The following is a 57,473-nucleotide window of genomic DNA, read 5'->3' as shown; positions in this document are numbered from 1 at the left end:
CACGTCGGCGAGAAAGCGCTTATAGCGGGTAATCAGTCGGGCGGACTTTAACGGCGGTGAAAACAGCATAGCGCTCCAGAGTCAGGTCAGCGGCCAGCTCGCCAGCGCCTGATAGCGCGTGCGGCCCCGCGCGTAGTGCGAGGAAAACAACGAGAAATGGTCGACGCGAAAGCGCCAGTGAAAGTCGCGCGGCGGCAGCGCGACGCGCGACGCGGCGTCGCGCAGCAGCGTGACGTGGGGATGAAACGGCTGTGCGCTCTGGGCGCAGCCGTGGCGCGCCGCCTGGGCGCGCAGCAGATCGGCGAGCTGCAGCAGGCCGCGCGGCGGCCGCCAGCAGCCGATCCACACCACGCCTGGACGCGGCCAGTGGCCGGCGTCGTCGAGATCGATATCGAAGGCGGGCTGCTGAATGCGCGCCGCAAGCTGTTGCAGCTTCTGCGCGGTCTCGCTTTTCACCTCGCCGAGAAAGGCGAGCGTCAGGTGCAGATTGGCCGCGACGATGGGGCGGCCGGCGTCGTCGGCGAAGCTATCGGCGCGCCAGCGCACCAGCTGTTGCTGCAGCGCGTCAGGCAGCCCGATGCCAAAAAACAGGCGTTGCGTCTCCATGGCGGTCTCCGGCAATCCTCGCGGATGAGTGCTACAATGCGCGCCATCTTAACACAGGCTGAACGGGAGTTTGCCGTGAGTGATTTACCGGTCAGCGCCGTGCTGCCCGACCTGCTTCAGGCGCTCGACGCCGCGCCGCAAATTCTGCTGGCGGCCCCGACCGGCGCGGGCAAATCGACCTGGCTGCCGCTGCAGCTGCTGCGGCAGGCGAAGCTGCCGGGCCGCATTATTATGCTGGAGCCGCGTCGGCTGGCGGCGCGCAACGTGGCGCAGCGCCTGGCGGAGCAGCTCGGCGAGCAGCCCGGCGCCACCGTCGGCTTCCGCATGCGCGGCGAAAACTGCGTCGGGCCGTCCACCCGGCTGGAGGTGGTGACGGAAGGCATCCTGACGCGCATGCTGCAGCGCGATCCCGAGCTGAGCGGCGTGTCGCTGGTGATCCTCGACGAATTCCACGAGCGCAGCCTGCAGGCGGATCTGGCGCTGGCGTTGCTGCTCGATGTGCAGCAAGGGCTGCGGGACGATCTGAAAATCCTGCTGATGTCGGCGACGCTCGACAACGCGCGCCTCTCGGCGCTGCTGCCCGACGCGCCGCTGATCGTCTCCGAAGGACGCAGCTATCCCGTGACGCGCCGCTTCGCCTCGCTCAGCGCCACGCTGCGCTTTGAAGAGGCGGTGGCGCGCGAAACGGCGCAGCTGCTGCGCGAAGAGAGCGGCTCGCTGCTGCTGTTTCTGCCCGGCGTGGCGGAGATTGAGCGGGTGAAGCGCGAGCTGGAGTCGCGCGTGGCGGACGACGTCGATTTGACGCCGCTCTATGGCGCGCTGCCGCTGGCGGCGCAGCGCCGCGCTATCCTGCCCGCGCCGCCGGGCCGCCGCAAAGTGGTGCTCGCTACCAATATCGCCGAAACCAGCCTGACCATCGAAGGCATCCGCCTGGTGGTGGACAGCGCGCTGGAGCGTGCCGCGCAGTTCGACGCGCGCAGCGGCGTCACGCGGCTGCTGACCCAGCGCGTCAGCCAGGCGTCGATGACGCAGCGCGCCGGTCGCGCCGGGCGTCTGATGCCCGGCATTTGCCTGCATCTGATCCCCGAAGAGCAGGCGTCGCGCGCCGCCGCGCAGAGCGAGGCGGAAATCATGCACAGCGATCTCGCCGCGCTGTGGATCGAACTGCTGCAGTGGGGCTGCCAGCAGCCGGATCAGCTGACCTGGCTCGATGCGCCGCCGGAAAAACACCTGCGCGCGGCATGCGAGCTGCTTACCCGGCTTGGCGCGCTGGACGAAAGCGGCAAGCTGAGCGCGACGGGACGCCGCATGGCGCAGCTCGGCGGCGATCCGCGCCTCAGCGCCGTGCTCTGCGCCGCAGGACAGGAGGCCGATGCGGTCGCCAGCGCCGCGCTGCTGGTGGCGATTCTGGAGGATCCGCCGCGCAGCGGCTCGCCCGATCTGCGTGACGCGCTGCATCGCCCGCAGCCGCAGTGGCAGCGGCGCGCCAGGCAGTGGCAGACGCGGCTCGGCGTCAGCGGCGGCCGCGTCGATGAAGATCGCTTTCCTGCGCTGCTGGCGGCGGGCTTCGGCGACCGACTGGCGCGCCGCCGCGACAATGGCGGCCGCTACCAGCTCGCCAACGGCCTGGGCGCGATGCTCGATACGCAAGAGGGGCTGAACCGCTACGAATGGCTGATCGCGCCCGCCTTGCTGCAGGGTAGCGCCACGCCGGATGCGCGTATGCTGCTGGCGCTGCCGATCGATATCGACGCGCTGCGTCAGGCGCGGCCGGAGCTGGTAGAGGTGCGCGCCGAAGTCGAGTGGGACGAAGAGAAGGGCACGCTGCGCGCGCTGCGCCGCGAGCAGATCGGCGCGCTGGTGCTGAAGGCGCAGCCGATGGCGCGCCCGGAACCTGAGGCGCTGCACGCCGCCATATTGCGCTGGGTGGCGCAAAAAGGCCTGGGCGTGCTGGGCTGGAGCGAGGCGGCGCAGCAGCTGCGCGTGCGGCTGCAGTGCGCCGCGCAGTGGCTGCCTGAAGAGAAATGGCCCGCCGTGGACGACGAGTCGCTGCTGGCGACGCTTGACCGCTGGCTGCTGCCGGAGATGGGCGCGGTGCGCGATCTGAAATCGCTGCAGGCGGTCAACCTTGTCAGCGCGCTATTACATTTGCTCACATGGTCGCAACGCCAGCGGCTGGATAGTGCGCTGCCAACTCATTACACTGTGCCGACCGGCAGCCGGCTGCCCATTCGCTACCATGCCGATAAGCCGCCCGCGCTGGCGGTGCGCATTCAGGAGATGTTCGGCGAGGCGAGCAATCCCGCCGTAGCGGAAGGGCGCGTGCCGCTGGTGCTGGAGCTGCTGTCGCCCGCGCAGCGGCCGTTGCAGATTACCCGCGACCTGGCCGCCTTCTGGCGCGGCGCATATCCGGAGGTGCAGAAAGAGATGAAAGGGCGCTATCCCCGCCATCCCTGGCCCGACGATCCGGCCAGCGCGCTGCCCACAAAGCGCACCAAAAAATATTCCCCGCAAGGTTGAGCCGGCTGGATCGATTTCAGAGGGTTCCGCCATGCGGAAAAGGTAAAAGCCGCTAGAGTATCGGCGCAGCCAACGTAATGCCTGGAGAATGAAACCAATGTCTGGGAACGATCGCGAACCCATTGGGCGCAAAGGAAAACAACCCAAGCCGCCGCGTAACGCTACGCGCCGGGGTCGCCGCAGGGATGAAGACGATTTTGAAAATGATGATTTTGCCGATGAAGTTGAGGAGAAAGCGCCTGTGCCGCGTAAAAGTAAAGGAAAGCGTCCGCCGCGCGGGAAGCGCCGCTGGTTAGGCTGGTTGATCAAGCTGTTCCTCGTGTTTGTGGTGATTATGGCCGCCTGGGGCGTCTACCTCGACTCGGAGATCCGCGCCCGCATCGACGGCAAAGTGTGGCAGCTGCCCGCGACCGTCTACGGCCGCATGGTCAGCCTGGAACCGGGTATGGCCTACAACAAGAAAGAGATGATCGCGCTGCTGGAAGGCACGCAGTATCGCGAGGTGTCGCGCATCACGCGTCCCGGCGAGTTCTCGGTTAAAGGCAACACTATCGATCTGCTGCGCCGCCCGTTCGACTTCCCGGACAGCAAAGAGGGCCAGGTGCACGCGCAGATGGTGTTCGACGGCGATGAGCTGGGCGAGATTAAAAACCTCGACTCCGGCCGCGACTTCGGCTTCTTCCGTCTCGATCCGCGCCTGATCACCATGCTGCAGTCGCCGAACGGCGAGCAGCGCCTGTTCGTGCCGCGCGCCGGCTTCCCGGATCTGCTGGTCGATACGCTGATCGCGACCGAAGACCGTCATTTCTACGAGCATGACGGCATCAGCCCTTATTCGATCGGCCGCGCCTTCCTCGCCAATATCACGGCCGGGAAAGCGGTGCAGGGCGGCAGTACCCTGACGCAGCAGCTGGTGAAAAACCTGTTTCTGACCAACGAGCGTTCACTGTGGCGTAAAGCGCGCGAAGCCTATATGGCGGTGATTATGGACGCGCGCTATAGCAAGGATCGCATTCTGGAGCTCTACCTGAACGAGGTCTATCTCGGCCAGGCGGGCAACGACCAGATCCGCGGTTTTCCGCTGGCGAGCCTCTACTACTTCGGCCGTCCGGTCGACGAGCTGAGCCTCGATCAGCAGGCGATGCTGGTGGGCATGGTGAAAGGCGCCTCGCTCTATAACCCGTGGCGCAATCCGAAGCTGGCGCTGGAGCGACGCAATCTGGTGCTGCGCCTGCTGCAGCAGCAGAAGGTGATCGACCAGGAGCTCTACGACATGCTCTCGGCGCGCCCGCTCGGCGTACAGCCGAAAGGCGGCGTCATCACGCCGCAGCCCGCCTTTATGCAGATGGTGCGTAACGAGCTGCAGGCGAAGCTGGGCGACAAGGTAAAAGATCTCTCCGGCGTGAAGATCTTCACCACGCTCGATCCGGTCTCGCAGGACGCGGCGGAAAAAGCGGTGCTCGACGGCATCCCGGCGCTGAAAAAACAGCGCGGCCTGAAAGATCTGGAAACCGCGATGGTGGTGGTCGACCGCTTCAGCGGCGAAGTGCGCGCCATGGTCGGCGGCGCCGATCCGCAGTTCGCCGGCTATAACCGTGCGCTGCAGGCGCGTCGCTCTATCGGCTCGCTGGCGAAACCGGCGACCTATCTGACCGCGCTCAGCCAGCCGAACACCTATCGTCTCAACAGCTGGATCGCTGATGAACCGATCGCGCTGAAGCAGCCGAACGGCACCGTCTGGAAACCGATGAACGACGATCGTCGCTTCAGCGGCAAGGTGATGCTGGTGGACGCGCTGACCAACTCCATGAACGTGCCGACGGTCAACCTCGGCATGACGCTGGGGCTGGACGCGGTAGTGGATACCTGGACCAAACTGGGCGTGCCGAAAGATCAGCTCAACCCGGTGCCGTCGATGCTGCTCGGCGCGCTTAACCTGACGCCGATCGAAGTGGCGCAGGCGTTCCAGTCGATCGCCAGCGGCGGCAACCGCGCGCCGCTCTCGGCGGTACGCTCGGTGATCGCGGAAGACGGCACCGTGCTCTATCAGAGCTTCCCGCAGGCGCAGCGCGTCGAGCCGGCGCAGGCCGCCTATCTGACGCTCTACACCATGCAGCAGGTTGCGGATCACGGTACGGCGCGCGCGCTGGGCGCGCGTTATCCGAAGGCGCATCTGGCGGGCAAAACCGGCACCACCAACGACCTGATCGACAGCTGGTTCGCCGGGGTCGACGGCAAAGAGGTCGCCATTACCTGGGTGGGCCGCGACAATAACCAGCCGAGCAAACTGTACGGTGCCAGCGGCGCGATGCAGATCTACCGCCGCTACCTGGACACCCAGGCGCCGATGCCGCTGGTGCTGACGCCGCCGGAAGATGTCTCAATGATGAACGTCGATTCCGCAGGCAATTTCGTCTGCGGCAACGGCAGCAGCACCTGGCGCTCGCTGCCGGTATGGTCGCTCGATCCCGACGCGCTCTGCCAGCAGCAGCAGCAGCTGTTCCAGCAGCAACAGCAGCAGTTGCAGGAGCAGCAGAACCAGCAGCAAAATCAGCAGCAGATGCAGCAGCAGCCGGAGAAGAAAGAAGGCGATGGCGTCGCGGGCTGGATCAAAGATATGTTCGGCGGCAACTAAATCGTCGATTAAAAAGGGCGCTACGGCGCCCTTTTTTTGTGCCCGATCAATACTGCGCGAATGGCCGCCAGACGGCGCTGCGCGCGGGATTATCCCTTGCAGAAAGCAAAGCGTTTCGCCTAGAATCCATTCGGCATAATAATCATTCTCGTTTCCATTCGCCTGCCCACTACTTTATTCAAGAGACACTACTATGAATGCGCGAACGACTTTTCCTTGTTATCTGCGCGGCGTTTTTTTCCGCCGCCCGCTGGCTTTGAGCATTGCCGTGATTTTGGGTTCAGCAAGCGCCTCCGCGCTGGCTGAGGAGACGCTGGTGGTCTCGGCGGACGCCGCCTCCGGTGCGGCGCAGGAGAGCGCATGGGGCCCGGCGCCGACCATCGCCGCCAAACAGAGCGCCACCGGCACCAAAACCGACACCCCGATCGAGAAAAACCCGCAGTCGGTTTCGGTGGTCACGCGCGAAGAGATGGAAAAGCGGCAGATAACCACGGTAAAAGAGGCATTCAACTACACGCCGGGCGTACTGACCGGCAACCGCGGCAGCTCGCAGGTGATCGACGCGCTGTCGATTCGCGGCTTCAGCGAGACCAACACCAACCAGTATCTTGACGGCCTGAAGCTGCAGGGCGACAACTATTCCGAGTTCGCCATCGATCCTTACTTCCTTGAGCGCGCCGAGCTACTGCGCGGCCCGGTTTCGGTGCTTTACGGCAAGAGCAATCCCGGCGGCGTGGTGGCGCTGGTGAGCAAGCGCCCGACCCAGGAAACCCTGCGCGAAGTGCAGTTTCAGATGGGCAGCGACAATCTCTTCTCGACCGGATTCGATTTTGGCGGCGCGCTGGATGACGACGGCGTCTACAGCTACCGTCTGACCGGCCTCGCGCGCAGCGCCGATGCGCAGCAGGAGAGTAACAAAGAGAAGCGCTATACCATCGCGCCCGCGTTTAGCTGGCGCCCGGACGCCAATACCCGTTTCGACCTGCTGACCTATTTCCAGAACGAGCCGGAGACCGGCTACTACGGCTGGCTGCCGCGTCAGGGCACGGTGGTGCCGATTACGCGCGCGGACGGCAGCGAGTACAAACTGCCGACCAATTTCGACGAAGGCGAGCAGAGCAACAAAATTTCGCGCAACACCAAAATGGTGGGCTACAACGCCGAGCACAGCTTCAACGACACCTGGACGGTGCGCCAGAACCTGCGCTACGCCGATCTGCGCACCGACTATCGCAGCATTTACGGCAACGGCTTCGACGCCGCCACGCAGTCGATTACGCGTGGTTCCGCCGTATCGCAGGAGAAGCTGAATCAGTTCGCCGTCGATACCCAGGCGCAGGCGAAATTCGCCACCGGCGCGCTGGATCATACCCTGCTGCTGGGCGTGGATTATCAGCGCACGCGCAACGATATTGACGCCGCCTTCGGCAGCGCCGCGCCTCTGAACGCGATTAGCCCGCAGTATGGCAACGACGCCAACGTCGGAACGCCTTTCCCTTATCAGTACCTCAACCGGCAGGAACAAACCGGCCTTTACGCACAGGATCAGATGGAATGGGATCGCTGGGTGCTGACACTGGGCGGACGTTATGACTATGCGATGACCTCTGCGCTGAACCGTAACGGCGATACGGAAGTGAAAAACCACGATCAGGCATTTACCTGGCGCGGCGGCCTGAACTACGTATTCGATAACGGGATCGCGCCTTACTTCAGCTACAGCGAATCCTTTATCCCGACCACGGGCACCACGTTAAGCGGAGAGCCTTTCGATCCGTCGCGCGCGAAACAGTATGAGGCGGGCGTGAAGTATGTGCCGAAGGATCGCCCGATTACGTTAACCGCCGCGCTCTATCAGCTGACCAAGACCAAAAACCTGACGGCAGATCCGATAAATCCGTCATTCAGCGTGCAGGGCGGCGAAATCCGTTCGCGCGGCGTTGAGCTGGAAGCCAAAGCGGCGGTCAACGCCAATATCGACCTGACGGCCGCCTACACCTACACCGACGCGGAATATACCCACGACACGCTGCTGAAAGGGCGTACGCCGGTAGAGGTGCCTAAGCATATGGCGTCGCTCTGGGCGGACTACACCTTCCATGAGACCGCGCTCTCCGGCGTCACCGTCGGCGCAGGCGTGCGTTACGTCGGCGAAAGCAAAGGGCTTTACAGCACCGGCACGCAAAACAATCAGAACTTCGACGTCGCCGGATACACCACGGTGGATGCGATGCTGAAATATGACCTTGGCCGCTTCGGTCTGCCGGGCTCATCAGTGGGCGTCAACGTGAAAAACCTGTTCGACCGCGACTATGTCGCCAGCTGTTATCGCGACTACGCCTGCTACTGGGGCGCAGAGCGTCAAATCGTCGGCACCGCCACTTTCCGTTTCTGATGCAACCGGGCGCCACGGCGCCCGTTTAACCTGGGATGATCATGCAGCCTCCGCACGACGCAGCCACTTTTACGCTGGATAATGTCAGCTTTCACGTGCCCGGCCGCACGCTGCTGCATCCGCTCTCGCTCACCTTTCCGCCGGGCAAAGTGACCGCGCTTATCGGCCATAACGGCTCCGGCAAATCCACCTTGCTTAAAATGCTGGGACGGCACCAGCGCCCCAGCGAGGGGCGCGTGCTGCTTAACGCGACGCCGGTCGAGGCGTGGAACGGCAAAGCCTTCGCGCGCGAAGTCGCCTATCTGTCGCAGCAGCTGCCCGCCGCCGAAGGCATGACGGTGCGCGAGCTGGTGGCGATAGGCCGCTATCCGTGGCACGGCGCGCTGGGCCGCTTCAGCCACGAGGATCGCGTTCGGGTCGAAGAGGCGATTGCGCAGGTCGGGCTGAAGCCGCTGGCCGCGCGCCTGGTGGACAGCCTCTCCGGCGGCGAGCGTCAGCGCGCCTGGCTGGCGATGCTGGTGGCGCAAAACAGCCGCTGCCTGCTGCTGGACGAACCGACCTCGGCGCTGGATATCGCGCATCAGGTTGAGGTGCTGGCGCTGATCCAGCGGCTCAGCCGCGAGCGCGGCCTGACGGTGATCGCCGTGCTGCACGATATCAATATGGCGGCGCGCTACTGCGACCATCTGGTGGCGCTGCGCAATGGCAAGATGATTGCCGAAGGCGCGCCGGACATCATTATGCAGGCCGAGGTGCTGGGCGCGATTTACGGCATTCCTATGGGCATCCTGCCGCATCCGCAGGGCGGCGCGCCGGTCAGCTTTGTCTACTGAGGGCCTGAGCATGGAGATCTCTCGTCGTCGCCTGCTGGCGGCGCTGGCGCTGACGCCGTGGCTAAGCGCGCTGCCGCTGCGGGCCGCCCTGCCTGAGCAGCAGCGTATTATCGCGCTGGAATGGCTGCCGACCGAACTGCTGCTGGCGCTCGGCGTCGCGCCGCTGGCGGTCGCCGATACGCGCAACTACAACATCTGGGTCGGCGAGCCGCCGCTGCCGCCGCAGACCGTGGACGTCGGGCTGCGCACCGAACCCAATCTGGAGCTGATGACCCAGCTGCACCCTTCGCTGATCCTCTGCTCGAACGGCTACGGCCCGCCGCCGGAAAAACTCAAGCGCATTGCGCCGATCATGGGCTTCGACCTCAACCGCGGCGACGGCAAACCGCTCTCCGCGGCGCGCGATTCGCTGCGCGCGCTGGCGACGCGTATCGGCCGCGAAGCCGAAGCAGAGGCGCATCTGCAGCTGCTGGATCGTGAACTGGCCGCCGCGCGCCAGCGTCTGGCACCCTATGCCGCGCGTCCGGTGCTGCTGATGTCGCTGATGGACAGCCGGCATGCGCTGGCGTTCGGCAAAAACAGCCTGTTTCTGGAGGTGATGGAGCAGCTGGGGCTGACCAACGCGTGGCAGGGCGAAACCAACTTCTGGGGCAGCGCGGTGATTGGCATCGAGCGGCTGGCGCATCTGCGCGACGTCGAGGCGATCTGCTTCGATCACGCTAACGACGCCGATATGGCGCAGCTCAGCCGCAGCCCGCTGTGGCAGGCGCTGCCGTTTGTTCGTGCCGGACGCTTTCAGCGGGTTCCGGCGGTGTGGTACTACGGCGCGACCCTGTCGGCGCTGCACTTTGTTCGCGTGCTGGAACGCGCGCTGGAGACGCGCTGATGCGCCATCGTTATTTCCCCGCCGCGCTGCTGAGCCTGCTCTTCCTGCTGGCTCTGCTGCTGAGCGTTATAAACCTGCGCGCGGCGCTGCCGTCGGCGCAGTGGGCGCAGGCGCTGCTGTCGCCAGATCTCAACAACATCGATCAGATGCTGTTTCACTACAGCCTGCTGCCGCGGCTCGGGCTGGCGCTGCTGGTCGGTGCCGGACTCGGGCTGGCGGGCCTGCTGTTCCAGCAGGCGCTGCGCAATCCGCTGGCGGAGCCGACCACGCTGGGCGTCTCTTCCGGCGCACAGCTCGGCATTACCGTCGCCACGCTGTGGCAGCTGCCGGGCGGCGCGGCCACGACGCAGCTGGCGGCGTTGATCGGCGCGCTGGCGGTTGGGGCCGTGGTGTTTGGCGTCGCCTGGGGCAAACGGCTGTCGCCGGTCACGCTGATCCTCTCGGGGCTGGTGCTGAGCCTCTACAGCGGGGCGGTGAATCAGATTTTCGCCATTTTCAATCACGATCAGCTGCAGACAATGTTTCTGTGGAGCACCGGCACGCTCAACCAGATGGGCTGGGAAAACGTCAGCCTGCTGTGGCCGCGTCTGCTGCTCGCCTTCGCGCTGGCGCTGGCGCTGCTGCGTCCGCTCACGCTGATGGGGCTGGATGACGGCGTGGCGAAAAATCTCGGCCTGGCACTGGCGCTGGCGCGCGTCGGCACGCTGGCGCTGGCGATCCTGCTCAGCGCGCAGCTGGTGAGCGTGGCGGGCATTATCGGTTTTATCGGCCTGTTCGCGCCGCTACTGGCGAAGCTGCTGGGCGCACGTCGGCTGCTGAGCCGCATGCTGCTGGCGCCGCTGATCGGCGCGCTGCTGCTGTGGCTGGCGGATGCCTGCGTGCTGTGGCTCACTGCCCACTGGCGTGAAGTCTCTACCGGCACCCTGACCGCGCTGACGGGCGTACCGCTGCTGCTCTGGCTGCTGCCGCGCCTGCGCACCGGCTCGGCGCCGCCCCCGCTCGATATGGGCGATAAGGTACCAGCGGAACGGCATGCGGTGCGGCGCTGGTCGCTGGTCGGTCTGGCGCTGCTCGGGTTACTGGCGTGGATCGCGCTCGCCTTCGGCCGCGACGCGCACGGCTGGGTATGGTCAGGCGGCGAACTGTTCCATCAGCTGCTGCCGTGGCGCGCCCCGCGTCTGCTGGCGGCGCTGGCGGTGGGGCTAATGCTCGGCGTCGCGGGTTGTTTGATTCAGCGTCTGACCGGCAATCCGATGGCCAGCCCGGAAGTGCTGGGCATCAGCTCCGGCGCGGCGTTCGGCGTGGTGGTAATGCTGTTTTTCGTACCGGGCGACGCGCTGGCGTTTCTGCTGCCGGCGGGCGCGCTGGGCGCGGCGGGAACGCTGATGATTATTATGCTGGTGGCGAGCCGCGGCGGCTTTTCGCCGGAGCGTATGCTGCTGGCGGGCATGGCGCTGAACAGCGCGTTCGTCACGCTGCTGATGCTGCTGCTGGCGAGCGGCGATCCGCGTATGGGCGGCTTGCTGAGCTGGATTTCCGGGTCCACCTACAATATCAGCGCAAAGGCGGCGATGCAGAGCGCGATACTGGCGCTGGTTTTGACCGCGCTGGCGCCGCTCGCCAGCCGCTGGCTGACGCTGCTGCCGCTGGGCTCCGCTACGGCGCGCTCGGCGGGCATGGCGCTCAACGCCTCGCGTCTGGCGCTGATGCTGCTGGCGGCCGCGCTGACCGCCGCGGCGACGCTGACCATTGGGCCGTTGAGTTTTGTCGGTTTGATGGCGCCGCATATCGCGCGCATGCTCGGCTTCCGCCGCGCGCTGCCGCAGATGGCGATGGCGGGTCTGTTCGGCGCAGGGCTGATGCTGCTGGCCGACTGGTGCGGACGCATGCTGGCGTTTCCGGATCAGCTGCCGGCGGGACTGATGGCGACCTTTATCGGCGCGCCTTACTTTATCTGGCTATTGAGACGCTCGCGGTAAAAGGCTTTTCTGCAGACGGCTAACTGTGTTAAAGCGCGGTGGGTATGGGCCGAAGAGCAAAGCGTCCCGCGCCAGGGACAAAAATGCCCGGAGCATTTTTGAACAACGCAGCGCGTTGGCCCGGCAACGGGCGCACCTCAGGGATGAGGTGCGTATACGTGCGGGCCGAGCGAGCATGGATGCAATGGACTTTGCGATCGGGCCATGCCTACCGCGCCAGCACTTTCCTGCAAGCAAAAAAAAGACCGGCCTCTGCCGGTCTTTTAACGTCTCGTTTTTTACAGCTTTGCAAAACAGCGACGCGCGGCGTCGACGGTGCGGTCAATGTCCTCGGCGCTGTGCGCCAGCGACATAAAGCCCGCTTCGAAGGCGGAAGGCGCAAGGTAAACGCCTTCTTCCAGCATCAGGTGGAAGAAGTGCTTAAAGCGCTCAACGTCGCACTTCGTCACGTCGGCGTAGCAGGTCACGCTGTCGGCGTCGGTGAAGAAAATGCCGAACATGCCGCCGACGTGATTCACCACCAGCGGGATATTTTCCGCCTCCGCCGCCGCCAGCAGACCCTGCGCCAGCTGCGTGGTGCGCTCCGTCAGCGTCTTATGCGTGCCCGGCTGGGCGATCTGCGTCAGGCAGGCGTAACCGGCCGCCATTGCAATCGGGTTGCCGGAAAGGGTGCCCGCCTGATAAACCGGCCCGGTCGGCGCCAGCGCGTCCATCACTTCGCGGCGTCCACCGAAGGCGCCCACCGGCATGCCGCCGCCGATAATCTTGCCGAGGCAGGTGAGATCCGGCCGCACGTTGTAATGTGCCTGCGCGCCGCCCAGCGCCACGCGGAAGCCGGTCATCACTTCGTCGATAATCAGCAGCGCGCCGAATTCGTCGCACAGCGCGCGCAGGCCTGGCAGGAAGTCCGGCTGCGGCGGAATACAGTTCATATTGCCCGCCACCGGCTCGACGATAATACAGGCGATCTCTTCCGGATACTGCTCGAACGCGGCGCGCACCGAGTCGAGATCGTTATAGGTGCAGGTCAGGGTGTGGCGGGCGAAATCGGCTGGCACGCCGGGAGAGTTCGGCTGGCCCAGCGTCAGCGCGCCGGAACCTGCTTTCACCAGCAGGCAGTCGGCATGACCGTGATAGCAGCCTTCGAATTTCACGATCTTGTCGCGGCCGGTAAAGCCGCGCGCCAGGCGAATAGCGCTCATGGTCGCTTCGGTGCCGGAGTTCACCATGCGCACCATATCCATGCTCGGCACCAGCTCGCACACCAGCTGCGCCATCTTTACTTCCATCTCGGTGGGCGCGCCGAAGCTCAGGCCGCGCGTGGCGGCTTCGATCACCGCGTTGCGAATCTCAACGTTGTTGTGGCCCAGCACCATCGGTCCCCAGGAACCGACATAATCGATATAGGCTTTACCGTCGGCGTCATATAGCCAGGCGCCGTCGGCGCGCTCGATGAACAGCGGCGTGCCGCCTACGCCGTTAAACGCGCGCACCGGCGAGTTAACGCCGCCGGGGATCAGGCGTTGCGCTTCGGCAAACAGGTTTTCGGACTTACTCATTTATTCGGCTCCAGCGGTTCATAAAAAAATCTCGCGCCATTCTACGGGAAGATTACGGCAGGACGAAAGGCCGGAAAGGGCGCGCTATACTTACCTTAGCTGAAGGCCGGCGGCACAGAGTGCGAAGGGCAAAACTTGATTGCGCTATCGCGCTGGCGGATAATACGCCAATTGAGGTCGTTTTATGGCCTGGACCTTTACCGGAGTATAAGATGAGTGATGATGTTGCAGCACTGCCGTTACAGTTTACCGATGCGGCGGCCAGCAAGGTAAAGAACCTGATTGCCGACGAAGAGAACCCCGATCTGAAACTGCGCGTCTATATTACCGGCGGCGGTTGCAGCGGCTTTCAGTATGGCTTCACCTTTGACGACAAAATGAACGACGGCGACATGACCATTGAGAAACAGGGCGTGGCGCTGGTAGTGGATCCGATGAGCCTGCAATACCTGGTCGGCGGCTCGGTTGACTACACTGAGGGTCTGGAAGGATCGCGTTTTATCGTTACTAACCCGAACGCCAAAACCACCTGCGGCTGCGGCTCCTCTTTCAGTATCTGATGCAAAAAGGCCGTCTTGCGACGGCCTTTTTCTTACCATTCCACGGTTATCAGCTTCGCCGTTTCCTTACGCATACTATCCTTCTTTAGCTCGCTTTCCGTGACGCGCGGCTGCGCGTTGATGCGGCGACCGCAATCGATCTGCGGCATTGCCCGTTGCGGCTGGCTGTTAACTTCACAGCGCGAATAGATAATCAGCTGAACGCCTATCGTTCCCGTGGTCGACGCCGTCGCAAAGGGCGCGACGAGTGCGAGCGCGAAGGCCAGCAGCAAGGCTCTGGTCATGTTTGATTCCTGGTGTGCAAAATGCGCGGTGCGCATAAAAGGACGCTGAGCTTACGTGGCGTCGGCGTCTCGTTTATTGATTAACGGCAAAATTAGCGGGATCTTTAATCGCTTTCTGCTGATTTATTGTTCCGGGTGCAGGGCGGCGCAGAGCTGTTTTGCCGCCAGCAGCATACGCGGGCCGGGACGGCTGATCCAGTCATCCTCGATGGCGATGACCGGCACGGCGAGCTGAGGCTGCCAGAAGCGCGCCACGCTCTGCGCCTGCGCGGCGTCGCCGGCCACCACGATCGCCTGCGGATGACGCATCAGGACCTGCTCGCGGCTGACCTGCGGCCAGCTGACGCGGCTGTCGGCGAAAATATTCTTTCCGGCGCACAGCGTGATGATGTCGTTTTGCAGGGTATCGCGCGCGGCGGTAAACAAGGGTTGCTGACCGAACTGCAGAAAAAGCGGCACGGCGGGCAGGGCGGCGTAGCGCGCGCGCAGGGACTTTTCCTGCTGCTTCAGCTGTTGCGCGGTCTCCAGCGCCTGCTGCGGATGCGGGCTCCAGCGCTGCAGCGACGCGACGGCGTCCGCCATCTCGTCCAGCGAGCCGGGATCGAGCCACTCGATCTTAACGCCGAGCCGCTGCAGCTGATCGATCTGGCGCTGCGGATTGCCGCCGCGCCAGGCGAGCACCACATCCGGCTTCAGCGCCAGAATGCGCTCGACCTTAACGCCTTGCCAGTTGGCGACCTGCTCCAGCGCTTTCGCGGCGGGCGGATAGTCGGACCAGGCGCTGACCGCGACCGGCTTTATGCCGGCGGCGAACGCCATTTCGGTGAGATGGGGGGCGAGCGAGATAACGCGCGGAGCGGCGGCGAACAGGCTGCCGCAAAACAGCAGCAGCCCGATCGGCCAGAGCGATTTAGCCACGCGCCAGGCGCGCCAGCAGCTTCTCCACCATCAGCGACGACTGCTGCGCCGCGACGCTGAGAAACTCTTCAAAGCTCAGATGCGACGCTTTGTCGGCCACGTCGGAAATGGCGCGCACCACCACGAAAGGTACCTTGAACTGGTGGCAGACATGACCGATAGCGGTGGCTTCCATCTCCACGGCGATCGCCTGCGGGAAGGTGGCGCGAATGCGCGCCAGCGGTTCGGCGCCGTTGATAAAGGCATCGCCGCTCACCACCAGGCCGCGCACCGCGTTCAGGTTCAGCTCGCTGATGCAGGCTTCCGCGGCGGCAATCAGCTGCGCATCGGCGGTAAAGGCCGCCGGACAGCCCGCCATCTGGCCTGGCTCGTAGCCGAAGGCGGTAACGTCGGCGTCGTGATAGCGCACTTCGTCCGAGACCACGATATCGCCGACCGAGAGCGTCGGCGCCAGACCGCCGGCCGAGCCGGTGTTGATCACCAGGTCCGGCTTGCACAATTCAAGCAGCAGGGTAGTACCCAGCGCCGCCGAGGTTTTACCGATACCCGATTTCAGCAAAGCGACCTCAACGCCGTTCAGCGTGCCGGTGTAAATTTCGCAGCCGGCCAGCGTCAGGGTCTGGCGGTTCTCGATTTTCTCACGCAGCAGGGTCACTTCCTGCTCCATCGCGCCAATAATGCCTGCTTTCATAAAAGAGTCTCGCTAATGTGGTGGAAGTGGTCGTAAAAAGTGAGGCATAGTCTAGCATGGCTGGCAGGGGATTGATTCACGAAGGTATAAGGGGAAACGATGGCGACGGTTAATTTCAGGAAGAAGATCAGTTTTACTCGCCCTTATAACACGCGCAAAGAGCCGGAAGGGGAATACTATATTACCCGCCACTTTGAGAGCGATCGCGGCCGTATTATCAACTCGGCGGCGATCCGCCGGCTGCAGCAAAAAACCCAGGTTTTTCCGCTGGAGCGCAACGCCGCAGTACGCTCACGCCTCACCCATTCGCTGGAAGTACAGCAGACGGGACGCTATATCGCCAAAGAGATCCTGCAAACTCTGAAAAATCAGGGCGGTCTGGCGCAGTACGGGCTGGATGAGATGGAAGGCGCGTTCGAAAGTCTGGTAGAGATGGCCTGCCTGCTGCACGATGTCGGCAATCCGCCGTTCGGCCATTTCGGCGAGGCGGCCATTAACGACTGGTTTGAAGAGCACCTTCCGCTGGAGCTGGTGGACCCGCTGGTGGCCGGCGTCGAAGGCGAGCAGCAGCGCGCCGATTTCAGTCAGCTCAACGCCATGATCCGCCAGGATCTGTGCCACTTCGAAGGCAACGCGCAGGCGATCCGCATGGTGCATACCCTTCTACAGCTGAATCTCAGCTATTCGCAGGTCGCCTGCATCCTGAAATATACCGCGCCCGCCTGGTGGCAGGGCGAGAAGCCCGAGCAGTTCAGCGCGCTAATGAAAAAGCCGGGCTTTTACCTCTCCGAACGCGACTATATCGCCGATCTGCGCGCAGCGACCCATATGGACGAGCATCATCGTTTTCCGCTGACCTATATTATGGAAGCGGCGGATGATATCTCTTACTGCATCGCCGATCTGGATGACGCCGTCGAAAAAGATATATTTAACATTGATGCGCTTTATGACTATTTATGTAAGAACTGGGGGCCGATTAAAAATAATGACGCCTTCAGTCGAACGGTCGGCGATGCCTGGCGCGAAGCCTGTAACAAAAAGCGTCGCAGCCGAAGCGATCAGTTCTTTATGTCATTGCGCGTTAACGTACAGAACGTCCTGGTCAGCCATGCGGTAAAGCGTTTCGTCGATAATCTGCCCGCTATTTTCAACGGCGATTTTAATCATGCGCTATTAGAGGATGACGGCGAAGAGGGCAGGTTATTGCAGATGTTTAAAACGGTGGCGCGGCGCCACGTATTTAACCATGCCGAAGTTGAACAGCTGGAATTACAAGGTTATCGTGTCATTAAGGGATTGTTAGAAATATATCAACCTTTAATGACGCTAACCTACGAAGCCTTTACTACGCTGATTAACGAGGACTTTCTGCGACAGCACCCGATTGAGACGCGCCTGTTTCATAAACTTTCCGGAAAGCATCGTAAAGCCTATCAGCAAAAAATGCGCACGCTGGTAGTCGAGCATAAATATCAGCGACTGCTATGGGAAAGATATTATCGCTTTCGTCTGATTCAGGATTATATTAGCGGTATGACCGATCTTTATGCTTGGGATGAGTATCGCCGACTGATGGCGGTAGAATAACTGGACTTTTGTAAAGAGCGTGCATAAATTTTTACCTTTGCCGCAAACTTTTGCTGGAACTTCGCGTTAAAAGATTAATCTCATAACTGACCACAGCAAGGGTCTGGCGTTTATTACTGGATGAGACTAATACGAATGAAAAAAAACACCCTAACGTTGAGCGCGCTGGCGCTCAGTCTTGGCCTGGCGTTAAGCCCTGCCGCCGTTTTCGCCGCTGAATCGGCTTCTTCTACCAGTCAGCAGCTGCCGAGCCTGGCGCCGATGCTGGAAAAAGTGATGCCGTCAGTGGTCAGCATCAGCGTTGAAGGCAGCACCACGGTAAAAACGCCGCGCCTGCCGCCGCAGTTTCAGCAGTTCTTTGGCGATAATTCGCCTTTCTGCCAGGAGGGCTCGCCTTTCCAGAGCTCGCCGATGTGTCAGGGCGGCGCGGGCGGCGCTGGCCCCAACACCCAACAGGAAAAATTCCGCGCGCTTGGCTCCGGCGTCGTGATCAACGCCGAAAAAGGCTATGTGGTGACCAACAACCACGTTGTCGACAACGCCACCAAAATTCAGGTGCAGCTCAGCGATGGCCGCCGCTATGACGGTAAAGTCATTGGCAAAGATCCGCGTTCCGATATTGCGCTGGTGCAGCTGATCGACGCGAAAAACCTGACGGCGATTAAAATCGCTGACTCCGACAACCTGCGTGTCGGCGACTACACCGTCGCCATCGGCAACCCGTACGGCCTGGGCGAAACCGTCACTTCAGGCATCGTTTCGGCGCTGGGACGCAGCGGGCTTAACGTCGAAAACTATGAAAACTTTATTCAGACCGATGCGGCGATTAACCGCGGCAACTCCGGCGGCGCGCTGGTGAATCTTAACGGCGAGCTGATCGGCATTAACACCGCGATCCTCGCGCCGGACGGCGGCAATATCGGCATCGGCTTCGCTATCCCGAGTAATATGGTGAAAAACCTCACCGGACAGATGGTGGAGTTCGGTCAGGTGAAACGCGGCGAGCTGGGTATTCTGGGTGCTGAGCTGAACTCCGAGCTGGCGAAAGCGATGAAGGTCGACGCGCAGCGCGGCGCCTTCGTCAGCCAGGTGCTGCCGAACTCCGCCGCGGCGAAAGCGGGCGTGAAGGCGGGCGACGTGGTGGTGTCGATGAACGGCAAGCCGCTGAGCAGTTTTGCCGCCCTGCGCGCCGAAGTCGGTTCGCTGCCGATCGGCACCAAACTGCAGCTTGGCCTGCTGCGCGACGGCAAACCGGTGAGCGTAACCGTCGAGCTGCAGCAGAGCACGCAGGATAAGGTGCAGTCTGCCACCATCTACACCGGTATCGAGGGCGCTGATCTGAGCAACGACAGCGGCAGCGATAAAGGGGTGCGCGTGGATAACGTGAAGCCCAACAGCGCCGCAGCGCGTATCGGCCTGAAAAAAGGCGACATCATCCTTGGCGTCAACCAGCAGCGCGTCGCCAACCTGGGTGAACTACGTAAAATCCTCGACACCAAGCCGTCGGTGCTGGCGCTTAACGTTAAGCGCGGCGACAGCAGCATCTATCTGCTGATGCAGTAACGTTATTTATCTCCTCAGGCGGACTTCGGTCCGCCTTTTTTATGGGCGCGGTTCAGAGTGTGACCGGAGCCGCAAAACCTGTAAATCCCCGTCTGGCTCTGTGCATTTGCACAATGCCTGCTCTCGCCGCCATGCGTATGCTGTAGCATTCACTCTCTGTCAGGATTTACAGATGGCAACCTATCATCTCGATGCGCGCCTTGCGCAGGATATCGTGGCGCGCACCATGAAGATTATTGACAGCAATGTCAACGTGATGGATGCGCGCGGCCGCATCATTGGCAGCGGCGATCGCGAGCGTATTGGCGAATTGCACGAAGGCGCGCTGCTGGTGCTCTCCCAGGGACGCGTGGTGGACATCGACGAGGCGGTGGCGAAACATCTGCACGGCGTGCGGCCAGGCATCAATCTGCCGCTGCGCATCGACGGCGAAATCGTCGGCGTCATCGGCCTGACCGGCGATCCGGTCGCGCTGCGCCACTACGGCGAGCTGGTTTGCATGACGGCGGAGATGATGCTGGAGCAGACCCGACTGCTGCATATGCTGGCGCAGGACAGCCGTCTGCGCGAGGAGCTGGTGCTGAACCTTATCCGCAGCGAAAGCGTGACGCCGCAGCTGACCGAGTGGGCGCAGCGTCTCGGCATCGATCTCAATCAGCCGCGCGTGGTGGCGGTGGTGGAGGTCGACAGCGGACAGCTCGGCGTCGACAGCGCGATGTCGGAGCTTCAGCAGCTACAAACGCTGCTGACTACCCCGGAGCGCGATAACCTGATCGCCATCGTTTCCCTGACGGAGATGGTGGTGCTGAAGCCGGCGCTGAATGCGCACGGGCGCTACGATCAGGACGATCATCGCAAGCGCGTCGAACAGCTGCTGCAGCGTATGAAAGAGAGCGGCCAGGTGCGGATGCGCATCGCGCTCGGCAACTATTTTACCGGGCCGGGCAGCATTGCGCGCTCGTATCGCACCGCGCGCACCACCATGATGGTCGGCAAGCAGCGTATGCCGGAGCTGCGCAGCTATTTCTATCAGGATTTAGTCTTGCCGGTGCTGCTCGACAGCCTGCGCGGCGGCTGGCAGGCGAACGAACTGGCGCGTCCGCTGGCGCGGCTGAAAAGCATGGATAATAACGGTCTGCTGCGGCGCACCCTGGTGGCCTGGTTTACCCATAACGTGCAGCCCAGCGCTACGGCACGCGCGCTTTTTATTCACCGCAACACGCTGGAGTATCGGCTGAACCGCATTTCCGAGCTGACCGGACTGAACCTCAGTCAGTTTGACGATCGTCTGCTGCTCTATGTGGCGTTGCAGCTGGACGAGCAGAGCTGAGACGATAAAAAAAAGGCCAGCGTTGGCTAGCCTTCTGTCGACTGGTCTGAGCGCTGGCGCCTTCTGTAGCAAGGCAACAGCCGACGCATTACCGGTTATTGCGCGTCAGCTTGTCCAGATCGCCTTCAATCTCGGCAATTTTGTTGGTCACCACGCTCTCCAGATGACGCAGATCCGCCAGGATCTTACGCTTCAGATCCACTTCCACCTGATCGCGCTGGCAGATCTGATCCAGTTCGTCGATCACATAGCGCAGGTTCGGGCTGATCTCCTGAACCTCTTTGTAGCCCTGATTGATATTGTCTGCGACCACGGTTTTGCGCTGGCGCGGATATTTAAACTTCACGCTCTTGGCGAAGAACTCGCCTTTGTCTTTACGAAAGTAAATTTTAAGGATGTCGTTGTTGGCTTCCTGACGCAGGCTGTAGCGATCGATATCGTCCGGGTTATTAATGCCTAAGCTTTTAAGGTTGTCATACATAGCGATTTTTCCACCAAAAAGAGAGAAGCGCGCATCTGTGTTCATGGCACAAAAATAACTGTAGACAAAAAACGGATTGAACACTGCGCGACGGGAGATAACTGGCGCGGATTATGACCTGGGTAAAAAGTAAACGCACCTGTTAATTCGCCGCGCGAATCAGGTAGTAAGAGGGAGAAGTGTAAAGAAAAAATGACGGGCCGCAGGGGCCCGTCGCAGAAGCTTAGTCGATAGTGCGCAGCAGTTCGTTGATACCCACTTTGCCGCGCGTTTTCGCGTCGACTTTCTTCACGATGACCGCGCAGTAGAGGCTGTAGCTGCCATCTTTAGAGGGCAGGTTGCCGGAAACCACCACGGAACCTGCGGGTACGCGGCCGTAGTGCACTTCGCCGGTTTCGCGATCGTAGATTTTGGTGCTCTGGCCGATGTAAACGCCCATCGAAATCACGGCGCCTTCTTCCACGATCACCCCTTCGACAATCTCGGAGCGCGCGCCGATAAAGCAGTTATCTTCGATGATGGTCGGGTTCGCCTGCAGCGGCTCCAGCACGCCGCCAATGCCGACGCCGCCGGAAAGGTGGACGTTTTTGCCAATCTGCGCGCAGGAGCCTACGGTCGCCCAGGTATCAACCATGCTGCCTTCGTCGACGTAAGCGCCGATATTGACGTAGGACGGCATCAGCACGGTATTGCGCGCGATATAGGCGCCCTGGCGAACCGCCGCCGGCGGCACGACGCGAAAGCCCGCGGCTTTAAAGCGCGCGTCGTCCCAGCCGGCGAACTTCATCGGCACCTTGTCATAAAAGCGGGTTTCTGCGCCTTCCATCACCTGGTTTTCGTTAATGCGGAACGACAGCAGCACTGCCATCTTCAGCCACTGATGCGTTACCCACTGACCGTCGATCTTTTCTGCTACGCGCAGCGCGCCGCTGTCCAGCTGAGCGATCACCTGGTTGATAGCTTCACGGGTCACCGGATCGACGCTCGTCGGAGTAATCTCGGCGCGACGCTCGAAGGCCGTTTCAATAACGCTCTGTAACTGTTGCATAATTTTTTCCTGATCTGTCTGGTGCATGCCGGACCACGTCCCGGCACAAAGAGTAAATAAGTAAATCGATTGCGGTCACACTTTATCGTTTGGATTAAGGGCTTCTGTCAACCGTTGTCGCAACGCTTTGCGCATTTCCGCGTCAAGCGCGCGCCGCTCGCTGTTGGCCAGAATAAACAAATCCTCGACGCGCTCGCCGATAGTACTGATGCGCGCCCCGTGCAGCGAGACGCCCATATCGGCGAAGACTTCGCCCACGCGCGCCAGCAGGCCGGGCTGATCGAGCGCCACCAGCTCCAGATAGCTGCGGCGATCGGTGTGGGTCGGCAAAAAGTTGACTTCGGTATCGACGCTGAAGTGGCGCAGCTTCGCCGACGCACGGCGCGTGCGCGGTGGATTCCAGCTGGTCTGGGCGATCGCCTGCTCCAGTGCCTGGCGGATCATCAGGTGGCGATCGGGCGCCAGCGGACTGCCGTCCGGCTCCAGCACGATAAAGGTATCCATCGCCATGCCGTCGCGGCTGGTGAAAATCTGCGCGTCGTGCACGCTGAGATTGCGACGGTCCAGCTCGCCCGCCACGGTCGCGAAGAGATAAGGGCGGTCGGGACTCCAGATAAAAATCTCGGTGCCGCCGCGCGTCGCCTGCGGGCTGACCAGCACCAGCGGCTGGCGCAAATCGTGCTCCATCAGATGACGCGCATGCCACGCGAGCTGGTTTGGCGTGTGGCGCAGGAAATAGTCGGCGCGGCAGCGGTTCCAGATATTGTGCAGCCGCTCTTCGTCGATATTGTCCATGCGTAGCAGCGCCAGCGCCTGCAGCCGGTGATGACGCACGCGCTCGCGCAGATCCGGGCTGTTCTCCATGCCGCGCCGCAGCTGCTTCTCGGTGGCGAAGAAGAGCTCGCGCAACAGACTCTGCTTCCAGCTGTTCCACAACGTTTCGTTGGTGGCGCAGATATCGGCCACGGTCAGGCAGACCAGATAGCGTAGCCGATTCTCGTTCTGCATCACCTCGGCAAACTGCTGAATCACGGTGGGATCCTGAATATCGCGGCGCTGCGCCGTCACCGACATCAGCAGATGATGGCGCACCAGCCAGGCGACCAGCTGCGTCTCGCGCGAGTTGAGGCCGTGCAGCTCGGCGAACTCCAGTGCGTCCTGCGCGCCGAGAATCGAGTGATCGCCGTTGCGGCCTTTGGCGATGTCGTGCAGCAGCGCCGCCATCAGCAGCAGTTCCTGCTGCGGCAGACGCGGCCAGAGCTCCACGCAGAGCGGATGCATCGGGCGCGTTGTCTCGCTGGCGAAGCTCTCCAGCTTTTGCAGCACGCGGATGGTGTGCTCATCGACGGTGTAGGCGTGGAACAGGTCGAACTGCATCTGTCCGACGATATGTCCCCACAGCGGCGTGTAGGCCCAGAGCACGCTATGGCGGTGCATCGGCAGCAGCGCGCGCTTGACCGCGCCCGGATGGCGCAGAATCGCCATAAAGAGCTGACGCGCTTCCGGGATCTGACACAGCGGCTGTTTGAGATGACGACGCGCGTAGCGCAGCTGGCGCAGCGTGGTGGAGTAGATGCCGCGAATGTTTTCGTTGCGCACCATCACGTAGAACATGCGCAGGATCGCCTGCGGTTCGCGCTCGAACAGCGTTTCGTCACGCAGGTCGATCAGGTTGCCGCGCAGCTGAAAGGTGTCGTCCAGCGGACGCGGCTTTTCGGTGGTGGAGAGCGCCAGGATCGCTTCGTCGAACAGCTGCAGCAGCATCTGGTTTAGCTCGCCGATGCGGCGCGTGACGCGGAAGAAATCCTTCATCATGCGTTCTACCGGCTCGTTGCCTTCGCCCTGGTAGTTAAGGCGCTGCGCGACGTTGAGCTGACGGTCGAACAGCAGCCGGTTGTCGTAGCGCGTCAGCGTCAGATGCAGCGCGAAGCGGATGCGCCAGAGAAATGCCTGACATTCGTTGAGCTCGTTGCGTTCCGCTTCGGTGAGGAAGCCGAACCCCACCATTTCATCCAGCGTGGTGGCGCCGAAGTGGCGGCGCGCCACCCACTGCAGCGTATGGATATCGCGCAGGCCGCCTGGGCTGCTTTTGATATCGGGCTCAAGGTTATAGCTGGTGCCGTGATAGCGCTGATGGCGCGCCTGCTGCTCTTCGATCTTGGCGGCGTAAAAGGTCGCCGACGGCCAGAAGCCTTCGCTGAAGATATTCTTTTGCATCTCCAGAAACAGGGCGACGTCGCCGGTCAGCATGCGCGACTCGATAAGGTTGGTGGCGACGGTCAGGTCGGCTAATCCTTCCAGCAGACACTCCTCCAGCGTGCGCACGCTGTGGCCTACCTCCAGTTTGAGATCCCACAGCAGCGTCAGCAGTTCGCTGGTTTGCTGCGCGCTCGCGTCGTCGAGCGGATCGCGGCTGAGGATCAGAATGTCGACGTCGGAAAGGGGATGCAGCTCGCCGCGGCCGTAGCCGCCGACCGCCACCAGCGCGATAGCGGGCAGGGCGTCAAAGCCGTAAAAGCGCCACAGGCGGCGCAGCAGACGGTCAATAAACAGGGTGCGCGCGTCAATCAGCGTTTCTGCCGATTCGCCGGCGTCGAACGCCGTGGAGAGAAAGGCGTTAAAGGTTTCCAGCTTCTGCTTCAGGGCGTCGCGGGTCAGCGCCGCGTCATCCCAGTGCGCCGGGGAGTCTTGCAGGCCGTCAATGACCTCATCCGTCAGGATAGCGCTCATACCGCTTCTCTCTTCTTGAGCCATAAAAAAACCGGCGCAGGGCCGGCTTTTTATCAGTGGGGACGATTACCCTTCGTTGACCAGCACCGCGTCGATGGTGTCGTCGCTACGCAGGGTCAGGATTTCGCAGCCGTTATCGGTCACCACAATAGTATGCTCGTACTGCGCGGACAAGCTGCGATCTTTGGTTTTTACCGTCCAGCCGTCTTTCATGGTGCGGATGCGGTAATCGCCGGCGTTGACCATCGGCTCGACGGTAAAGGTCATGCCCGCCTGCAGCACCACGCCGCCGTCGTCTGCATCGTAGTGCAGCACCTGCGGCTCTTCGTGGAAGCCTTTGCCGATACCGTGGCCGCAGTACTCGCGCACCACAGAGAAATCGTGCGATTCAACATATTTCTGAATGGCGCGGCCCAGCTCGCGCAGACGAATGCCCGGCTTCACCAGGCGCAGCGCCAGGTAGAGGCTCTCCTGGGTGATATGGCACAGACGCTCGCCCTGGATGGTCGGCTTGCCGACGATAAACATCTTCGAGGTGTCGCCGTGGTATTCGTCTTTAATCACGGTCACGTCGATGTTGATGATGTCGCCATCTTTCAGCAGGCGATCGTCGCTGGGAATGCCGTGACACACCACTTCGTTGACCGAGATGCAGACCGATTTCGGAAAGCCGTGATAGCCGAGGCAGGCGGAGATGGCGTGCTGCTCGTTGGTGATGTAATCGTGGCAGATGCGGTCGAGTTCGCCGGTAGAGACGCCGGGTTTGACGTGCGGGGCGATCATCTCCAGCACCTCGGCGGCCAGTCGGCCGGCGACGCGCATTTTTTCGATTTCTTCAGGGGTTTTAATTGAAATTGCCATTAAATTAATCCGCAGTTGCCGAAAATTTCAGCAATAATGAACGATGTGCTGTCATGTTAGCAGCCGAAAACCAGGCCGCCAAACAGTTCGCGTCGCGCGGCCGCGCGCTGAACAAATTCTGGCTTCAGCAGCGTGGTTGTGGTATAAAGCGCGCCGACGATTCTCTGTCAGGCCGTTATGGTCGACGAGAAACGCGAAAAACTCACTTTGTGTACTAAAACACACATGTATCGACACATACGCCGGGGTGCTTCGAAAGAGGTCGGTCGTATGGGATACATGGAGGCCCAACCCCAAACTTAATCTAGAGGTAATCATGGCAACTGTTTCCATGCGCGACATGCTCAAGGCTGGTGTTCACTTCGGTCACCAGACCCGTTACTGGAACCCGAAAATGAAGCCGTTCATCTTCGGTGCGCGTAACAAAGTTCACATCATCAACCTTGAGCAGACTGTACCGATGTTCAACAACGCTCTGGCTGAGCTGAACAAAATCTCTGCCCGTAAAGGCAAGATCCTGTTCGTCGGTACCAAGCGCGCTGCCAGCGAAGCGATTAAAGAGTCTGCACTGAGCTGCGACCAGTTCTTTGTAAACCACCGCTGGCTGGGTGGTATGCTGACCAACTGGAAAACCGTTCGTCAGTCTATCAAACGTCTGAAAGATCTTGAGACTCAGTCTCAGGACGGCACCTTCGACAAACTGACCAAGAAAGAAGCGCTGATGCGCGGTCGCGAACTGGCCAAGCTGGAAAACAGCCTGGGCGGTATCAAAGACATGGGCGGTCTGCCGGACGCGCTGTTCGTTATCGACGCCGATCACGAGCACATCGCGATCAAAGAAGCGAACAACTTGGGTATCCCGGTATTCGCGATCGTTGATACCAACTCTGATCCAGACGGCGTTGACTTCGTTATCCCGGGTAACGACGATGCGATCCGTGCTGTTAGCCTGTACCTGACTGCCGTTGCCACTACCGTGCGCGAAGGCCGTTCACAGGACCTGGCTGAGCAGGCTGAAGAAGCGTCTTTAGAAAACGCTTAATAAGGTTCGCTCTGACAAAGAGCCCTTAGACATCAGATGTAATCTGTTAAGGGGCCAGTCTTGGCCCCTTTATTTTATCTCCGTCTGTCACGCCTCCTTATCAGGCGGGCGGGACAGAGTAAATTTTCCGCAACAGGTGCCTTAGTGCGCAAGCACGGGGGTACGAACCGAGGATTCTGGAATGGCTGAAATTACCGCTGCACTGGTAAAAGAACTGCGCGAGCGTACTGGCGCGGGCATGATGGACTGCAAAAAAGCGCTGACCGAAGCGAATGGCGACATCGAGCTGGCGATTGAGAACATGCGTAAGTCCGGCGCGATCAAAGCGGCGAAAAAAGCAGGCAACGTGGCTGCTGACGGCGTGATCAAAACCAAAATCGACGGCAACTACGGCGTGATCCTGGAAGTTAACTGCCAGACTGACTTCGTTGCGAAAGACGCTGGTTTCCAGGCCTTCGCTGACAAAGTGCTGGACGCGGCGACCGCAGAACGCATCACCGACGTTGAAGCGCTGAAAGCGAAATTCGAAGAAGAGCGCGTTGCGCTGGTAGCGAAAATCGGCGAAAACATCAACATCCGTCGTATCGCAGTGCTGGAAGGCGAGCAGCTGGGTTCATACCTGCACGGCGCGCGTATCGGCGTACTGATCTCCGCGAAAGGCGCTGACGAAGAGCTGATCAAGCAGATCGCTATGCACGTTGCAGCCAGCAAGCCGGAATTCGTTAAGCCGGAAGACGTCTCTGCCGACGTGGTTGAGAAAGAGTACCAGGTTCAGCTGGACATCGCGATGCAGTCTGGCAAGCCGAAAGAGATCGCAGAGAAGATGGTTGAAGGCCGCATGAAGAAATTCACCGGCGAAGTCTCTCTGACCGGTCAGGCTTTCGTTATCGATCCGAGCAAAACCGTTGGCCAGGCGCTGAAAGAGCAGGGCGCTGACGTCATCAACTTCATCCGCTTCGAAGTGGGCGAAGGCATTGAGAAAGTCGAAAGCGACTTCGCTGCTGAAGTAGCGGCAATGTCCAAACAGTCTTAATGCTGTGAAAGGAACCGCCAGAAGGCGGTTCTTTTTTGTCTGCTACGCTAAGCAGACGCTTTTCAGTCTCATCCCAATAGTAATTTACGCGCGCTAAGCGGATGATCGATCAGATTTAACTTCTCCTTTTCAACTCTTCCAGGAAGAACCGACCATGGCGACCAACGCAAAACCTGTATATCAACGTATCCTGCTGAAACTGAGTGGCGAAGCACTGCAAGGTGCCGAAGGTTTTGGTATCGACGCGAGCGTGCTTGACCGCATGGCGCAAGAGGTGAAAGAACTGGTCGAGCTGGGCATTCAGGTAGGCGTGGTGATTGGCGGCGGCAACCTGTTCCGCGGCGCAGGTCTGGCACAGGCGGGAATGAACCGCGTCGTAGGCGACCATATGGGTATGCTGGCGACCGTAATGAACGGCCTGGCGATGCGCGACGCGCTGCACCGTGCTTACGTAAACGCGCGCCTGATGTCCGCTATTCCCCTCAACGGCGTGTGCGACAACTACAGCTGGGCCGAAGCGATCAGCCTGCTGCGCAACAACCGCGTGGTGATTTTCTCCGCCGGCACCGGCAACCCGTTCTTCACCACCGACTCGGCGGCCTGCCTGCGCGGCATCGAGATCGAAGCGGACGTGGTGCTGAAGGCGACCAAAGTCGACGGCGTTTACTCTGCCGATCCGGTGAAAAACCCGGATGCGACGCTCTATGATCAGCTCTCCTACGCCGAAGTGCTGGAACGCGAGCTGAAAGTAATGGATCTGGCGGCCTTTACGCTGGCGCGTGACCACCAGCTGCCGATCCGCGTATTTAATATGAATAAACCTGGCGCGCTGCGTCGCGTAGTCATGGGCGAAAAAGAAGGCACCCTGATTACGCATTAATACCCGACGCAAGATAAAATAAGGTATATTCTGTCGGCGCGGTGAACTTCACCGCGCACCATTCAGGATTATCGCTCAACAGCGATACCGCTTCCGGCGCCGCCGGAATGGCCAGGTCAAACCGAATCCAAGGGTTTCAACGTGATTAACGACATCAAAAAAGATGCTGAAACGCGCATGGACAAATGCGTCGAAGCGTTTAAAAACACCATCAGCAAAGTGCGCACCGGTCGCGCTTCACCTTCACTGCTCGACGGTATCGTGGTCGAATACTACGGTACGCCGACGCCGCTGCGTCAGCTCGCTTCCGTCACCGTAGAAGATTCACGCACGCTGAAAATCAACGTGTTCGACCGCTCCATGGGCCCGGCAGTGGAAAAAGCTATCATGGCTTCTGACCTCGGCCTGAACCCGAACTCAGCCGGTAGCGACATCCGCGTTCCGCTGCCTGCGCTGACCGAAGAGCGTCGTAAAGATCTGATCAAGATCGTGCGCGGCGAAGCCGAGCAGGGCCGCGTCTCCGTGCGCAACGTGCGCCGCGACGCCAACGACAAAATCAAAGCCTTGCTGAAAGATAAAGAGATCAGCGAAGACGATGAGCGTCGTACTCAGGAAGAGATCCAGAAAATGACCGATGCGCGCATCAAGAACGTCGATGCGGCGCTGGCCGAAAAAGAGAAGGAGCTGATGGAGTTCTAATCCCATCGGTTGCTCTCTATACCCGATATCCTTGGGTATAAAACGCCGTTCAGGGCTGTGTTCATTGCGAATGCGCTCTGGCGGCGTTTTACATTATGCCTTCCGCGCTTGCGGAGTTATTCGACGTCTTCACAGGGATAGCTTAATGAAGCGATTAACCTTGCTGGGTTCTACCGGATCAATCGGCGCCAGCACGCTGGCGGTGGTGCGCGCCAATCCTGAGCTCTATCAAATCACCGCGCTGGTGGCCGGACAGAACGTTGCGCTGATGGCGGAACAGTGTCAGGCCTTTCAGCCGCGCTATGCGGCAATGGCGGATGAAGCCTCCGCGCAGGCGCTGCGTGAACGACTGAAAGCACTCAACGTCTCTACCGAAGTGCTCTCCGGCGTTCAGGCTGCGTGCGAGCTGGCGGCGCTTGACGAGGTCGACCAGGTGATGGCGGCAATTGTCGGCGCCTCGGGTTTGCTGCCGACGCTGGCGGCGATCCGCGCCGGGAAAAGCGTGCTGCTCGCCAATAAAGAGTCGCTTGTCACCTGCGGCCGTTTGTTTATGGAGGCTGTACGCCATCATCAGGCGCAGCTGCTGCCCGTCGACAGCGAGCATAACGCGATTTTTCAGAGTTTGCCCGCTTCCATCCAGCATCAGTTAGGATACGCTGACCTGCGAGAAAATGGCATTGAGTCCATTATCCTTACGGGATCGGGTGGTCCTTTTCGTGACACGCCGCTGGCTGACCTCGCGACCATGTCGCCAGAGCAGGCCTGCGCGCATCCGAACTGGTCGATGGGACGTAAAATCTCCGTCGACTCGGCCACCATGATGAATAAAGGTCTCGAATACATTGAAGCCCGCTGGTTATTTAACGCCAGCGCAGCGCAAATGGAGGTGATCCTGCATCCGCAGTCGATGATCCACTCCATGGTGCGCTACTGCGACGGCAGCGTGCTGGCTCAGCTCGGTTCACCGGATATGCGCACCCCCATTGCACACTGCATGGCCTGGCCTGCGCGTATTCCGGCAGGCGTCACGCCGCTGGACTTCACCCGCATGTCCGCGCTGACGTTCGCTGAACCTGACTTTGCCCGCTACCCTTGCCTGAAACTGGCGATAGATGCCTGCGAGGCAGGGCAGGCGGCGACCACGACGCTGAACGCGGCCAATGAGGTTGCGGTGGCGGCCTTTCTGGCTAACCAGATCCGCTTTACCGACATCGCGGCGATCAACAGCGAAGCGCTGGCGGCGCAGACCTTTGCGGAGCCGGACTCGGTGGACGCCGTGCTGGATATCGACCGCGCCGCGCGCGCCAGCGCCACAGAGATGCTGCCGCGTTTCGCGACCTCGCGTTAACGCGCGCCGCTATTTGTTCGCCTGTAGCGAAAATGGTATAGTCGCTCGCTCGCGTTTCCGGGTATGGCATCGCATCTGATGCGCCTCGCCCCTTTTGGGCGGGAGAAGACCGGGCGCAATGTATTCAGAAACCACAGCATTTCTGACAACAGGAATTAATTACGCGTTATGTCGTCCAATAATCACAACAAAACCGATGACCAACAGGGAACAGGCCCGCGTCACGTGGCTATCATTATGGATGGCAATGGTCGTTGGGCTAAAAATCAGGGAAAACTGCGTATTTCCGGCCATAAAGCGGGCGTTAAAGCGGTGCGCCGCTCCGTCAGCTTCGCCGTCAGCAATAATCTCGAAGCGCTGACGCTCTATGCCTTCAGCAGTGAAAACTGGAGCCGTCCGCCTCAGGAAGTCACGGCGCTGATGGAGCTGTTTGTCTGGGCGCTCGACAGCGAAGTTAAGAGCCTGCATAAGCACAACGTGCGTCTGCGCATCATCGGCGACGTGAGCCGTTTCAGTAACCGTATTCAGGAGCGTATTCGTCGCGCCGAGGAACTGACTCAGCAAAATAGTGGACTGACTCTCAATATTGCCGCGAACTATGGCGGACGTTGGGATATTATCCAGGGAGTGAAAAAACTCGCTGAGCAGGTTCAGGAAGGTTTGCTGCGTCCTGACCAGATCACCGAGGAAAACCTGTCTGCCCATCTGTGCATGCAGGGACTGGCTCCAGTGGATCTAGTGATAAGGACCGGGGGAGAGCATCGGATTAGCAACTTCCTGCTGTGGCAGATCGCCTATGCTGAGTTTTATTTTACCGATGTTCTCTGGCCTGATTTTGATGAACACGTTTTTGAAGGTGCACTGAATGCATTCTCTCTGCGGGAGCGTCGTTTTGGCGGCGCTGCACCAGGCGGCGCCTGAGCAAACAGGGGGTAACCTTTGCTGAAGTCTCGTCTGATTACCGCGCTTATTCTCATTCCGCTGGTGATTGCTGCGCTTTTCTGGTTACCGCCCGTTGGTTTTGCGATTACGACGATTATCATCTGCATGCTCGGCGCCTGGGAATGGGGCCAGCTTGCGGGCATGGCGTCGCGCCAACAGCGCATCTGGCTTTCCCTGCTGTGCGGGCTGCTGCTGGCGGGGATGCTCTTTACTCTTCCTCCCTATCAGCGTGACGTGCATCTGCCGCAGGTCGCCACTTCGCTCTGGGCGTCGCTGGCGTGGTGGATTGTGGCGCTGTTCCTGGTTCTCTCTTATCCCGCATCGGCCTCTCTGTGGCGCCATTCACGCCCCTTGCGCCTGGTGTTCGGCATCCTCACCCTGATCCCCTTTTTCTGGGGCATGATGGCGCTGCGTCAGTACCACTACGAGAGCGATCACTACGCCGGCTCATGGTGGCTGCTGTTCGTGATGTTCCTGGTGTGGGGCGCGGATTCCGGCGCCTACATGTTCGGCAGGCTGTTCGGCAAACATAAGCTGGCGCCTAAGGTCTCGCCCGGTAAAACCTGGGAAGGCTTTTTCGGCGGCCTGGTCTCTTCCGCGCTGATCGCCTGGCTGTTCGCTAGCTTAGCGCCGCTGACCGTCTCCGCCGGTACGCTGATTGTCTGCGCCGTGCTGGCGACGCTCGCCTCGGTGCTGGGCGATTTAACGGAAAGCATGTTCAAACGTGAAGCGGGCATAAAAGACAGCGGCAGCCTGATCCCGGGTCACGGCGGCATACTCGATCGCATCGACAGCCTCACCGCGGCGGTGCCGGTTTTCGCCTGTTTACTGCTGCTGGTGTTCCGCACTCTCTGAGGACAGGCGTAGATGTTGAGTATATTGTGGAGTTTTGTCGCCTTTATCATCGCCCTTGGCGTGCTGATCACCGTTCACGAATTCGGTCATTTCTGGGTAGCGCGCCGCTGCGGCGTGCGCGTTGAACGCTTCTCGATCGGCTTCGGCAAGGCGCTCTGGAAGCGTCGCGATAAGCAGGGCACCGAATACGTTATCGCGCTGATCCCGCTCGGGGGCTATGTCAAAATGCTCGACGAGCGCGTGGAAAGCGTGCCCGCCGAACTGCGTCATCAGGCTTTCAACAATAAAGCCATCTGGCAGCGCGCCTCGATTATCGCCGCCGGTCCCGTCGCTAATTTCATCTTCGCCGTGTTCGCCTACTGGGTCGTGTTTATTCACGGCGTTCCGGGCGTACGTCCGGTCGTTGGCGAAATTGTGAACGGATCGGTGGCGGCGCAGGCGCAAATTGTCAGCGGGATGGAACTTAAAGCAGTCGACGGTATCGAAACGCCTGACTGGGATGCCGTGCGTATGGCGCTGATCGGCAAAATCGGCGACGCGCAAACGGTGCTGACCGTCTCGCGCTTCGGCGAAGAGGCGACGCAACAGAAAGCGGTCGATCTGCGCAACTGGCAGTTCGAGCCAGACAAAGAGGATCCGGTTGTGGCGCTGGGCATTCGTCCGCGCGGTCCGCAAATCGAAACCACGCTGGCGGAGGTGCAGGCTGACTCGCCCGCGAGCGTTGCCGGTTTGCAAGCGGGCGACAGGATCGTTAAAGTCGATGGTCAGCCGTTAACGCAATGGCAAAGTTTTGTCATGCAGGTGCGGGATAATCCTGGCAAAGAGATGGTCCTGGACGTAAATCGCAACGGCGAAACGGTGCAGCTGCACCTGACGCCGGAAGCCAGGCCAGGCGCGAAGGCAGAGGGTTTCGCCGGGGTGATCCCGCGCGTAGTCCCGCTGCCGGAAGCCTACAAAACGGTAAGGCAGTATGGCGCGTTTGACGCTGTCGGTGAGGCCAGCGCGAAAACCTGGCAACTAATGAAGCTGACGGTCTCCATGCTGGGCAAGTTAATTACCGGCGATGTAAAGCTGAACAACCTGAGCGGGCCGATTTCGATTGCGCAGGGCGCAGGATTGTCAGCGGAATACGGGATGATTTACTACCTGATGTTTCTGGCGTTGATTAGCGTCAACCTTGGAATCATCAACCTCTTCCCGCTGCCGGTGTTAGATGGTGGGCATTTGCTCTTCCTGGCGATCGAAAAGATCAAAGGTGGACCGGTGTCCGAGCGAGTTCAGGACTTCAGTTATCGCATTGGCTCAATTCTGCTGGTGTTGTTAATGGGGCTTGCACTTTTCAATGATTTCTCACGTCTGTAATCGCTGGAACGCAGACAGACGCGGGATGTGTTAGGAAAACGCATAATAACGATGGCGATGAAAAAGTTGCTCATAGCGTCGCTGCTGTTTAGCAGCGCCACCGTTTACGGTGCAGACGATTTCGTGGTGAAGGATATTCATTTCGAAGGGCTGCAGCGAGTCGCCGTCGGCGCGGCTCTGCTGAGCATGCCGGTACGAGTTGGCGATACGGTTAATGACGAAGATGTCAAAAATACCATTCGTTCACTGTTCGCTACTGGCAACTTTGAGGATGTTCAGGTCCTGCGCGACGGAACTACGCTGATTGTTCAGGTGAAAGAACGTCCTACCATTGCCAGCATTACCTTTACCGGCAACAAAGCGGTGAAAGAGGAGCAGCTCAAGCAGAACCTTGAGGCCTCTGGCGTACGCGTAGGCGAAGCCCTGGACCGCACCACCATCTCTTCGATTGAGAAGGGACTGGAGGATTTCTACTACAGCGTCGGTAAATACACCGCCAACGTGAAGGCCGTGGTGACGCCGCTGCCGCGCAACCGCGTCGACCTGAAACTGGTCTTCACCGAGGGCGTCTCCGCCAAGATCCAGCAGATTAACATCGTCGGCAACAAGGCGTTTAGCTCTGACGAGCTGATCTCCCGCTTCCAGCTGCGCGACGAAGTGCCGTGGTGGAACGTGGTCGGCGATCGCAAATATCAGAAGCAAAAACTGGCGGGCGACCTTGAGACGCTGCGCAGCTTCTATCTCGATCGCGGCTATGCGCGCTTTAACATCGATTCGACGCAGGTCAGCCTGACGCCGGATAAAAAAGGCATCTACATCACCGTTAACATCACCGAAGGCGATCAGTACAAAATCGCTGGCGTGATCGTCAACGGCAGCATGGCAGGCCACTCGGCAGAAATTGAACATCTGACGCAGATCCCATCGGGCGAGCTCTATAACGGCACCAAAGTCACCCAGATGGAAGATGATATCAAAAAGCTGCTGGGCCGTTACGGCTACGCCTATCCGCGCGTCATGACGCAGCCTGAAATCAACGACGCCGATAAAACGGTGAAGCTGCATATCAGCGTCGATGCCGGCAATCGTTATTACGTGCGTAAAGTGCGCTTCGAAGGCAACGACACCTCGAAAGATGCGGTGCTGCGTCGCGAAATGCGCCAGATGGAAGGCGCATGGCTGGGTAGCGATCTGGTGGAGCAGGGCAAAGAGCGCCTGAACCGCACCGGCTACTTTGAAACCGTTGATGTGGACACCCAGCGCGTGCCGGGCGCCCCCGATCAGGTAGACGTTGTCTACAAGGTGAAAGAGCGCAACACCGGTACCTTTAACTTCGGCGTCGGCTACGGCACCGAAAGCGGCGTCAGCTTCCAGGTTGGCGTCACCCAGGACAACTGGCTGGGCACCGGCAACACGGTGAGCATCAGCGGTACCAAAAATGACTATCAGACCTATGCTGAATTCTCGCTGACCGATCCGTACTTTACGGTCGACGGCGTGAGCCTGGGCGGCCGCGTCTTCTATAACGACTTTAAAGCAGACGATGCCGACCTGTCCGACTACACCAATAAAAGTTATGGCGTAGACGGCACGCTGGGCTTCCCGGTCAACGAAAACAACACCCTGCGTGTGGGTCTGGGCTATGTGCACAACGACCTTTCCAACATGCAGCCGCAGGTGGCGATGTGGCGCTATCTTGATTCGGTCGGCAAGCCGCAGGAGCTGAACGACAAAGGCGACTTCTCTGCGGATGACTTCACCTTCAACTACGGCTGGACGTACAACACCCTGGATCGCGGCTTCTTCCCGACCTCGGGTAACCGTACCAACCTGAACGGTAAGGTCACTATCCCGGGATCGGACAACAGCTTCTACAAAGCGACGCTGGATACCCAGCAGTACGTGCCGCTTAACCGCGATCGCACCTGGGTGGTGTTAGGCCGCGGCCGCGTCGGGTACGGCGATGGTCTGGGCGGTAAAGAGATGCCGTTCTATGAGAACTTCTACGCGGGTGGCTCGAGCACGGTGCGCGGTTTCCGCTCCAACACCATCGGTCCGAAAGCGGCTTACCTGAACGACCGCTCGTCAACCTGTACGCTGAGCGATCCAAACGGCATTTGTAAGTCGGATGACGCGGTCGGCGGCAACGCGATGGCGGTGGCCAGCCTGGAACTGATTACGCCGACGCCGTTCCTGAGCGAGAAATACGCCAACTCGGTACGCACCTCGCTGTTCGTGGATGCAGGTACCGTCTGGGATACCAAGTGGCAGAATACGGCTGAAACCCGCGCTGCCGGCATCCCGGACTATAGCGATCCAAACAATATCCGCGTTTCAAGCGGTATTGCGCTGCAGTGGATGTCCCCGCTGGGGCCGCTGGTCTTCTCTTATGCCCAGCCGGTCAAAAAAGTGGAAGGGGACAAATCAGAACAGTTCCAGTTTAACATTGGTAAAACCTGGTAAGGTTCTGAGCAAGGAAGCATAAGCTGAAGTCTTGCTACCGAACCGCGGTTTTTAGTGCGGTTCGGAGCAAACACTGTGTCGCTGACACAAACGTTGATGGTAAGGAGTTTATAGTGAAAAAGTTGTTGTGTGCCGCAGGACTGGGTCTTGCTTTAGCTGTATCCGCAGGCGCTCAGGCTGCTGACAAAATCGCAGTGGTAAACGTGTCCAGCATTTTCCAACAGTTACCGCAGCGTGCGACCGTTGCTAAACAGCTGGAAAACGAATTCAAAGGCCGCGCAACCGAGCTGCAGAGCCAGGAACGCGATCTGCAAACCAAAATGCAGCGCCTGCAGCGCGACGGTTCAACCATGAAGGCCAGCGATCGCAGCCGCATGGAAAAAGACGTCATGTCGCAGCGCGAAGCCTTCTCTTCTAAAGCCCAGGCTTTCGAGCAGGATAACCGCCGCCGTCAGATGGAAGAGCGTAACAAACTGCTGAGCCGCATTCAGGACGCCGTGAAGAAAGTCGCGAGCGACGAAGGTTATGACGTGGTGATCGACGCCAACGCGGTGGCTTACGCGGCAAACGCGAAAGACATTACTGCTGACGTGCTGAAACAGGTTAAATAATCGATGTCATCAATTCGACTGGCTGATTTAGCCCAGCAGTTGGATGCAGAATTGCACGGAGATGGCGACCTCGCCATCTCCGGCATTGCTTCTATGCAATCCGCCCAAACCGGCCAAATCACATTTCTCAGCAACAGCCGCTACCGCGAGCAGCTCGCCCAGTGTCAGGCTTCGGCCGTGGTGCTGACGGAAGCGGATCTGGAGTGGTGCCACTCGGCCGCGCTGGTAGTGAAGAATCCCTATCTGACCTATGCGCGCATGGCTCAGCTGCTGGATACCACGCCGCAGCCTGCACAGAATATCGCGCCCAGCGCGGTAATCGATCCCAGCGCGAAGCTGGGGCAGAATGTCTCTGTCGGCGCTAATGCGGTGATTGAATCGGACGTGGTGCTTGGCGACAACGTCGTCATCGGCGCGGGCTGCTTCGTTGGCAAAAAGACGCGCATCGGCAACAACAGTCGCCTCTGGGCCAACGTCACCGTTTACCATGAAATCGAAATCGGTCAGGATTGTCTGATTCAGTCCGGCACCGTGATCGGCGCGGACGGTTTCGGCTACGCCAACGATCGTGGCAATTGGGTGAAAATCCCGCAGCTTGGCGCTGTAATTATCGGCGATCGGGTAGAAATCGGCGCCTGTACCACTATCGATCGTGGCGCGCTGGATAACACTCTGATCGGCAATGGTGTTATCATAGACAACCAGTGTCAGATCGCACACAACGTGGTTATTGGCGACAATACCGCGGTTGCGGGTGGTGTGATCATGGCGGGTAGTTTGAAAATTGGACGTTACTGTATGATTGGCGGCGCCAGCGTCATTAACGGCCATATGGAAATCTGTGACAAGGTGACTGTTACCGGTATGGGCATGGTTATGCGTCCTATCACAGAGCCTGGGGTATACTCCTCGGGCATTCCGCTACAACCCAATAAAACCTGGCGCAAAACTGCAGCGCTGGTGATGAACATCGATGACATGAGCAAACGCTTAAAAGCCATCGAGCGGAAGGTCGGCAAAGACGACTAAACGCCATCCCACATGCGACCGGCTTGCTAATAAAAACTGTTAAGCAGGCAAGCCAGGCGCCATTGAACCGATTTCGGCCTGCGGAGGATCATATTGATCTGTGCAGGCCGTGTTATTGATGTCATCAGATTTTTAGGACAGGAAGAGTATTTTGACTACTGAAACTCATACTCTGAAAATTGAAGAAATTTTAGAGCTGCTGCCGCACCGCTACCCGTTTCTGCTGGTTGATCGCGTGCTGGAGTTTGAAGAGCACAAGTATCTGCGCGCGGTAAAGAACGTCTCTGTTAACGAACCGTTTTTCCAGGGGCATTTCCCTGGTAAACCGATTTTCCCTGGCGTTCTGATCCTCGAAGCGATGGCGCAGGCTACCGGTATCCTGGCGTTTAAAAGCGTGGGTAAACTGGAGCCGGGTGAGCTCTACTATTTCGCCGGCATCGACGAAGCCCGTTTCAAGCGTCCGGTCGTACCGGGCGATCAAATGATCATGGAAGTGACTTTCGAGAAAACCCGCCGCGGTTTGACGCGTTTTAAAGGCGTTGCTACCGTTGACGGCAAGATCGTCTGTGAAGCGACCATGATGTGTGCCCGTAGCCGGGAGGCATAATCTGTGATTGATCCAACCGCCACCATCCATGCCAGTTCCGTCATCGAAGATGGGGCCATCATTGGCCCCAACGTCCACATCGGCCCATTCTGCTTTATCGGCGCGCATGTGGAAATCGGTGAAGGGACGGTCCTGAAGTCGCATGTGGTCATCAATGGCCACACGCGCATCGGGAAAGATAACCAGATCTATCAGTTCGCCTCTATCGGTGAAGTAAACCAGGATCTGAAATATGCCGGCGAGCCGACGCGCGTTGAAGTAGGCGATCGCAACCGCATCCGCGAAAGCGTAACCATTCATCGCGGCACCGCGCAGGGCGGCGGGGTCACCACTATCGGCAGCGATAACCTGCTGATGGTGAATGCGCACATCGCGCACGACTGCGTGATCGGCAACCGCTGCATTTTCGCCAACAACGCCACGCTGGGCGGTCACGTCACCGTGGACGATTTTGCGATTATCGGCGGAATGACGGCGGTGCATCAGTGGTGCACCATCGGCGCGCATGTGATGGTCGGCGGGTGTTCAGGCGTCGCGCAGGATGTGCCGCCGTACATTATCGCGCAGGGCAACCACGCGACGCCGTTCGGTATCAATATCGAAGGCCTGAAACGTCGCGGCTTCAGCAAAGAGGCGCTGCACGCTATTCGCAACGCCTATAAGGTGCTGTACCGCAGCAACAAAACGCTGGAAGAAGCCAAGCCGGAAATCGAAGCGCTGGCGAAGCAGCATAGCGAAGTGCAGCCTTTCTACGACTTCTTCGCTCGTTCTACGCGTGGGTTGATTCGTTAATTCATGTCAGTGCGTCCCCTTACGATAGCCCTGGTCGCCGGAGAAACTTCCGGCGATATTCTTGGTGCGGGTCTGATCCGCGCGCTTAAAGCGCGCCATCCCGATGCCCGTTTCGTCGGCGTGGCCGGCCCGCGCATGCAGGCCGAAGGCTGCGAAGTCTGGTATGAGATGGAAGAGCTGGCGGTGATGGGCATCGTGGAAGTGCTCGGCCGTCTGCCGCGCCTGATGAAAATCGGCCGCGACCTGACGGAACGCTTTACCGCGCTCAAGCCGGACGTCTTCGTCGGCATCGATGCGCCCGATTTTAATATCCGGCTGGAAGGGCGGCTGAAACGCAACGGCATTCGCACCATTCACTACGTCAGCCCCTCTGTCTGGGCGTGGCGACAAAAGCGCGTATTTAAAATTGGTCGTAATACCAATCTGGTGCTCGCCTTCCTGCCGTTTGAAAAAGCCTTTTACGATCGCTTCAACGTGCCGTGCCGCTTTATCGGCCACACCATGGCGGATGCGATGCCGCTGCAGCCGGATAAGTCTGCCGCACGCCGCACGCTAGGCATTAGCGACGAGGCGCTCTGCCTCGCGCTGCTGCCTGGCAGCCGACATGCGGAAGTCGAGATGCTCAGCGCCGATTTTCTGCGGGCGGCCCAGCTGCTGCGGGTACGCTACCCGGCGCTGGAAATCGTCGTGCCGCTGGTCAACGCGAAACGTCGTGCGCAGTTCGAACAGATCAAAGCCGACGTCGCTCCTGAAGTGCCGATGCATCTGCTGGACGGCCAGGGACGCGAGGCGATGATTGCGAGCGACGCCGCGATTCTGGCATCCGGCACCGCCGCGCTGGAGTGTATGCTGGCAAAATGTCCGATGGTGGTCGGCTATCGTATGAAGCCCTCAACCTTCTGGCTGGCGAAGCGGCTGGTGAAGACGCCTTACGTCTCGCTGCCCAATCTGCTGGCGGGGCGCGAGCTGGTGAAAGAGCTGCTGCAGGAGGAGTGCGAACCGCACGCGCTGGCGGCGGCGCTTGAGCCGCTGCTGCATGCCGGGGCGCAACGCGATGCGCTGCTCGCGACCTTCACCGAACTGCATCAGCAGATCCGCTGGAACGCAGACGAACAGGCAGCGGACGCCGTACTGGAGATCGCCAATGGCTGATTTTATCTATCCCAATGCCCGCCTGATTGCGGGCGTTGACGAAGTGGGCCGCGGTCCGCTGGTCGGCGCGGTCGTTACGGCGGCAGTGATTCTCGATCCGGCCAACCCGATTCAGGGGCTGGCGGACTCAAAAAAATTATCGGAAAAGCGCCGTCTCGCTCTGTTCGACGAGATCAAAGAAAAAGCGCTGGCGTGGAGCCTGGGCCGCGCCGAGCCGGAGGAGATTGACCGGCTCAATATTCTGCACGCCACCATGCTGGCGATGCAGCGCGCGGTCGCCGGCCTGGCCATCGCGCCCGATTTCGTGCTGGTGGACGGCAACCGCTGTCCGGCGCTGCCGATGCCTTCGCAGGCAGTAGTAAAAGGCGATAGCCTGGTCGCGGAGATCAGCGCGGCGTCGATTATCGCCAAGGTGTCGCGCGATAGCGAAATGGCGGAGTTGGATCGTCTGTTCCCCCAGTATGGCTTCGCGCAGCATAAAGGCTATCCTACCGCGCTGCATATGGAAAAACTGACGCAGCATGGCGCCACGCCGCACCATCGCCGCAGCTTTGCGCCGGTGCGCAACGCCCTGATTGACGCTGAAGTCCTGGCCGCTGGCCAGCCAGCTACGCTTTAATAGCCTGACGCTGTTTTAACCGGAAACCGATATGGCTGAACCCCGTTTTATACATCTGCGTGTCCACAGTGACTACTCTATGGTCGATGGCCTGGCGAAAACCGGGCCGCTGGTCAAAAAGGCGGCTGCGCTCGGCATGCCGGCCCTCGCTATCACGGACTTCATGAACCTGTGCGGGCTGGTGCGTTTCTACGGCAGCGCGCACGGCGCGGGGATCAAACCGATTATCGGCGCGGACTTTAAGGTCGCCTGCGAACTAATGGGCGACGAGCTGACCCAGCTGACGGCGCTGGCCGCCAACAATACCGGCTATCAGAATCTGACGCTGCTCATTTCGCGCGCCTACCAGCGCGGCTACGGCATCGCCGGTCCGGTTATCGATCGCGACTGGCTGCCGGAGCTGGGTGAAGGATTGATCCTGCTCTCCGGCGGACGCTGCGGCGACGTAGGCCGCAGCCTGCTGCGCGGCAACAGCGCCCTGGTGGCGCAGTGCCTCGACTTCTATCAGACCCACTTTCCCGATCGCTACTACCTTGAACTGACGCGCACCGGACGCGCCGACGAGGAGAGCTATCTGCACGCCGCGGTTGAGCTCGCCATCGCCGAAGGCGTGCCGGTGGTCGCCACCAATGAAGTCTGCTTCCTGAACGAAGAGGACTTCGACGCCCATGAAATCCGCGTGGCAATCCACGACGGTTATACGCTGGACGATCCCAAACGCCCGCGCAACTACAGCCCTCAGCAATATATGCGCAGCGAAGAGGAGATGTGCGAGCTGTTCTCGGACATCCCGGAAGCGCTGGAAAACAGCGTAGAGATTGCTAAGCGCTGCAACGTCACGGTACGCCTCGGCGAGTACTTCCTGCCGCAGTTCCCGACAGGCGATATGTCCACCGAAGATTTTCTGGTGATGAAGTCGCGGGAAGGGCTGGAAGAGCGCCTTGAGTTTCTCTTTCCCGATCCGGCCGTGCGCGCGGAGAAGCGGCCAGAATATGACGAGCGTCTGGAGATCGAGCTCAACGTTATCAACCAGATGGGCTTCCCTGGCTACTTCCTGATCGTGATGGAGTTTATCCAGTGGTCGAAAGATAACGGCATTCCGGTCGGTCCGGGACGCGGCTCCGGCGCCGGTTCGCTGGTCGCCTACGCGCTGAAGATCACCGACCTCGATCCGCTGGAGTTCGACCTGCTGTTCGAACGATTCCTTAACCCGGAACGCGTCTCGATGCCTGACTTCGACGTCGACTTCTGTATGGAGAAGCGCGACCAGGTGATCGATCACGTCGCCGAGATGTACGGGCGCGAAGCGGTATCGCAGATCATCACCTTCGGCACCATGGCGGCGAAAGCGGTTATCCGCGACGTCGGCCGCGTGCTGGGTCATCCGTACGGCTTCGTCGATCGCATCTCCAAGCTGATCCCGCCGGATCCCGGCATGACGCTGGAAAAAGCCTTCGCCGTCGAGCCGCAGCTGCCGGAAATGTACGACGCGGACGAAGAGGTCAAAGCGCTGATCGATATGGCGCGCAAGCTGGAAGGCGTCACGCGTAACGCCGGCAAGCACGCCGGCGGCGTGGTCATCGCCCCGACGCGGATTACCGACTTCGCGCCGCTCTACTGCGACGAAAACGGCAACCATCCAGTCACGCAGTTCGATAAGAATGACGTCGAGTACGCCGGCCTGGTGAAGTTCGACTTCCTCGGCCTGCGCACGCTCACCATCATCGACTGGGCGCTGAAGATGATCAACCCGCGCCGGGAGAAGCAGGGCCTGCCGCCGATCGATATCGCCGCTATCCCGCTGGAGGATAAAAAAAGCTTCGACATGCTGCAGCGCGCGGAAACCACGGCGGTGTTCCAGCTTGAATCGCGCGGCATGAAAGATCTGATTAAACGTCTGAAGCCGGACTGCTTTGAAGATATGATCGCGCTGGTAGCGCTGTTCCGTCCCGGTCCGCTGCAGTCGGGCATGGTCGATAACTTTATCGACCGTAAGCACGGGCGCGAGGCGATCTCCTATCCCGATATTCAGTGGCAGCATGAAAGCCTGAAGCCGGTGCTCGAACCCACCTACGGCATTATCCTCTATCAGGAACAGGTGATGCAGATCGCTCAGGTGCTTTCCGGCTATACCCTGGGCGGCGCGGATATGCTGCGCCGCGCGATGGGTAAAAAGAAACCGGAAGAGATGGCCAAGCAGCGCTCGGTGTTTAAAGAGGGCGCGGAGCGCATGGGTATCGACGGCGAGCTGTCGATGAAGATCTTCGACCTGGTGGAGAAATTCGCCGGCTACGGCTTTAACAAATCGCACTCCGCCGCCTATGCGCTGGTTTCCTACCAGACGCTGTGGCTGAAGGCGCACTATCCGGCCGAGTTTATGGCGGCGGTGATGACCGCCGATATGGACAACACCGAGAAGGTGGTCGGCCTGGTGGACGAGTGCTGGCGCATGGGCCTGAAGGTGCTGCCGCCCGATATCAACTCCGGTCTCTATCAGTTCCACGTCAATGACGACGGCGAGATCGTCTACGGCATCGGCGCGATCAAAGGCGTCGGCGAAGGCCCGATCGAGGCGATCCTCGAGGCGCGTAACCAGGATGGCTATTTCCGCGAGCTGTTCGATCTCTGCGCGCGCACCGACACCAAAAAGATCAACCGCCGCGTGATGGAGAAGCTGATCATGTCCGGCGCCTTCGATCGTCTCGGTCCGCACCGCGCAGCGCTGATGAGTTCGCTTGGCGACGCGCTGAAGGCGGCGGATCAGCACGCCAAAGCGGAGGCGATCGGCCAGGCCGACATGTTCGGCGTACTGGCGGAAGAGCCGGAGCAGGTAGAGAAATCCTACGCCAGCGTGGCGCCCTGGCCGGAACAGGTGCAGCTCGACGGCGAGCGGGAAACGCTCGGCCTCTATCTCACCGGCCATCCGATCAATCAGTATCTGAAAGAGATTGAACGTTATGTAGGCGGCATGCGCCTCAAGGACATGCATCCTACCGAGCGTGGTAAAATTACCGTCGCCGCCGGTCTGGTGGTGGCGGCCCGCGTGATGGTGACCAAGCGCGGCAATCGAATTGGTATCTGTACTCTGGACGATCGTTCCGGTCGTCTTGAGGTGATGTTATTTACCGATGCGTTAGATAAATACCAGCAGTTGCTGGAGAAAGACCGTATCCTGATCGTCAGCGGACAGGTCAGCTTTGATGACTTCAGCGGCGGCCTTAAAATGACCGCTCGTGAAGTCATGGACATTGACGAAGCGCGCGAAAAATACGCGCGCGGACTTGCTATCTCGCTGACGGACAGGCAAATTGATGACCAGCTATTAAACCGGCTCCGCCAGTCTCTCGAACCCCATCGCTCGGGGACGATACCGGTGAATCTCTACTATCAGAGAGCCGACGCGCGAGCGAAGCTACGCTTTGGTGCAGCGTGGCGTATTTCGCCCAGCGATCGCCTGCTCAACGAACTGCGTTCGTTGATAGGGTCGGAGCAGGTTGAACTGGAGTTTGACTAAAACAGGAACATTATGAGTCTTAATTACCTGGATTTTGAACAGCCGATCGCGGAACTTGAAGCGAAAATTGATTCGCTTACGTCGATTGGTCGTCAGGATGATAAACACATTAATCTGGACGAAGAGGTGCAGCGCCTGCGCGAAAAAAGCGTTGAGCTGACCCGTAAAATCTTCGCCGATTTGGGCGCATGGCAGGTCGCGCAGCTGGCGCGCCATCCGCTGCGCCCTTACACGCTTGACTACGTTCGCAACGCTTTTGACGACTTTGACGAGCTGGCAGGCGATCGCGCCTATGCCGACGACAAAGCGATTGTCGGCGGTATCGCCCGTCTCGACGGCCGCCCGGTAATGATCATTGGTCATCAAAAAGGTCGCGAAACCAAAGAGAAAATCCGCCGCAACTTCGGTATGCCGGCGCCGGAAGGCTATCGCAAAGCGCTGCGTCTGATGGAGATGGCCGAGCGCTTTAAAATGCCGCTGATCACCTTTATCGACACGCCGGGCGCCTATCCGGGCGTGGGCGCGGAAGAGCGCGGTCAGTCGGAAGCGATCGCTCGCAACCTGCGCGAAATGTCTGGTCTGAAAATTCCGGTTATCTGCACCGTGATCGGCGAAGGCGGCTCAGGCGGCGCGCTGGCCATCGGCGTGGGCGACAAAGTGAATATGCTGCAGTACAGCACCTATTCGGTTATCTCGCCGGAAGGCTGCGCCTCGATTCTGTGGAAAAGCGCGGATAAAGCCCCGCTGGCGGCAGAGGCGATGGGCATCACGGCCAACCGTCTGAAAGAGCTGAAGCTGATCGACTCGATCATCCCGGAACCGCTGGGCGGCGCGCATCGTCAGCCGGTGGATATGGCGCTGTCGCTGAAAAACCAGCTGCTGGCGGATCTGGCCGATCTCGACACCCTGAGCACCGAAGAGCTGCTCGATCGTCGCTATCAGCGTCTGATGAGCTACGGCTACGCTTAAGGGCGTACAGCGGTGAAAAAGCGGACTCCGGTCCGCTTTTTTTATGCCTCTGATTTGCCGATCGGCAACAGAGTAGAGCATTCCGACAGCACCCGACCGCTATCCTTCGCTATGATTAGCCCTGCCACATTAAAAGGGAGGTGCGCATTGAATATTCTGGCGATCATGGGTTCACACGGCATGTTCTACAAAGACGAGCCGCTGCGTGAACTGAATACCGCGCTGACGCAGCAGGGCTTTCAGCTGATTTATCCGACGAACATCGACGACCTGTTGAAGCTGATAGAGCACAACCCGCGTATCTGCGGCGTGATCTTTGACTGGGACACGCACAACAGTCCGGCGCTCTGCGCCGATATCAATCAGCTCAATGAACACCTGCCGCTCTACGCCTTTATCAACACCCACTCCCAGATGGATGTCAGCATCAACGAGATGCGTATGGCGCTGCACTTCTTTGAATATGCGCTGAGCGCCGCGGACGATATCGCGCTGCATATCCGCCAGTACACCGACGACTATATCGACCACATTACTCCGCCGCTGACCAAAGCGCTGTTCACCTACGTGAAAGAGGGAAAGTACACCTTCTGTACGCCCGGTCATATGGGCGGCACCGCTTTTCAAAAAAGCCCGGTCGGCAGCCTCTTTTACGACTTCTTTGGCGCCAATACGCTGAAGGCGGATATCTCTATCTCCGTGACCGAACTTGGTTCGCTGCTCGATCATACCGGCCCGCACCTCGAGGCCGAGGAGTACGTCGCCAGAACTTTCGGCGCCGAGCAGAGCTACATGGTGACCAACGGCACCTCGACCTCGAATAAAATCGTCGGCATGTATGCGGCGCCGACCGGCAGCACGGTATTGATTGACCGCAACTGCCATAAGTCGCTGACGCATCTGCTGATGATGAGCGATATTGTGCCAATCTGGCTCAAGCCGACGCGCAATGCGCTGGGCATTCTCGGCGGCATCCCTAAGCGGGAGTTCACCCGCGCCAGCATTGAGGAGAAGGTGGCGAATACCGCCCGCGCCAGCTGGCCGGTGCACGCCGTGATCACCAACTCCACCTACGATGGCCTACTTTATAACACGCAGTACATCAAGGAGACGCTGGAGGTGCCGTCGATCCATTTCGATTCCGCATGGGTGCCCTATACCAACTTCCATCCTATCTATGCCGGCAAAAGCGGCATGAGCGGCGAGCGTACGCCTGGCAAAGTGATCTATGAAACTCAGTCGACCCACAAGCTGCTGGCGGCCTTCTCGCAGGCGTCGCTGATCCATATTAAAGGCGATTACGACGAGCACACCTTCAACGAAGCTTACATGATGCACACCACCACATCGCCCAACTATGCGATTGTGTCGTCGATTGAAACGGCGGCGGCGATGCTGCGCGGCAATCCCGGCAAGCGGCTGATCAATCGCTCGGTCGAGCGCGCGCTGCACTTTCGCCGGGAGATCCAGCGCCTGCGCGAGGAGTCCGACAGCTGGTTCTTCGATATCTGGCAGCCGGAGCATGTCGACGAAGCGGCGTGCTGGCCGATCCAGCCGGGCGAAGAGGGGTGGCACGGCTTTACCCAGGCGGACGCTGACCATATGTATCTCGATCCCATTAAGGTCACCATTCTGACGCCCGGCATGAGCGAGCTGGGCGAGATGGCGGAAGAGGGGATTCCGGCGGCGCTGGTGGCGAAATTCCTCGACGAGCGCGGCATTGTGGTAGAGAAAACCGGGCCTTATAACCTGCTGTTTCTGTTCAGCATCGGCATCGACAAGACCCGGGCGATGAGCGTGCTGCGCGGTCTGACCGAGTTCAAGCGCGCCTACGATCTCAACCTGCGGGTGAAAAATATGCTGCCGGATCTCTACGCCGAAGATCCCGACTTCTACCGCAATATGCGCATCCAGACGCTGGCGCAGGGGATCCACCAGCTGATCCGCCAGCACGATCTGCCGCGCCTGATGCTCAAGGCGTTCGACGTGCTGCCTGAAATGAAGATGACGCCTCATCAGGCGTTCCAGCAGCAGGTGCAGGGCAGAGTAGAGACGGTGGATCTGAAGCAGCTGGTGGGACGCGTTTCTGCCAATATGATCCTGCCCTATCCGCCAGGCGTGCCGCTGGTGATGCCAGGGGAAATGATCACCGAAGAGAGCCGCGCGGTGCTCGACTTCCTGCTGATGCTTTGCACTATCGGACGCCACTATCCCGGCTTTGAGACCGATATTCACGGCGCGACGCTGACGGAAGAGGGCGATTATCGCGTTCGGGTGCTGAAATAACGGAAAAAGGCAGCGGCTTCAGACAATTGCGCATTGCAAGCCGCCGCCGCACGTCTCAGGATAGACAAAACAGTCAGGGAGTCTTTTCATGTTGCAGTTATCTTCTGTTCACCATATCGCCATCATCGCCACCGATTATGCGCGCAGTAAGGCCTTTTATTGTGATGTGCTCGGCTTCAGCCTGATGGGCGAGGTTTACCGCGAAGCGCGCGATTCGTGGAAAGGCGATCTGGCGCTAAACGGCCAGTACACCATCGAGCTTTTCTCCTTTCCTTCGCCGCCGGCGCGCGTCAGTCATCCCGAAGCCTGCGGCCTGCGTCATCTGGCCTTTACCGTGCCGGACGTCGGCGCGGCGGTCGCGACGCTGGCGGAAAAAGGCGTGGTGTGCGAGCCGATCCGCATCGACGATCTGACCGGCAAGCAGTGCACCTTCTTTGCCGATCCGGATGGTTTGCCGCTGGAGCTCTATCAGGCGTAAAATAGCGCGCGCAGGGGCCGCATCCGGCGGCCCTGATTCTGGAACGCGTCATGCCTTTGTCTCATCTCGCTTCGCTGTTGCCTGACGATGCCGCGCTGGCGGTGGCGTTTAGCGGCGGTCTTGATTCCACCGTGCTGCTGCATCAGCTGGTTAGCTGGCAACAGACGCATCCGCAAGCGCGCCTGCGCGCCCTGCATGTCCACCACGGATTAAGCCCCAACGCCGACAGCTGGGCGGCTCACTGCGTGGCTATCTGCGAAGCCTGGCAGCTACGCTGCGAGGTGCTGCGCGTGCAGGTCGACGCGCGCGAGCAGGGCGTTGAGGGCGCAGCGCGCACGGCGCGCTATCAGGCGCTGACGACGGCGATGCAGCCTGATGAGTGGCTGTTGACCGCACAGCATCTCGACGACCAGTGCGAGACGCTGCTGCTGGCGCTGAAGCGCGGCAGCGGACCGGCCGGGCTGGCGGCGATGCCGGTGCGGCATCAGCGCCACGGTCACGTGCTGCTGCGTCCGCTGCTCGGGCAGTCGCGCCAGCAGCTTGAAGCCTACGCGCGGCAGCATCAGCTGCGCTGGATCGAAGATGAAAGCAATCAGGACGCGCGCTACGATCGCAATTTCCTGCGCCAGCATCTGCTGCCGACGCTGCAGGCGCGCTGGCCGCACTTCGCCGCCGCGTGCGCGCGCAGCGCGGCGCTGTGCGGCGAGCAGGAGCAGCTGCTGGACGAACTGCTGGCGGAGCAGCTGGCCGGTCTGATGCATCCAGACGGCAGCCTGCATTTCCCGCCGCTTTTACAGATGAGCGAGACGCGCGCGAACGCGCTGCTGCGCCGCTGGATCGCCTGCCAGGGCGCGCCGATGGTGTCGCGCGCCGCGCTCACGCGTCTGCGTCAGGAGGTGATGCTGAGCCGCGAAGACGCGCAGCCGCGTTTACGCTTTGGCGAGGCGGAGGCGCGCCGCTATCGCGATCGGCTCTACTGGGTGCCGCGCTGCGCGTCGCTAAAGGATCGGCTGCTGCCCTGGCCCGACCGCCGCGCGCCGCTGGTGCTGCCGCAGCGGCTCGGCGTGCTGCATGCCCACCGCGCGCTCTCGGCGCTGCGTCAACCCGAGGCGGACGAAGAGGTGAGCGTACGTTTTCATGCGCAGGGCTATTTTCATCTGGCGGGCCGCGCCGGCGGCCGCGAAATCAAAAAGCTGTGGCAGGAGCTGGCGATCCCGCCGTGGCAGCGCGGACGTATTCCGCTGATCTACTACAATCAGACGCTTGTCTGCGCGCCCGGCCTGTTTGTCACCCGGGAAGGCGCCGCCGTCGACGACAGCGGCTGGCAGGCGATCTGGCAAAATAACGAGAGTGCTGGAGAGCAATCATGAAGAGAGTACTGGCCGCTTTGCTGCTGGCGACGGCGCTGCCGGCGCTGGCCGACGGCGACGTCAACGCGGGGGCGCAGAAGGCGGCCGCCTGCGCCGCCTGCCATGGCGCGCAGGGAAAAAGCAGCATGCCGCTCTATCCCAACCTTGCGGGACAGAACGCCGCTTACCTTAACCATGCGCTGCAGGCCTATAAAAAGGGCGAGCGCAGCGGCGGGCAGGCGGAAGTCATGAAAGCGTTTGTGGCTGGATTAAGCGATGAGGATATGGCGGATCTGTCGGCTTACTATGGGTCGCTGAAACCTTAGGGAAGGGGGCGGGAATATCCCGCCCGAGGCGCTGTCGTTATTCTTCGCTGACGACAACGGTGCCCAGCTCAGGATGGCTGAAGCTGGCGATATGATCGAGGCGCAACTCGCGCGTTTCGCCGGAGAGATCGATAGAAAGGTATTCGACGTTTTTACGTGAAACCATATCCGTCGCTTTCGCCTTCAGCGCTTCCCCGTTTTTCAGGGTCAGCTCAAGCGTCCAGCGTTTCGTGCAGGCGAGTTCCAGGTTGTCGTAATCATCGCAGTTGATGGGTCTATAGGCTTCATTCGTCAACATAGTCGCTCACCAGTAAGTTTGCAGCGGCATAGGCTGCCTGTTCCCTGACAGAAGAGTTTAGCGCAGAATTTGCGGCAATATCATCGAGTGCCTTTAAAACGCATCCGATCGCATCGGGCACATATCCCAGTTCGCCGCTGCCGATCTCGGCATACTTCTGGCGAACTAATTCACAATATTTTTGCACTTTCACCTCCTCAGCAGAGCAAGAATACTCTGGTTGCCTGAGGAACTATATCACAGGCATTTCCAGGATTTCAGCCAGAGCAAAGCAGGATCGTAGCGTCGAAAGAGGCTAAAGTGACAGAATCCGCTGGCTACGCGCCATAAACAGCAAGCACAAAAGGTTAAGTTGATGAACAGGTTAAACGAGGCGACGTTGTCTCAGGTGACAGATGATTAAAGTTTCACGTACGGTCGAGCTGCCCGACGGCGAAGTCGAGCTAAGCGCCATTCGCGCCCAGGGGGCGGGCGGGCAGCATGTAAATAAAACCAGCACCGCTATTCATCTGCGTTTCGATATCGCCGCATCCTCGCTGCCGCCGTTTTACAAACAGCGCATGCTGGCGGCGAAACACCATCTGATTACGCCGGAAGGCATGGTGATTATCAAGGCGCAGGAGTATCGCAGCCAGGAGATGAACCGCGAGGCGGCGGTACAGAGGCTGGTCAATTTGATTCAGGAGCTGACGCGGGTAGAGAAGGCGCGGCGCGCTACGCGGCCGACGCGCGCGTCGAAAGAGCGGCGGCTGGAAGGGAAAGCGCGGCGCAGTTCGACCAAATCGATGCGGGGAAAAGTATTGTAAAAAAAACGCCCCCGAAAACGGGGGCGGGAAGGATCTTACTTGTTAAGCGCTTTCAGCAGGAAGTCGACGATTTCGCTCTGCTTGATCATCTCTTTCTCGCCGGCGCGACGCGCTTTGTACTCAATCTCTTCGTTGTCGAGATTGCGGTCGCCGATGACGATGGTGTGCGGCACGCCAATCAGCTCCATATCGGCGAACATCACGCCCGGACGCTCTTTACGGTCGTCGAGGATCACCTCGACGCCTTTGGCGCGCAGGGTGTGGTAGAGCTCTTCCGCCAGCTCTTTCACGCGGAAAGATTTGTGCATATTCATCGGCAGAATCGCAACGTCGAACGGTGCCAGCGCCGCAGGCCAGATAATGCCGCGCTCGTCGTGGTTCTGCTCGATCGCCGCCGCGACGACGCGCGTGATGCCGATACCGTAGCAGCCCATGGTCAACACCTGATTACGGCCATCTTCGCCCTGAACCGCCGCTTTCATCGCTTCCGAGTATTTGGTGCCGAGCTGGAAAATATGGCCGACTTCGATGCCGCGTTTGATCTGCAGCGTGCCTTTGCCGTCCGGGCTCGGATCGCCTTCCACCACGTTGCGGATATCGGCCACGATCGCCTGCGGCAGATCGCGTTCCCAGTTAATCCCGACATAGTGTTTGCCGTCGACGTTGGCGCCGGCGCTGAAGTCGCTCATCTTATCGACGCTGCGATCGGCGATAATCGGCATCGCCAGACCCACCGGGCCAAGCGAACCTGGACCTGCGCCCACTGCGGCGCGGATCTCTTCTTCAGTGGCGAACGTCAGCGGCGAGGCGACGATGTCGAGCTTCTCCGCTTTAATTTCGTTCAGCTCGTGATCGCCGCGCACCAGCAGCGCAACCAGCGTATGGCCGCTCTCTTCGCTGGCTTTTACCATCAGCGTCTTCACGGTTTTCTCAATCGGCAGCTGGAACTGCTCGACCAGCTCGGCGATGGTTTTCGCGTTCGGCGTGTCGATCTGCGCCAGCGCCTGAGTCGGCTGCGGGCGATCGCCAGCCGGCGCTACCGCTTCCGCCATTTCGATATTGGCGGCGTAGTCCGAATCGGTTGAGAAGATCACATCATCTTCACCGCTCTGCGCCAGTACCTGGAATTCGTGCGACGCGCTGCCGCCGATAGAACCGGTATCGGCCTGAACCGCGCGGAAGTCGAGGCCCATACGGCTAAAGCTGTTGCTGTAGGCGCGGTACATCGCGTCGTAGGTTTCCTGCAGCGACTCCTGCGAAGTATGGAAGGAGTAGGCGTCTTTCATGATGAACTCGCGCGAGCGCATCACGCCAAAGCGCGGGCGCACTTCATCGCGGAATTTGGTCTGGATCTGATAGAGGTTCAGCGGTAGCTGCTTATAGGAGCTGAGCTCGTTGCGGATCAAATCGGTAATGACTTCTTCATGCGTCGGACCGAGCACGAACGGGCGCTCGTGGCGATCGGCCACGCGCAGCAGTTCCGGGCCGTACTGTTCCCAGCGACCGCTCTCCTGCCACAAATCGGCAGGCTGAACCACCGGCATAGAGATCTCAATCGCGCCCGCGTTGTTCATCTCTTCGCGCACGATGTTTTCGACTTTTTTCAGCACGCGTAAACCGGTCGGCAGCCAGGTGTAGAGACCTGAAGCCAGTTTGCGGATCATCCCGGCGCGCAGCATCAGCTGGTGGCTGATCACTTCCGCGTCGGAGGGCGTCTCCTTAAGGGTGGAGAGCAAATATTGAGTAGTACGCATTGATTAAGGTTCCAGTTGAACGGAGAGTCACTGACAAAAGTTTTGTTGGCGGCTAGTGTACCAGCGAGATCACGGGCTCAAAAGCGCGTTTTCGCGCGGGTCGATGCTGGTCACCTCAGTGCCGGTTTCATCGACGCGCCAGCGCACATTGAAATCGAGCAGCCAGACGGCATATTCGCGCGACTGCGCTTCGCCTTTGCGGTAGGCGGGACGCGGATCTTGCGCCAGCACGTCGCGGATAAAACGCGCCAGATAGGGATAGCGCTGCTGCTGCGCCAGCTGCTGTTCCGCCTGCGGCGAGAAGCGCACCGGCATATCGGCCGCGGGCGCTTCCTGCGCGAAACCGGCCCGCGCCTGCGGCAGCGCCTCGGCGAAGGGGAGGTAAGGCTTGATATCCACGACCGGTGTACCGTCCACCAGATCCAGGCTGCCGAGCTGCAGGATCACCTGATTCTTCTCGCAGCGTATCGCCTTCAGCTCAACCAGCGACATGCCGACAGGGTTCGGGCGAAAGGTCGAGCGCGTCGCGAACACGCCCATGCGGGCATTGCCGCCCAGGCGCGGCGGGCGCACCGTGGGCCGCCAGCCGCCTGCCATAGTCTGATGAAACACGAACAGCACCCAGAGATGGCTGAAACTCTCCAGGCCGCGTACCGCCTCCGGCTGGTTATAGGGCGCCATCAGATGCAGCTCGCCGTGACCATCCTGCACCAGGCCAGGCTGGCGCGGAACGGCGAATTTCTCTTTCCACGGCGAACGGATCACGCCGATCTGCTCGAAGGCGAAAGCGCTCATTGATTCACTTTCAGCGCGGAGCCCTGACAGATCGCCTGACGATAGCAGCCTGGCGTGCTGCTGACGATTTCACACTTATGCAGCAGAACGGCATTGGCTTTCAGGTAAGAGGCTTTAATCTGCAGACGCTTGCGTGCGGTGGCGATATTCGGCGGCGAATCCTGGCGGCTGCTCTGGCAGTCATCGCCAGCGACTTCGCCCAGATCGCGGAACGGTTTGCTGACCAGATCGGCGGCGTCGGTATAGACTTTGACCGGCGCGGGACGCGGCGCCGGCTTGCGCGCGGGCTCGCGGGATGGCTGCGAATGAGCGGGTGCGCTGCTTATCGGGTGGTATTCGTGAACGCACCCGGTCAGCATCAATGCTAACAAGCAGAGCGGTAATAAACGCATGGCAACATCCTCAAGGTTGTAAAAAGTGGCGTTATTGAAACAAGGACCAGGCGAAATAACAAGTCGCGCCGGATGCGGCGCAAAAGAAAGGGCGGCTAAGCGCCGCCCTGGTCAGAAGTGACAGGAAAGGGATTACCAGCCTTTCACTGCGCCGCCGTTAAAGATCTTGTTCGCGGCTTCCGCGACTTCGTCGGACTGATAAGCCTGAACGAATTTTTTCACGTTTTCAGCGTCTTTGTTATCTTCGCGGCTGACGAGCAGGTTCACGTACGGCGAATCTTTATCTTCAACGAAAATGCCGTCTTTGGCCGGCGTCAGGCCGATCTGGCTGGCGTAGGTGGTGTTGATCACCGCCAGCGCGATCTGCTGGTCATCCAGCGAACGCGGCAGCTGCGGCGCTTCCAGCTCGACGATTTTCAGGTTTTTCGGGTTCTCGACGATATCCAGCGAGGTCGGCAGCAGGCCGACGCCATCCTTCAGCTTGATCAGGCCCACTTTCTGCAGTAGCAGCAGAGAACGGCCGAGGTTGGTCGGATCGTTAGGGATAGCGACCTGCGCGCCGTTCTGCAGCTCGTCCAGCGATTTGATTTTTTTCGAGTAGCCAGCGATCGGATAAACGAAAGAGTTGCCGACCGGCACCAGCTTGTAGCCGCGATCTTTGATCTGCTGATCCAGATAAGGTTTGTGCTGGAAGGCGTTGACGTCGATATCGCCTTTGCTCAGCGCTTCGTTCGGCAGCACGTAGTCGTTAAAGGTCACCAGCTCGACGTCGAGGCCATATTTATCCTTAGCGACTTTCTGCGCCGCTTCGGCGACCTGCTGCTCTGCGCCGACAATCACGCCCACTTTGATGTGGTTCGGATCTTTGGCTTTCTGATCGCATCCTGCCAGCGCAATCGCGCCAATCAGTGCACCCACAGCGGCAATCTTTTTAAATGTAGAAGTCATATCTCTTCCTTAATGGAGACGTAATGATATTGCTGACTTATTTATGGGACACGGCACGCACAATGCGGTCGCCACAAAACTGAATTAAATACACCAGAACGACCAGTAACACGAGCACCGTATTCATCACCGTCGCGTTATAGCCGATATAGCCGTACTGATAGCCAATCTGCCCCAGCCCGCCCGCGCCGACGGCGCCGCCCATGGCGGAGTAGCCGACCAGCGTAATCAGCGTGATGGTCGCGGCGTTCACCAGGCCCGGCAGCGCTTCCGGCAGCAGCACCTTGCGAACGATTTGCAGCGGCGTGGCGCCCATGGCGCGCGACGCTTCGATCAGTCCGGTCGGCAGCTCAAGCAGCGCATTCTCGACCATACGTGCGATAAAAGGCGCGGCGCCGACGGTCAGCGGCACGATAGCCGCCTGCAGGCCGATAGAGGTGCCGACGATGGCGCGAGTAAAGGGAATCATCCAGACCAGCAGAATGATAAAGGGAATAGAACGGAAAATATTCACCAGCGCGGAGAGGATGCGATAGAGCGTCCGGTTTTCCCGAATCTGTCCCGGACGGGTGACGTAGAGCAGCACGCCGACCGGCAGACCCAGCACAAAACCAAAGAAGCCGGAGACAAAGGTCATCATCAGCGTTTCCCAGACGCCGCGCGCCAGTAAAGCCATCATCGCCTCAGACATAACCCAGTACCTCTACTTTCACATGATTTTCCTGCAGCCACGCGATAGCGGCGTTGGCGTCGCTCTCAGCGCCGTCCATTTCGGCCAGCATAATGCCGAACTTCACGCCGCCAGCGTAATCCATCTGCGCGCTGATAATGTTGTTATTGACGTTGAAGCGGCGCGCGGCTTCGGAGAGCAGCGGCGCGTCGACCGATTTGCCGGTGAACTCAAGACGCAGCAGCGGCACGCGCTCGGCAGCAGGCTGCGACACCATGCGCTGCTGATAATCTTCCGGGATATCGAGATGCAGCGTCGACTGGATAAACTGCTGCGCCAGCGGCGTTTTCGGGTGAGAGAAGACTTCGCTGACGCTGTCTTTTTCAATCAGCTCGCCCTGGCTGATGACCGCGACCTGATCGCAGATGCGCTTCACCACGTCCATCTCGTGCGTAATCAGCAGGATGGTCAGGCCGAGGCGCCGGTTGATATCTTTCAGCAGCTCGAGGATAGAGCGGGTAGTGGCGGGATCGAGCGCGCTGGTGGCTTCGTCGCACAGCAGCACTTTGGGATTGCTGGCCAGCGCGCGGGCGATGGCGACGCGCTGTTTCTGCCCGCCGGAGAGGTTGGCAGGCCAGGCGTCACGCTTATCGGCCAGGCCGACCAGCTCCAGCAGTTCCGTTACGCGCTGTTTAATCGCTTCGCGCGACAGGCTGCCCAGCTCAAGCGGCAGCGCCACGTTGCCGAAAACGGTACGCGAGTTCATTAAATTAAAGTGCTGGAAGATCATGCCGATTTGACGGCGCGCCTGAGTCAGCTGACGTTCGCTCAGGGCGGTTAACTCCTGGCCGTCAACCAGTACGCGGCCTGACGTCGGGCGTTCCAGCAGGTTAACGCAGCGGATAAGGGTGCTTTTACCGGCGCCGGACGAGCCGATAACGCCATAAATCTGTCCTGCAGGCACATGCAGGCTAACATCTGAGAGCGCCTGAATGGTGCGTGAGCCTTGCTGGAACACTTTGGTAATATTTTCGAGTTTAATCATTAGGTTATTTATTATCGTCTTGCGTTGTCCGTGGTGTGGAACCTTTCGCGCTGAACTCCGGTGCGAAAGCTGAACGGATGGTAAGGCATCCAGACGTCTAAATCAATCAAAGTCATCTTATCTGCCATTCTCTCTTTTATTGCAATCATGCAATACTAGGCGGCAATTTTAGTAGCATCTTCAGTAGCAGGAGTTTCTCAGTGGCGAATAAAGTCCCGGCTGTATTTCTCGATCGTGATGGCACCTTGAACGTGGATCACGGCTATGTTCATGAAATCGACAACTTCCAGTTTATCGACGGCGCCATCGAGGCGTTGCAGGAACTGAAGAAGATGGGATTCGCGCTGGTGCTGATCACTAATCAGTCCGGCATCGCCCGCGGCATGTTCAGCGAAGACCAGTTCATGCAGCTGACTGAATGGATGGACTGGTCGCTGGCGGACCGCGATGTCGATCTCGACGGCATCTATTTCTGTCCGCATCTGCCGGACGCGCCAGTGGAAGCCTATCGTCAGGAGTGCGACTGCCGCAAGCCGCACCCTGGCATGCTGCTCTCAGCGCAGAAGCATCTCGATATCGATATGGCAGCTTCTTATATGGTGGGTGACAAAACAGAAGACGTGCTGGCAGGCAAAGCGGCGGGCGTAGGCACAAACGTGCTGGTGCGCAGCGGCAAACCCGTCACGGCGGAAGGGGAGGCGGCCGCGGATTGGGTGCTAAATAGTATCGCCGAGCTGCCTGATGCGATTAAAAAGCGCTAAAACGCCCGTTTTGCGCATTAATCAGACGAACGACACAAAACTTTAAAAAAGGCGCTTGCGCTCTCTGAACGACTCCCTATAATGCGCCTCCATCGACACGGCACAATGGCTTACGGAATGCGGTGTTGAGGTGATGAAAGTCACCGTCGGTCAGAGCGAAATAAACGCTTGACTGACAC

50 protein-coding genes are annotated in these 57,473 nt (G+C 59.9%); 33 read left to right on the top strand and 17 right to left on the bottom strand.

All coding sequences use genetic code 11. The features are described from left to right. Positions 1-81 precede the first annotated feature (81 nt). Positions 82-606: an RNA 2',3'-cyclic phosphodiesterase gene (thpR, locus tag B3229_RS15810; RefSeq protein ID WP_286872307.1), complete on the bottom strand. Its 525-nt coding sequence runs from the start codon at positions 604-606 to the stop codon at positions 82-84. A gap of 36 nt (positions 607-642) precedes the next feature. On the opposite strand from thpR, the gene hrpB reads away from it, so the two are divergent. From hrpB to fhuB, 6 genes are all read left to right on the top strand, one after another. Further along, the gene (gene hrpB / locus B3229_RS15805) at positions 643-3,126 is read left to right on the top strand and encodes an ATP-dependent helicase HrpB (RefSeq protein ID WP_286872304.1); all 2,484 of its coding nucleotides are present in this window, start codon (positions 643-645) and stop codon (positions 3,124-3,126) included. A gap of 97 nt (positions 3,127-3,223) precedes the next feature. After that, complete coding sequence (gene mrcB / locus B3229_RS15800) at positions 3,224-5,761, top strand: bifunctional glycosyl transferase/transpeptidase (protein WP_286872301.1); 2,538 nt, start codon at positions 3,224-3,226, stop codon at positions 5,759-5,761. A gap of 193 nt (positions 5,762-5,954) precedes the next feature. Beyond that, on the top strand, positions 5,955-8,156 hold the full coding sequence (gene fhuA, locus B3229_RS15795) for a ferrichrome porin FhuA (protein ID WP_286872298.1): 2,202 nt from the start codon (positions 5,955-5,957) through the stop codon (positions 8,154-8,156). Between the two features lie 35 nt (positions 8,157-8,191). Next, positions 8,192-8,989 carry a Fe3+-hydroxamate ABC transporter ATP-binding protein FhuC gene (fhuC, locus tag B3229_RS15790; RefSeq protein ID WP_376747197.1) on the top strand — a complete coding sequence of 266 codons (798 nt, stop codon included), beginning with the start codon at positions 8,192-8,194 and terminating at the stop codon, positions 8,987-8,989. 10 nt (positions 8,990-8,999) lie between these two features. After that, positions 9,000-9,875 (top strand): Fe(3+)-hydroxamate ABC transporter substrate-binding protein FhuD, encoded by an 876-nt coding sequence (gene fhuD / locus B3229_RS15785; RefSeq protein ID WP_286872292.1) that lies wholly within the window; start codon positions 9,000-9,002, stop codon positions 9,873-9,875. Next, complete coding sequence (gene fhuB / locus B3229_RS15780) at positions 9,875-11,854, top strand: Fe(3+)-hydroxamate ABC transporter permease FhuB (RefSeq protein ID WP_286872289.1); 1,980 nt, start codon at positions 9,875-9,877, stop codon at positions 11,852-11,854. Before fhuD ends, fhuB begins: the two co-directional genes overlap by 1 nt. A gap of 278 nt (positions 11,855-12,132) precedes the next feature. Here fhuB and hemL read toward each other — a convergent pair whose 3' ends face one another. Then, a complete protein-coding gene (hemL, locus tag B3229_RS15775) occupies positions 12,133-13,413 on the bottom strand; it encodes a glutamate-1-semialdehyde 2,1-aminomutase (protein ID WP_048786965.1) in 1,281 nt (426 codons plus the stop codon). A 212-nt stretch (positions 13,414-13,625) separates the two neighbouring features. Between hemL and erpA the strand changes: the two genes are divergently transcribed. Further along, entirely contained in the window at positions 13,626-13,973 is a 348-nt protein-coding gene (erpA, locus tag B3229_RS15770; RefSeq protein WP_033749565.1) for an iron-sulfur cluster insertion protein ErpA, read from the top strand. Between the two features lie 32 nt (positions 13,974-14,005). On the opposite strand, the gene B3229_RS15765 is transcribed toward erpA, so the two are convergent. The 3 genes from B3229_RS15765 to mtnN form a co-directional block, all read right to left on the bottom strand. After that, complete coding sequence (locus B3229_RS15765; RefSeq protein ID WP_048786964.1) at positions 14,006-14,257, bottom strand: hypothetical protein; 252 nt, start codon at positions 14,255-14,257, stop codon at positions 14,006-14,008. A 123-nt stretch (positions 14,258-14,380) separates the two neighbouring features. After that, positions 14,381-15,175, bottom strand: coding sequence for a vitamin B12 ABC transporter substrate-binding protein BtuF (gene btuF / locus B3229_RS15760; protein ID WP_286872286.1), 795 nt, complete (start codon positions 15,173-15,175; stop codon positions 14,381-14,383). Next, the gene (gene mtnN, locus B3229_RS15755) at positions 15,168-15,866 is read right to left on the bottom strand and encodes a 5'-methylthioadenosine/S-adenosylhomocysteine nucleosidase (protein ID WP_286872283.1); all 699 of its coding nucleotides are present in this window, start codon (positions 15,864-15,866) and stop codon (positions 15,168-15,170) included. Before mtnN ends, btuF begins: the two co-directional genes overlap by 8 nt. Before the next feature lie 99 nt (positions 15,867-15,965). Here mtnN and dgt point away from each other — a divergent pair, with 99 nt between their 5' ends. From dgt to B3229_RS15740, 3 genes are all read left to right on the top strand, one after another. Beyond that, the gene (gene dgt, locus B3229_RS15750; RefSeq protein ID WP_048781343.1) at positions 15,966-17,456 is read left to right on the top strand and encodes a dGTPase; all 1,491 of its coding nucleotides are present in this window, start codon (positions 15,966-15,968) and stop codon (positions 17,454-17,456) included. A 135-nt stretch (positions 17,457-17,591) separates the two neighbouring features. Continuing rightward, entirely contained in the window at positions 17,592-19,019 is a 1,428-nt protein-coding gene (gene degP, locus B3229_RS15745) for a serine endoprotease DegP (RefSeq protein WP_033749572.1), read from the top strand. A 172-nt stretch (positions 19,020-19,191) separates the two neighbouring features. Beyond that, positions 19,192-20,349 carry a CdaR family transcriptional regulator gene (locus B3229_RS15740; RefSeq protein WP_286872280.1) on the top strand — a complete coding sequence of 386 codons (1,158 nt, stop codon included), beginning with the start codon at positions 19,192-19,194 and terminating at the stop codon, positions 20,347-20,349. 88 nt (positions 20,350-20,437) lie between these two features. On the opposite strand, the gene B3229_RS15735 is transcribed toward B3229_RS15740, so the two are convergent. The 4 genes from B3229_RS15735 to map form a co-directional block, all read right to left on the bottom strand. Further along, positions 20,438-20,830: a DUF3461 family protein gene (locus B3229_RS15735; RefSeq protein WP_033749575.1), complete on the bottom strand. Its 393-nt coding sequence runs from the start codon at positions 20,828-20,830 to the stop codon at positions 20,438-20,440. Between the two features lie 223 nt (positions 20,831-21,053). Then, complete coding sequence (gene dapD / locus B3229_RS15730) at positions 21,054-21,878, bottom strand: 2,3,4,5-tetrahydropyridine-2,6-dicarboxylate N-succinyltransferase (protein ID WP_033749576.1); 825 nt, start codon at positions 21,876-21,878, stop codon at positions 21,054-21,056. A gap of 75 nt (positions 21,879-21,953) precedes the next feature. Next, on the bottom strand, positions 21,954-24,608 hold the full coding sequence (glnD, locus tag B3229_RS15725; protein ID WP_048781341.1) for a bifunctional uridylyltransferase/uridylyl-removing protein GlnD: 2,655 nt from the start codon (positions 24,606-24,608) through the stop codon (positions 21,954-21,956). A 66-nt stretch (positions 24,609-24,674) separates the two neighbouring features. Further along, positions 24,675-25,469 carry a type I methionyl aminopeptidase gene (map, locus tag B3229_RS15720; RefSeq protein WP_103793999.1) on the bottom strand — a complete coding sequence of 265 codons (795 nt, stop codon included), beginning with the start codon at positions 25,467-25,469 and terminating at the stop codon, positions 24,675-24,677. Between the two features lie 316 nt (positions 25,470-25,785). Here map and rpsB point away from each other — a divergent pair, with 316 nt between their 5' ends. The 21 genes from rpsB (at position 25,786) to B3229_RS15615 (ending at position 49,825) form a co-directional block, all read left to right on the top strand. Continuing rightward, entirely contained in the window at positions 25,786-26,511 is a 726-nt protein-coding gene (rpsB, locus tag B3229_RS15715) for a 30S ribosomal protein S2 (protein ID WP_048781339.1), read from the top strand. A 181-nt stretch (positions 26,512-26,692) separates the two neighbouring features. Further along, positions 26,693-27,544, top strand: coding sequence for a translation elongation factor Ts (gene tsf / locus B3229_RS15710; protein WP_033749580.1), 852 nt, complete (start codon positions 26,693-26,695; stop codon positions 27,542-27,544). A 154-nt stretch (positions 27,545-27,698) separates the two neighbouring features. Next, positions 27,699-28,424, top strand: a complete 726-nt coding sequence (gene pyrH / locus B3229_RS15705; protein WP_033749581.1) for a UMP kinase — start codon at positions 27,699-27,701, stop codon at positions 28,422-28,424. A gap of 141 nt (positions 28,425-28,565) precedes the next feature. Beyond that, a complete protein-coding gene (gene frr / locus B3229_RS15700) occupies positions 28,566-29,123 on the top strand; it encodes a ribosome recycling factor (RefSeq protein ID WP_033749583.1) in 558 nt (185 codons plus the stop codon). 145 nt (positions 29,124-29,268) lie between these two features. After that, on the top strand, positions 29,269-30,471 hold the full coding sequence (ispC, locus tag B3229_RS15695; protein WP_286872269.1) for a 1-deoxy-D-xylulose-5-phosphate reductoisomerase: 1,203 nt from the start codon (positions 29,269-29,271) through the stop codon (positions 30,469-30,471). A gap of 168 nt (positions 30,472-30,639) precedes the next feature. After that, on the top strand, positions 30,640-31,392 hold the full coding sequence (gene ispU, locus B3229_RS15690) for a (2E,6E)-farnesyl-diphosphate-specific ditrans,polycis-undecaprenyl-diphosphate synthase (protein WP_033793566.1): 753 nt from the start codon (positions 30,640-30,642) through the stop codon (positions 31,390-31,392). Between the two features lie 18 nt (positions 31,393-31,410). Next, a complete protein-coding gene (gene cdsA, locus B3229_RS15685) occupies positions 31,411-32,268 on the top strand; it encodes a phosphatidate cytidylyltransferase (RefSeq protein WP_033749587.1) in 858 nt (285 codons plus the stop codon). A 12-nt stretch (positions 32,269-32,280) separates the two neighbouring features. Next, the gene (rseP, locus tag B3229_RS15680) at positions 32,281-33,630 is read left to right on the top strand and encodes a sigma E protease regulator RseP (protein ID WP_286872263.1); all 1,350 of its coding nucleotides are present in this window, start codon (positions 32,281-32,283) and stop codon (positions 33,628-33,630) included. Between the two features lie 51 nt (positions 33,631-33,681). Further along, positions 33,682-36,093, top strand: coding sequence for an outer membrane protein assembly factor BamA (bamA, locus tag B3229_RS15675; protein ID WP_048781337.1), 2,412 nt, complete (start codon positions 33,682-33,684; stop codon positions 36,091-36,093). 113 nt (positions 36,094-36,206) lie between these two features. Beyond that, complete coding sequence (gene skp, locus B3229_RS15670) at positions 36,207-36,704, top strand: molecular chaperone Skp (RefSeq protein WP_033749591.1); 498 nt, start codon at positions 36,207-36,209, stop codon at positions 36,702-36,704. Positions 36,705-36,707: 3 nt separating this feature from the next. Continuing rightward, positions 36,708-37,733, top strand: a complete 1,026-nt coding sequence (lpxD, locus tag B3229_RS15665) for a UDP-3-O-(3-hydroxymyristoyl)glucosamine N-acyltransferase (protein ID WP_033749592.1) — start codon at positions 36,708-36,710, stop codon at positions 37,731-37,733. A gap of 151 nt (positions 37,734-37,884) precedes the next feature. Then, positions 37,885-38,340 (top strand): 3-hydroxyacyl-ACP dehydratase FabZ, encoded by a 456-nt coding sequence (fabZ, locus tag B3229_RS15660; RefSeq protein ID WP_013507953.1) that lies wholly within the window; start codon positions 37,885-37,887, stop codon positions 38,338-38,340. A 3-nt stretch (positions 38,341-38,343) separates the two neighbouring features. Next, the gene (lpxA, locus tag B3229_RS15655; protein WP_286872232.1) at positions 38,344-39,132 is read left to right on the top strand and encodes an acyl-ACP--UDP-N-acetylglucosamine O-acyltransferase; all 789 of its coding nucleotides are present in this window, start codon (positions 38,344-38,346) and stop codon (positions 39,130-39,132) included. Positions 39,133-39,135: 3 nt separating this feature from the next. After that, positions 39,136-40,284 carry a lipid-A-disaccharide synthase gene (gene lpxB, locus B3229_RS15650; protein ID WP_048781336.1) on the top strand — a complete coding sequence of 383 codons (1,149 nt, stop codon included), beginning with the start codon at positions 39,136-39,138 and terminating at the stop codon, positions 40,282-40,284. Further along, positions 40,277-40,903 (top strand): ribonuclease HII, encoded by a 627-nt coding sequence (gene rnhB, locus B3229_RS15645; RefSeq protein WP_033749598.1) that lies wholly within the window; start codon positions 40,277-40,279, stop codon positions 40,901-40,903. Before lpxB ends, rnhB begins: the two co-directional genes overlap by 8 nt. Positions 40,904-40,934: 31 nt before the next feature. Beyond that, positions 40,935-44,417 (top strand): DNA polymerase III subunit alpha, encoded by a 3,483-nt coding sequence (gene dnaE / locus B3229_RS15640; RefSeq protein ID WP_286872228.1) that lies wholly within the window; start codon positions 40,935-40,937, stop codon positions 44,415-44,417. Between the two features lie 12 nt (positions 44,418-44,429). Further along, complete coding sequence (accA, locus tag B3229_RS15635; protein ID WP_033749600.1) at positions 44,430-45,386, top strand: acetyl-CoA carboxylase carboxyl transferase subunit alpha; 957 nt, start codon at positions 44,430-44,432, stop codon at positions 45,384-45,386. A gap of 147 nt (positions 45,387-45,533) precedes the next feature. Then, entirely contained in the window at positions 45,534-47,672 is a 2,139-nt protein-coding gene (locus B3229_RS15630) for a lysine decarboxylase LdcC (protein ID WP_286872224.1), read from the top strand. An 88-nt stretch (positions 47,673-47,760) separates the two neighbouring features. Then, positions 47,761-48,150 carry a VOC family protein gene (locus tag B3229_RS15625; RefSeq protein ID WP_033749603.1) on the top strand — a complete coding sequence of 130 codons (390 nt, stop codon included), beginning with the start codon at positions 47,761-47,763 and terminating at the stop codon, positions 48,148-48,150. A 50-nt stretch (positions 48,151-48,200) separates the two neighbouring features. Continuing rightward, the gene (tilS, locus tag B3229_RS15620) at positions 48,201-49,520 is read left to right on the top strand and encodes a tRNA lysidine(34) synthetase TilS (RefSeq protein WP_286872222.1); all 1,320 of its coding nucleotides are present in this window, start codon (positions 48,201-48,203) and stop codon (positions 49,518-49,520) included. Next, a complete protein-coding gene (locus tag B3229_RS15615; RefSeq protein WP_048781331.1) occupies positions 49,517-49,825 on the top strand; it encodes a c-type cytochrome in 309 nt (102 codons plus the stop codon). The genes tilS and B3229_RS15615 overlap by 4 nt, the downstream gene beginning before the upstream one ends. A 37-nt stretch (positions 49,826-49,862) precedes the next feature. Here the strand turns inward: B3229_RS15615 and rof are convergent, their stop codons facing one another. Together rof and B3229_RS15605 are read right to left on the bottom strand one after the other, a co-directional pair. Then, a complete protein-coding gene (gene rof, locus B3229_RS15610) occupies positions 49,863-50,123 on the bottom strand; it encodes a Rho-binding antiterminator (RefSeq protein ID WP_033749607.1) in 261 nt (86 codons plus the stop codon). Next, positions 50,110-50,310 carry a YaeP family protein gene (locus tag B3229_RS15605; protein ID WP_033749608.1) on the bottom strand — a complete coding sequence of 67 codons (201 nt, stop codon included), beginning with the start codon at positions 50,308-50,310 and terminating at the stop codon, positions 50,110-50,112. Before B3229_RS15605 ends, rof begins: the two co-directional genes overlap by 14 nt. Positions 50,311-50,518: 208 nt before the next feature. On the opposite strand from B3229_RS15605, the gene arfB reads away from it, so the two are divergent. Beyond that, on the top strand, positions 50,519-50,929 hold the full coding sequence (gene arfB, locus B3229_RS15600) for an alternative ribosome rescue aminoacyl-tRNA hydrolase ArfB (RefSeq protein WP_048781330.1): 411 nt from the start codon (positions 50,519-50,521) through the stop codon (positions 50,927-50,929). A 35-nt stretch (positions 50,930-50,964) separates the two neighbouring features. On the opposite strand, the gene proS is transcribed toward arfB, so the two are convergent. The 6 genes from proS to metN all read right to left on the bottom strand — a co-directional run bounded on the left by proS (position 50,965) and on the right by metN (position 56,533). After that, on the bottom strand, positions 50,965-52,683 hold the full coding sequence (proS, locus tag B3229_RS15595) for a proline--tRNA ligase (protein ID WP_286872216.1): 1,719 nt from the start codon (positions 52,681-52,683) through the stop codon (positions 50,965-50,967). Positions 52,684-52,752: 69 nt separating this feature from the next. Then, on the bottom strand, positions 52,753-53,478 hold the full coding sequence (gene tsaA, locus B3229_RS15590; protein WP_286872214.1) for a tRNA (N6-threonylcarbamoyladenosine(37)-N6)-methyltransferase TrmO: 726 nt from the start codon (positions 53,476-53,478) through the stop codon (positions 52,753-52,755). Next, positions 53,475-53,870 carry an Rcs stress response system protein RcsF gene (gene rcsF, locus B3229_RS15585; RefSeq protein ID WP_033749612.1) on the bottom strand — a complete coding sequence of 132 codons (396 nt, stop codon included), beginning with the start codon at positions 53,868-53,870 and terminating at the stop codon, positions 53,475-53,477. The genes tsaA and rcsF overlap by 4 nt, the downstream gene beginning before the upstream one ends. Before the next feature lie 132 nt (positions 53,871-54,002). Continuing rightward, positions 54,003-54,818, bottom strand: coding sequence for a MetQ/NlpA family lipoprotein (locus B3229_RS15580; RefSeq protein WP_033749614.1), 816 nt, complete (start codon positions 54,816-54,818; stop codon positions 54,003-54,005). Between the two features lie 37 nt (positions 54,819-54,855). Further along, entirely contained in the window at positions 54,856-55,509 is a 654-nt protein-coding gene (locus tag B3229_RS15575; RefSeq protein WP_033749615.1) for a methionine ABC transporter permease MetI, read from the bottom strand. Further along, positions 55,502-56,533, bottom strand: a complete 1,032-nt coding sequence (gene metN, locus B3229_RS15570; RefSeq protein ID WP_277269732.1) for a methionine ABC transporter ATP-binding protein MetN — start codon at positions 56,531-56,533, stop codon at positions 55,502-55,504. The genes B3229_RS15575 and metN overlap by 8 nt, the downstream gene beginning before the upstream one ends. Before the next feature lie 200 nt (positions 56,534-56,733). Here metN and gmhB point away from each other — a divergent pair, with 200 nt between their 5' ends. Beyond that, positions 56,734-57,294 carry a D-glycero-beta-D-manno-heptose 1,7-bisphosphate 7-phosphatase gene (gmhB, locus tag B3229_RS15565; protein ID WP_286872212.1) on the top strand — a complete coding sequence of 187 codons (561 nt, stop codon included), beginning with the start codon at positions 56,734-56,736 and terminating at the stop codon, positions 57,292-57,294. The last annotated feature ends 179 nt before the right edge of the window (positions 57,295-57,473 follow it).

Source organism: Pantoea sp. UBA5035 (assembly GCF_002415245.1).
GTDB classification, from domain to species: Bacteria; Pseudomonadota; Gammaproteobacteria; order Enterobacterales; family Enterobacteriaceae; genus Pantoea; species Pantoea septica.
The sequence above is the reverse complement of the archived record's forward strand: the minus strand, read 5'-3'. Positions and strand labels throughout refer to the sequence as shown.

What these genes read in the sequence shown, in the direction of transcription:
- thpR (WP_286872307.1), bottom strand. Translation starts at nt 606, where the DNA reads ATGGAGACGCAACGCCTGTTTTTTGGCATCGGGCTGCCTGACGCGCTG.
- hrpB (WP_286872304.1), top strand. Translation starts at nt 643, where the DNA reads ATGCGCGCCATCTTAACACAGGCTGAACGGGAGTTTGCCGTGAGTGAT.
- mrcB (WP_286872301.1), top strand. Translation starts at nt 3,224, where the DNA reads ATGTCTGGGAACGATCGCGAACCCATTGGGCGCAAAGGAAAACAACCC.
- fhuA (WP_286872298.1), top strand. Translation starts at nt 5,955, where the DNA reads ATGAATGCGCGAACGACTTTTCCTTGTTATCTGCGCGGCGTTTTTTTC.
- fhuC (WP_376747197.1), top strand. Translation starts at nt 8,192, where the DNA reads ATGATCATGCAGCCTCCGCACGACGCAGCCACTTTTACGCTGGATAAT.
- fhuD (WP_286872292.1), top strand. Translation starts at nt 9,000, where the DNA reads ATGGAGATCTCTCGTCGTCGCCTGCTGGCGGCGCTGGCGCTGACGCCG.
- fhuB (WP_286872289.1), top strand. Translation starts at nt 9,875, where the DNA reads ATGCGCCATCGTTATTTCCCCGCCGCGCTGCTGAGCCTGCTCTTCCTG.
- hemL (WP_048786965.1), bottom strand. Translation starts at nt 13,413, where the DNA reads ATGAGTAAGTCCGAAAACCTGTTTGCCGAAGCGCAACGCCTGATCCCC.
- erpA (WP_033749565.1), top strand. Translation starts at nt 13,626, where the DNA reads ATGAGTGATGATGTTGCAGCACTGCCGTTACAGTTTACCGATGCGGCG.
- B3229_RS15765 (WP_048786964.1), bottom strand. Translation starts at nt 14,257, where the DNA reads ATGACCAGAGCCTTGCTGCTGGCCTTCGCGCTCGCACTCGTCGCGCCC.
- mtnN (WP_286872283.1), bottom strand. Translation starts at nt 15,866, where the DNA reads ATGAAAGCAGGCATTATTGGCGCGATGGAGCAGGAAGTGACCCTGCTG.
- dgt (WP_048781343.1), top strand. Translation starts at nt 15,966, where the DNA reads ATGGCGACGGTTAATTTCAGGAAGAAGATCAGTTTTACTCGCCCTTAT.
- degP (WP_033749572.1), top strand. Translation starts at nt 17,592, where the DNA reads ATGAAAAAAAACACCCTAACGTTGAGCGCGCTGGCGCTCAGTCTTGGC.
- B3229_RS15740 (WP_286872280.1), top strand. Translation starts at nt 19,192, where the DNA reads ATGGCAACCTATCATCTCGATGCGCGCCTTGCGCAGGATATCGTGGCG.
- B3229_RS15735 (WP_033749575.1), bottom strand. Translation starts at nt 20,830, where the DNA reads ATGTATGACAACCTTAAAAGCTTAGGCATTAATAACCCGGACGATATC.
- dapD (WP_033749576.1), bottom strand. Translation starts at nt 21,878, where the DNA reads ATGCAACAGTTACAGAGCGTTATTGAAACGGCCTTCGAGCGTCGCGCC.
- glnD (WP_048781341.1), bottom strand. Translation starts at nt 24,608, where the DNA reads ATGAGCGCTATCCTGACGGATGAGGTCATTGACGGCCTGCAAGACTCC.
- map (WP_103793999.1), bottom strand. Translation starts at nt 25,469, where the DNA reads ATGGCAATTTCAATTAAAACCCCTGAAGAAATCGAAAAAATGCGCGTC.
- rpsB (WP_048781339.1), top strand. Translation starts at nt 25,786, where the DNA reads ATGGCAACTGTTTCCATGCGCGACATGCTCAAGGCTGGTGTTCACTTC.
- tsf (WP_033749580.1), top strand. Translation starts at nt 26,693, where the DNA reads ATGGCTGAAATTACCGCTGCACTGGTAAAAGAACTGCGCGAGCGTACT.
- pyrH (WP_033749581.1), top strand. Translation starts at nt 27,699, where the DNA reads ATGGCGACCAACGCAAAACCTGTATATCAACGTATCCTGCTGAAACTG.
- ispC (WP_286872269.1), top strand. Translation starts at nt 29,269, where the DNA reads ATGAAGCGATTAACCTTGCTGGGTTCTACCGGATCAATCGGCGCCAGC.
- ispU (WP_033793566.1), top strand. Translation starts at nt 30,640, where the DNA reads ATGTCGTCCAATAATCACAACAAAACCGATGACCAACAGGGAACAGGC.
- rseP (WP_286872263.1), top strand. Translation starts at nt 32,281, where the DNA reads ATGTTGAGTATATTGTGGAGTTTTGTCGCCTTTATCATCGCCCTTGGC.
- bamA (WP_048781337.1), top strand. Translation starts at nt 33,682, where the DNA reads ATGGCGATGAAAAAGTTGCTCATAGCGTCGCTGCTGTTTAGCAGCGCC.
- lpxD (WP_033749592.1), top strand. Translation starts at nt 36,708, where the DNA reads ATGTCATCAATTCGACTGGCTGATTTAGCCCAGCAGTTGGATGCAGAA.
- lpxB (WP_048781336.1), top strand. Translation starts at nt 39,136, where the DNA reads ATGTCAGTGCGTCCCCTTACGATAGCCCTGGTCGCCGGAGAAACTTCC.
- rnhB (WP_033749598.1), top strand. Translation starts at nt 40,277, where the DNA reads ATGGCTGATTTTATCTATCCCAATGCCCGCCTGATTGCGGGCGTTGAC.
- dnaE (WP_286872228.1), top strand. Translation starts at nt 40,935, where the DNA reads ATGGCTGAACCCCGTTTTATACATCTGCGTGTCCACAGTGACTACTCT.
- accA (WP_033749600.1), top strand. Translation starts at nt 44,430, where the DNA reads ATGAGTCTTAATTACCTGGATTTTGAACAGCCGATCGCGGAACTTGAA.
- B3229_RS15625 (WP_033749603.1), top strand. Translation starts at nt 47,761, where the DNA reads ATGTTGCAGTTATCTTCTGTTCACCATATCGCCATCATCGCCACCGAT.
- tilS (WP_286872222.1), top strand. Translation starts at nt 48,201, where the DNA reads ATGCCTTTGTCTCATCTCGCTTCGCTGTTGCCTGACGATGCCGCGCTG.
- B3229_RS15615 (WP_048781331.1), top strand. Translation starts at nt 49,517, where the DNA reads ATGAAGAGAGTACTGGCCGCTTTGCTGCTGGCGACGGCGCTGCCGGCG.
- rof (WP_033749607.1), bottom strand. Translation starts at nt 50,123, where the DNA reads ATGTTGACGAATGAAGCCTATAGACCCATCAACTGCGATGATTACGAC.
- arfB (WP_048781330.1), top strand. Translation starts at nt 50,519, where the DNA reads ATGATTAAAGTTTCACGTACGGTCGAGCTGCCCGACGGCGAAGTCGAG.
- proS (WP_286872216.1), bottom strand. Translation starts at nt 52,683, where the DNA reads ATGCGTACTACTCAATATTTGCTCTCCACCCTTAAGGAGACGCCCTCC.
- tsaA (WP_286872214.1), bottom strand. Translation starts at nt 53,478, where the DNA reads ATGAGCGCTTTCGCCTTCGAGCAGATCGGCGTGATCCGTTCGCCGTGG.
- rcsF (WP_033749612.1), bottom strand. Translation starts at nt 53,870, where the DNA reads ATGCGTTTATTACCGCTCTGCTTGTTAGCATTGATGCTGACCGGGTGC.
- B3229_RS15580 (WP_033749614.1), bottom strand. Translation starts at nt 54,818, where the DNA reads ATGACTTCTACATTTAAAAAGATTGCCGCTGTGGGTGCACTGATTGGC.
- B3229_RS15575 (WP_033749615.1), bottom strand. Translation starts at nt 55,509, where the DNA reads ATGTCTGAGGCGATGATGGCTTTACTGGCGCGCGGCGTCTGGGAAACG.
- metN (WP_277269732.1), bottom strand. Translation starts at nt 56,533, where the DNA reads ATGATTAAACTCGAAAATATTACCAAAGTGTTCCAGCAAGGCTCACGC.